Annotated in this window: 42 protein-coding genes (2 of these 42 running past the window's edge); 7 read left to right on the forward strand and 35 right to left on the reverse strand. The window is 42.5% G+C overall.

Annotated features, from left to right (window positions below; all coding sequences use genetic code 11):
- Positions 1-196, reverse strand: partial view of a carbohydrate ABC transporter substrate-binding protein gene (locus RBB56_RS07285; RefSeq protein ID WP_306721717.1) — the beginning only. The gene continues 1,223 nt to the left of window position 1, outside the view; 196 of the gene's 1,419 nt are visible here — the first part of the coding sequence; the start codon lies at positions 194-196; its stop codon lies beyond the left edge, outside the window.
- Positions 197-494: 298 nt separating this feature from the next.
- On the opposite strand from RBB56_RS07285, the gene RBB56_RS07290 reads away from it, so the two are divergent.
- A complete protein-coding gene (locus tag RBB56_RS07290; RefSeq protein ID WP_306721718.1) occupies positions 495-1,349 on the forward strand; it encodes a helix-turn-helix transcriptional regulator in 855 nt (284 codons plus the stop codon).
- 21 nt (positions 1,350-1,370) lie between these two features.
- Here RBB56_RS07290 and RBB56_RS07295 read toward each other — a convergent pair whose 3' ends face one another.
- The 11 genes from RBB56_RS07295 to ileS all read right to left on the reverse strand — a co-directional run bounded on the left by RBB56_RS07295 (position 1,371) and on the right by ileS (position 20,098).
- The gene (locus tag RBB56_RS07295; protein WP_306721719.1) at positions 1,371-2,486 is read right to left on the reverse strand and encodes a phosphotransferase enzyme family protein; all 1,116 of its coding nucleotides are present in this window, start codon (positions 2,484-2,486) and stop codon (positions 1,371-1,373) included.
- A 295-nt stretch (positions 2,487-2,781) separates the two neighbouring features.
- A complete protein-coding gene (locus RBB56_RS07300) occupies positions 2,782-3,831 on the reverse strand; it encodes a galactose ABC transporter substrate-binding protein (RefSeq protein WP_306721720.1) in 1,050 nt (349 codons plus the stop codon).
- 47 nt (positions 3,832-3,878) lie between these two features.
- Positions 3,879-4,811: a substrate-binding domain-containing protein gene (locus RBB56_RS07305; RefSeq protein WP_306721721.1), complete on the reverse strand. Its 933-nt coding sequence runs from the start codon at positions 4,809-4,811 to the stop codon at positions 3,879-3,881.
- The gene (locus RBB56_RS07310; protein ID WP_306721722.1) at positions 4,812-6,617 is read right to left on the reverse strand and encodes a sensor histidine kinase; all 1,806 of its coding nucleotides are present in this window, start codon (positions 6,615-6,617) and stop codon (positions 4,812-4,814) included.
- Complete coding sequence (locus tag RBB56_RS07315) at positions 6,617-8,227, reverse strand: response regulator (protein WP_306721723.1); 1,611 nt, start codon at positions 8,225-8,227, stop codon at positions 6,617-6,619. Before RBB56_RS07315 ends, RBB56_RS07310 begins: the two co-directional genes overlap by 1 nt.
- Positions 8,228-8,540: 313 nt before the next feature.
- Positions 8,541-9,530, reverse strand: coding sequence for a galactose/methyl galactoside ABC transporter permease MglC (locus tag RBB56_RS07320; RefSeq protein WP_306721724.1), 990 nt, complete (start codon positions 9,528-9,530; stop codon positions 8,541-8,543).
- Positions 9,523-11,052, reverse strand: a complete 1,530-nt coding sequence (locus tag RBB56_RS07325) for a sugar ABC transporter ATP-binding protein (protein WP_306721725.1) — start codon at positions 11,050-11,052, stop codon at positions 9,523-9,525. The genes RBB56_RS07320 and RBB56_RS07325 overlap by 8 nt, the downstream gene beginning before the upstream one ends.
- A gap of 95 nt (positions 11,053-11,147) precedes the next feature.
- Positions 11,148-12,272: a substrate-binding domain-containing protein gene (locus RBB56_RS07330; protein WP_306721726.1), complete on the reverse strand. Its 1,125-nt coding sequence runs from the start codon at positions 12,270-12,272 to the stop codon at positions 11,148-11,150.
- Positions 12,273-12,470: 198 nt separating this feature from the next.
- Positions 12,471-14,189: a methyl-accepting chemotaxis protein gene (locus tag RBB56_RS07335; RefSeq protein ID WP_306721727.1), complete on the reverse strand. Its 1,719-nt coding sequence runs from the start codon at positions 14,187-14,189 to the stop codon at positions 12,471-12,473.
- A gap of 195 nt (positions 14,190-14,384) precedes the next feature.
- Complete coding sequence (locus tag RBB56_RS07340) at positions 14,385-16,871, reverse strand: glycogen/starch/alpha-glucan phosphorylase (protein WP_306721728.1); 2,487 nt, start codon at positions 16,869-16,871, stop codon at positions 14,385-14,387.
- Between the two features lie 65 nt (positions 16,872-16,936).
- Entirely contained in the window at positions 16,937-20,098 is a 3,162-nt protein-coding gene (gene ileS, locus RBB56_RS07345) for an isoleucine--tRNA ligase (protein WP_306721729.1), read from the reverse strand.
- A gap of 754 nt (positions 20,099-20,852) precedes the next feature.
- Between ileS and RBB56_RS07350 the strand changes: the two genes are divergently transcribed.
- Positions 20,853-22,307, forward strand: coding sequence for a nicotinate phosphoribosyltransferase (locus RBB56_RS07350; RefSeq protein ID WP_306721730.1), 1,455 nt, complete (start codon positions 20,853-20,855; stop codon positions 22,305-22,307).
- A 23-nt stretch (positions 22,308-22,330) separates the two neighbouring features.
- Positions 22,331-23,212: a DegV family protein gene (locus RBB56_RS07355; RefSeq protein WP_306721731.1), complete on the forward strand. Its 882-nt coding sequence runs from the start codon at positions 22,331-22,333 to the stop codon at positions 23,210-23,212.
- Positions 23,213-23,356: 144 nt separating this feature from the next.
- On the opposite strand, the gene spoVT is transcribed toward RBB56_RS07355, so the two are convergent.
- From spoVT to RBB56_RS07430, 15 genes are all read right to left on the reverse strand, one after another.
- Entirely contained in the window at positions 23,357-23,902 is a 546-nt protein-coding gene (spoVT, locus tag RBB56_RS07360) for a stage V sporulation protein T (protein WP_306721732.1), read from the reverse strand.
- 147 nt (positions 23,903-24,049) lie between these two features.
- Positions 24,050-24,607, reverse strand: a complete 558-nt coding sequence (locus RBB56_RS07365) for a GtrA family protein (protein WP_306721733.1) — start codon at positions 24,605-24,607, stop codon at positions 24,050-24,052.
- Positions 24,608-24,620: 13 nt separating this feature from the next.
- Positions 24,621-27,068 (reverse strand): glycoside hydrolase family 3 C-terminal domain-containing protein, encoded by a 2,448-nt coding sequence (locus RBB56_RS07370; RefSeq protein WP_306721734.1) that lies wholly within the window; start codon positions 27,066-27,068, stop codon positions 24,621-24,623.
- 81 nt (positions 27,069-27,149) lie between these two features.
- Positions 27,150-30,143, reverse strand: a complete 2,994-nt coding sequence (locus RBB56_RS07375) for a glycoside hydrolase family 3 protein (RefSeq protein ID WP_306721735.1) — start codon at positions 30,141-30,143, stop codon at positions 27,150-27,152.
- 165 nt (positions 30,144-30,308) lie between these two features.
- On the reverse strand, positions 30,309-30,953 hold the full coding sequence (locus tag RBB56_RS07380; RefSeq protein WP_306721736.1) for a hypothetical protein: 645 nt from the start codon (positions 30,951-30,953) through the stop codon (positions 30,309-30,311).
- A 100-nt stretch (positions 30,954-31,053) separates the two neighbouring features.
- The gene (locus RBB56_RS07385) at positions 31,054-34,233 is read right to left on the reverse strand and encodes a glycoside hydrolase family 3 C-terminal domain-containing protein (RefSeq protein WP_306721737.1); all 3,180 of its coding nucleotides are present in this window, start codon (positions 34,231-34,233) and stop codon (positions 31,054-31,056) included.
- 168 nt (positions 34,234-34,401) lie between these two features.
- Entirely contained in the window at positions 34,402-35,721 is a 1,320-nt protein-coding gene (locus tag RBB56_RS07390; RefSeq protein ID WP_306721738.1) for a GHKL domain-containing protein, read from the reverse strand.
- A gap of 2 nt (positions 35,722-35,723) precedes the next feature.
- Entirely contained in the window at positions 35,724-36,449 is a 726-nt protein-coding gene (locus RBB56_RS07395) for a LytR/AlgR family response regulator transcription factor (RefSeq protein ID WP_306721739.1), read from the reverse strand.
- 227 nt (positions 36,450-36,676) lie between these two features.
- Entirely contained in the window at positions 36,677-37,693 is a 1,017-nt protein-coding gene (locus RBB56_RS07400) for a LacI family DNA-binding transcriptional regulator (RefSeq protein WP_306721740.1), read from the reverse strand.
- A 12-nt stretch (positions 37,694-37,705) separates the two neighbouring features.
- Positions 37,706-39,448, reverse strand: coding sequence for a glycoside hydrolase family 13 protein (locus RBB56_RS07405; protein ID WP_306721741.1), 1,743 nt, complete (start codon positions 39,446-39,448; stop codon positions 37,706-37,708).
- Between the two features lie 36 nt (positions 39,449-39,484).
- The gene (locus RBB56_RS07410; RefSeq protein WP_306721742.1) at positions 39,485-40,327 is read right to left on the reverse strand and encodes a sugar ABC transporter permease; all 843 of its coding nucleotides are present in this window, start codon (positions 40,325-40,327) and stop codon (positions 39,485-39,487) included.
- A complete protein-coding gene (locus tag RBB56_RS07415; protein WP_306721743.1) occupies positions 40,328-41,248 on the reverse strand; it encodes a carbohydrate ABC transporter permease in 921 nt (306 codons plus the stop codon).
- A 12-nt stretch (positions 41,249-41,260) separates the two neighbouring features.
- Positions 41,261-42,478 (reverse strand): extracellular solute-binding protein, encoded by a 1,218-nt coding sequence (locus RBB56_RS07420; protein ID WP_306721744.1) that lies wholly within the window; start codon positions 42,476-42,478, stop codon positions 41,261-41,263.
- A gap of 62 nt (positions 42,479-42,540) precedes the next feature.
- Positions 42,541-43,740, reverse strand: coding sequence for a starch-binding protein (locus tag RBB56_RS07425; protein WP_306721745.1), 1,200 nt, complete (start codon positions 43,738-43,740; stop codon positions 42,541-42,543).
- Between the two features lie 342 nt (positions 43,741-44,082).
- The gene (locus tag RBB56_RS07430) at positions 44,083-44,439 is read right to left on the reverse strand and encodes an arsenate reductase family protein (RefSeq protein ID WP_306721746.1); all 357 of its coding nucleotides are present in this window, start codon (positions 44,437-44,439) and stop codon (positions 44,083-44,085) included.
- A gap of 344 nt (positions 44,440-44,783) precedes the next feature.
- Here RBB56_RS07430 and RBB56_RS07435 point away from each other — a divergent pair, with 344 nt between their 5' ends.
- The 3 genes from RBB56_RS07435 to RBB56_RS07445 are packed head-to-tail and all read left to right on the forward strand — an operon-like array spanning position 44,784 to position 47,011.
- Positions 44,784-45,125: a PadR family transcriptional regulator gene (locus RBB56_RS07435; protein WP_306721747.1), complete on the forward strand. Its 342-nt coding sequence runs from the start codon at positions 44,784-44,786 to the stop codon at positions 45,123-45,125.
- Positions 45,118-45,717, forward strand: coding sequence for a DUF1700 domain-containing protein (locus RBB56_RS07440; RefSeq protein ID WP_306721748.1), 600 nt, complete (start codon positions 45,118-45,120; stop codon positions 45,715-45,717). Before RBB56_RS07435 ends, RBB56_RS07440 begins: the two co-directional genes overlap by 8 nt.
- Positions 45,701-47,011 (forward strand): DUF4097 family beta strand repeat-containing protein, encoded by a 1,311-nt coding sequence (locus tag RBB56_RS07445; protein WP_306721749.1) that lies wholly within the window; start codon positions 45,701-45,703, stop codon positions 47,009-47,011. Before RBB56_RS07440 ends, RBB56_RS07445 begins: the two co-directional genes overlap by 17 nt.
- Positions 47,012-47,098: 87 nt before the next feature.
- Here RBB56_RS07445 and RBB56_RS07450 read toward each other — a convergent pair whose 3' ends face one another.
- The 7 genes from RBB56_RS07450 to RBB56_RS07480 form a co-directional block, all read right to left on the reverse strand.
- Complete coding sequence (locus tag RBB56_RS07450; RefSeq protein WP_306721750.1) at positions 47,099-49,159, reverse strand: methyl-accepting chemotaxis protein; 2,061 nt, start codon at positions 49,157-49,159, stop codon at positions 47,099-47,101.
- Positions 49,160-49,395: 236 nt separating this feature from the next.
- Positions 49,396-50,211, reverse strand: a complete 816-nt coding sequence (locus RBB56_RS07455; RefSeq protein ID WP_306721751.1) for a peptidoglycan recognition protein family protein — start codon at positions 50,209-50,211, stop codon at positions 49,396-49,398.
- A 177-nt stretch (positions 50,212-50,388) separates the two neighbouring features.
- Positions 50,389-51,306 (reverse strand): SPL family radical SAM protein, encoded by a 918-nt coding sequence (locus tag RBB56_RS07460; RefSeq protein ID WP_306721752.1) that lies wholly within the window; start codon positions 51,304-51,306, stop codon positions 50,389-50,391.
- A 7-nt stretch (positions 51,307-51,313) separates the two neighbouring features.
- Positions 51,314-52,489, reverse strand: coding sequence for a toxic anion resistance protein (locus tag RBB56_RS07465; RefSeq protein WP_306721753.1), 1,176 nt, complete (start codon positions 52,487-52,489; stop codon positions 51,314-51,316).
- Between the two features lie 11 nt (positions 52,490-52,500).
- Positions 52,501-53,769, reverse strand: coding sequence for a 5-bromo-4-chloroindolyl phosphate hydrolysis family protein (locus RBB56_RS07470; RefSeq protein WP_306721754.1), 1,269 nt, complete (start codon positions 53,767-53,769; stop codon positions 52,501-52,503).
- A gap of 252 nt (positions 53,770-54,021) precedes the next feature.
- Entirely contained in the window at positions 54,022-54,858 is an 837-nt protein-coding gene (locus RBB56_RS07475; RefSeq protein WP_306721755.1) for a hypothetical protein, read from the reverse strand.
- On the reverse strand, positions 54,827-55,408 hold the full coding sequence (locus RBB56_RS07480; RefSeq protein ID WP_306721756.1) for an RNA polymerase sigma factor: 582 nt from the start codon (positions 55,406-55,408) through the stop codon (positions 54,827-54,829). The genes RBB56_RS07475 and RBB56_RS07480 overlap by 32 nt, the downstream gene beginning before the upstream one ends.
- 177 nt (positions 55,409-55,585) lie before the next feature.
- Between RBB56_RS07480 and RBB56_RS07485 the strand changes: the two genes are divergently transcribed.
- Entirely contained in the window at positions 55,586-56,359 is a 774-nt protein-coding gene (locus tag RBB56_RS07485; RefSeq protein WP_306721757.1) for a GNAT family N-acetyltransferase, read from the forward strand.
- Between the two features lie 19 nt (positions 56,360-56,378).
- Here the strand turns inward: RBB56_RS07485 and mfd are convergent, their stop codons facing one another.
- A protein-coding gene (gene mfd, locus RBB56_RS07490) for a transcription-repair coupling factor (RefSeq protein WP_306721758.1) crosses the window boundary here: on the reverse strand, positions 56,379-57,671 show its 3' portion. The gene runs 2,238 nt beyond the window's last position; 1,293 of the gene's 3,531 nt are visible here — the last part of the coding sequence; its start codon lies beyond the right edge, outside the window; the stop codon is at positions 56,379-56,381.

Genomic DNA, 57,671 nt, shown 5'->3' on the forward strand with positions numbered 1-57,671 from the left:
GAGTTCCTTCAAGACCTGCCTGAGCTACTTCTTCTCCTGCCTCCCCAGAAGCGGCTTCCTCAGCGGGTGCTTCTGTTTCCGCATTTTCTTCTACCGCCGGTGTTTCCTGTGTAGTCTGTGCTGTACTGCCGCATCCTGCCAATGTGCTAACGATCATTGCCGATGCCAATAATACAGATACGATTTTTTTCTTCATGTCATTCCTCCCTTTGTTTATAACAACTAACAATCAACTTGTAAATTCAGTATATCTATTTATTTTGCCCTGTTCAATTTCTTTATTGCTGTATTTTTTATATTTATTGCTTATTTGATAATAAAAAACTTTATTTATATCAAATAATATTGTATAATTACATAATATATACAAATATGGCAATTATTAATTGTATATTATTAACAATCAACTTATTACTTTATTGTTAATTTTATTTTTCTGATATAAAAAATTACAAAAATACTAAAATACCAAATTATTAGAAAGGTAGATCATTATGAGCAACGAAATTATACAATTGGAAAAAAAAGAATCATCCAAGCCCAACTTTACCCTTCGCTATATTTCCATCTCCAAATACGAAGGAGACTGGCAAAGCCTTCCTCATACACACCATTTTACCGAACTTTTCTACGTTATCAGTGGAAAAGGGGTGTTTTTAATTGAGGACGAGCCCATTCCGGTAAAACCTAATGATCTCATTATTATCAATCCTCATATCGAACATACCGAAAAGACTATGATCGGTGATCCGATGGAATATATTGTGTTCGGAGTAGATGGTCTGGCGTTTTCCTTTGAAACTGACGAAGAAATACAGAAAAATTACAGCTACTATAGCTATACTTCTTCTCAGAACCACCTTGTGAATTTCGCCGGGCTTATGCTAAAGGAATTCCGGGAAAAGAAACAGGGCTTCGATCAAGTATGCCAAAGCATCCTGCAGGTACTTCTCATCTTCATATCGAGGGAGCAGCACCTGTCTATTATTTCCGATTCCACCTTTAAAATATCCAAGGAGTGTGCTTTGGCCAAACGCTATATCGACACTAACTATGCTAAAAATATTACTTTAGATACTCTTGCAGACGTTACCCATATTAATAAATATTACCTGGCGCACTCCTTCGCGAACTGTATCGGACAATCCCCTATCAGCTATCTTACCGATAAGAGATTGAAAGCGAGTATGGAACTTCTTATTAACACTAATCATTCCATCGCACAGATTGCATCCAGCACCGGCTTCTCCTCTCAGTCTTACTTTTCACAAATCTTCAAAAAAACGATAGGGATGACACCTCAGCAATATCGCAAACTCAATACCCCCAACAGAAAAAAGGTTGAATAGTGTGAAAATTTACTTTTCACACTATTGTTCCCCGTATTTCTCTACAATACTCTCCATTTGCTTCCACTTCTTCTCCATGTCGGCTACCAGACAAAATTGTGTACGGCATCTGTCCAGGTTGTGCTCCGGTCTATGAATCTTGAAATACACGTCACCATTTAAATAATCGCCCAGGAAACGTATTCCGCACTCAAAAGTCATAAGCTTGGCCCCCATGGGAAGCAAGCGGATTTCTTCCTTCGTCAAACTTCCCTGACATCCCTCCATATATCCCTTCGTATAAATATCGAATAAACCTAAGTTAAGAGAAATCAAATCCAAATTCTTCTCATCCTCCGCTCCCGTATTGGCTCCAAAACGGATAGAATCGCCATAATCATAAAGTGCAGAACCCGGCATTACCGTATCGAGGTCGATTACACAGATTCCCTTTCCTGTCTTATTATCGATCATAATATTATTTAACTTCGTATCGTTATGCGTCACGCGAAGAGGAATTCTCTCTTCTGCGAGCGCATCGCATATAATATGCGTATCAGCTTCCCTGTTAAGAACAAAAGCGATTTCTTCCTCCACTTCCTTCGCACGTCCGCACCTGTCTTCCGCTACCGCTTTCTTAAAATCTTCGAATCGGCTCACTGTATTGTGAAAGTTCACGATCGTTTCATGTAAGGTATCTGCCGGATAATCTTCCAACAGCTTCTGAAAATTACCAAAAGATACCGCACTATTGTAAAAATCCTCCGGACGTTTCACTTGCTCTAAGCTGATCGCATCCTCAATAAAAAGATACATTCTGAAGAACTCACCCATTTCCTCCAAATAATGCTTATCTTCTTTCGTAAGGATTACGTTCAGAGTCTCTCTCTCTACATCTCCGCCTGCGGCTGAAATCTTCTTCCTTAAAAAAGAAGTTACATTTACAACATTCTCCATCAGCTCTTTTGGATTCTTGAATATACTATCATTCATCCTTTGCATAATGTAACGCTTTACTCCGCCTTCTGCCAAAGCGCAGGTTACGAGATACGTATCATTAATATGCCCATTTCCATATTCTTCAACCTCGGTCACCTCACCTTGCACTTGAAATTTCTGAGCCACACTCCATATCTTTTCCTTCAAACCTTGTTCCATAATCTCATTTCCCTCTCTCTTTATAATTAAAATTAAGCAGCCTTTACTATTATTCCCTCATATCTTTTGCACATTTCGCAATTACCTTCTATTATTTCCTACCCTATCATACTGTCCTTTTTATTTCTTTACACTATTTTCTACTTTCTTTTCACTTTCTGCATACTAATAATCCAAAAACGGCATCCGAGTGATTTTTCACTCAAACGCCGTTTTCTATTTCTTTATTCCTTCTATTAATAACTGTTTCGGGCAAACAACTCCTTCCATGTCTTGGAACGTAAAGATTATACTATTAATGAATTCTTATAAATTCTTCCACATTTTCTTTCGTTACTTTTTTATAGGAATAACGTATGTATTTTTCTTCTGTCATTACAATATCCTCCGGAAGGCTTTGACCTGTTTTCAAAGCATAAGACAGCTCCAAAAGACTCCTTCCCTGACCGATATCATCATTATATGCCGTTCCGTATAGATAGCCCTCCTTTACCGCCGTCAGACCTGTCAAAGTTCCATCAATGCCTACTATAATCGGTATGTTTTCTATCTCCTGCATGTCAATATATGCATCGATCGCCCCTAATGCCATATCATCATTATTTGAAATAATTACTTCTATCTTATCCCCAAATTCTTCAATCAGTTTATCCATCTTACTTTTACCCTGATCTCTATTCCAATTTGCCAAAGCATAATCCAGCTTTTCTACCTGTATTCCATTCTCTACAATCGTATTAACTGCATATTCCGTCCGTATAATAGCGTCCTGATGACCGGCTTCGCCTTCCAGCATAATATATTGGATTTTATTATCAGCATTTTTATCAACACTTTCCTTTTTCTTCTTTAGCAAATCAACAATCATCTCTCCCTGTATAATTCCGGGCTCTATCGTTACGGCACCGACGTAATAGGCCTTATCATATCTTTTTAAATCCTCCGGTACAAGCTCCCTGTTGAAAAATATGATAGGGATTCCTGCGCTTTCTGCTTTATCTATAATTAAGGTGGGATCTGTTCGATCCACAAGATTAACACAAATTACATCATATCCATTATTGACAAATTTCTCCACCTGGTCGTTCTGCTCTAGTTGGCTTCCGGCTGCATTCACAATATCCACAATTATTTCAATATCAGTTTCATTTTCTTTTTGTACGGCACAGCTTTTCATCTGCTCCATCAGGCTGGCAATAAAAGTATCATATTGATTATATACACTGACACCTATCTTAATCCTTTCTACTTTGTTCTTTTCTTGGGAACTTATATAAATCGAACCAATTACAATAAGTATTCCGCTTAAAAGTATCAAAAAAACAACCGCTATTATCTTTTTCATCCCTACACCCCATGTCCACCCCGGCAGACTCGAACCCAATCACTCATTTACTGCACAATAGGAAAAATAATCCTTTGATTTTCTTCCTTATGCAAGGTATCACCCGTAACCACTATATGTTCAACAATTGTCCTTTTATAGGCTGTATCTTTTTCAACTGCCTGCACTGCATTCTGTACGCTCAAGTATCCCATATTGAAATCATTAGGCACTACCAAGACCTTTATCATTCCCTTATCCATATAGTAAATGTTTGTTTCCGCATTTCCAAATCCATAAACCCTAATCTTCTCATTATGAGCTCTGCTTATTTCTATTGCACTTTGTGTTCCGACACAATCCATGCTGATTATATTGTCCACTTGCTCACTGCTTTGATAATCGGATGCCCTCCATTTTATTGTAATATTTTTCGCGGAAGCGAGCGCTTTTTCGAACCCCTCTACCCGTTCTTGTTGTGCCGCTATTTTATCATTATCTATAAGAATGGCTGCTGTTGTTTCTTCTCCTTCCTGCTGCCTGACAAATTCTTCTCCCAAATGATAGCCCATCTCATAATTATCCGGCGAAACCTGGGAATATAAATGTCCCGGCTTCAAATCTGTTTCGATTAAAATAACCGGAGTCCTGCGTTCGTTCCCCTGCAGCACTTCCTGTATTTCCCGACTGTCCACCGCACAAATAATAATAGCATCCACTTTTTTCTCTAATTCCCTGTTTATTAATTCCTTCTGCTCTTTAGCATCTCCGCCATTTGCTACAGTATAAAAGTTAATCTGTGCATTATAATCATTGCCTGCTTTTTCAACTCCTTGTTGCAGGACTATCCATCTTTCTGCATGGGATTCTCCCGCAATGACAGAAATGTTATATCGCTCATTTTGGTTGTTTCCATAGAATCTTACTATGATCAAGGTACTCACTGCTGCGATGATAAGGACAAGGATTAATATATTTCTAATCTCTTTTTTATCATTCATCTATTCATCCCCCTTATCTTCCAGATTCTCATACAAAATTTTAGGCAAACATATTCTCGCACACGTACCTTCATCCGGTTCACTTTCTATTTCCAACCCGTATTCCTCGCCAAAGCGTAACTGAATTCTTTGATGTACATTGATAATCCCAACTCCCGAACCTCTTTTCTGCACCTGATTGTTCTCTACCAATAATTGCTCCACGTTCTCCTTCGGAATACCTAGCCCGTTATCAGTTACTTCTATGTAAACTTTGTCCTCCATGTATGCACGGAGTGTAATAATACCCTCCCCATCCATAAATTCCATACCATAATAAATTGCATTTTCCAAAAGCGGCTGAATAATTAATTTTACCGTTGCATATTTGCATACCTCTTCATCGATATCATACCGCACTTCAAACTTATTCTTATACCGGATTTTCTGTATATTCATATAGTTTTGAGCATGTGATACCTCATCTTTTATAGAAATAATTGTTTTCCCCTTACTCAGACTAATGCGGAATAAACTGGCCAATTGTGTCACAATGGTAATTGCTTCTTCATACCGCTCCGTTTCGATCATCCAGACAATCGTATCCAATGTATTATATAGAAAATGGGGATTAATCTGCGACTGGAGAGCACCCAACTCCATCTTCCGCTTCTGCTCCTGTTCTTTTACAATATCGTCCATCAGTTCACGCATCTGAGAAACCATCGACTTTATTGTCCTTCCCAATTTCTGTACCTCATAGGAACCTCCCTCACTTATTTGGATATCCAAATTCCCGCTTTCAATCTCACGTACGGAATCCTCTAAATTTTTTATAGGCTTAGCAATCTGCCTGGATACAAATTGATTAATGAAAATGAGAATGCAGATAGAAAGCATAATAATAAAAAGTGCGAAGATTTGTATTCCGGAAACTGCCATTTCAAAAAATGTATTTGGAATCACACTGACTATTTTCCAGCCTGTATAACCAATTGTTTTCACAATGACAACTCTTTTTTCTTTTTGAAATGTCTCCTGATAACTTCCATCGCTATAATTCATCGCTTCCAGATTATTCTCCTGCAGCAGGCCGGAATAAATCAGTTCCTGCTTGGGATGATAAATGATTTCCCCATTTTTCCCGAGAAGATAGGTATAGCCCAGAGATGTATTGGAATTGACTTTCTTAAACTGCTGCTCAATTGTGCTGTAATTCATATCGACGAGCAAGACTCCTCTTTGATTATTTCCCTTGGAGGTCAATTCCACAATCCGGCTTAAGGATATCACCCAATAGTATCTATGACTGGAATCATCAAATAGATTCTGTACATGAGGTAACGAGAAATGAAAGTTCTCCAACTCCTCATTCGCCGTAACGAACCAATTCTGATAGGCTATATTTGCATTTCGTTTTACTGCATCAATCGGCGTTGCTCCTAAAAGATTTCCTTCGATATCAAAGCAAGCAACAGAAACAAGGTTATCTTTATTTGCCTCATACAGCAGATTCATTTCTGCCTGCAGAGAATCTGTAGAGATATCCTTGCTCTTAATCGTTGTATAATACATGGCATCCGATATCCGCATCATACTTCGCAGATAATTTTCCAGATTCAGACGCACCTGATCGATTACTTGCTCCGTGGATTTTATTTTCGTTTCCCGCATTTCTATTTCAAATTTCTTCTGCAACGTTACGGCAATTAAGGTCATGCAAATAATTGCCACTATTGTAAAAGAAAGTTCCAACGTGAACTGAATGCTTTTCCTGCCTATATACCTTTTTGCTCTGTCATAAAACACTTTTCCCTTTTCGGTCATTATCCCACTCCATTCATGCGATAAAGAGAAGGTGAAACCTTAAATTTTTTCTTAAATACATAACTGAAATAGTTCGGTTCCGCATAGCCCACTTTTTCTGCGATTACATAGGTTTTATCTTTCGTATTCTTTAGTAATTCCTTAGCTTTTTCCATCCTTATGTCAGTCACATAATTAATTAATGTAACCCCTACCTCTCTTTTAAATAAGGTGGAAAAATAGCAGGAACTTATATTCAAATGACTGCACACCGACTCCACCGTACATCTTGAATCGGAATAATTATTTTGTATGTAATCCTTTGCTTTTTCAATCAAAAGCTTTGTACTATCCTTTCTCTCCTTACGAATCAAATTGCGCACCGTAAAGCAGACACTTCTCAGAACTCCTTCCAACCTTTCTACCGTGTTCATCTCCTCAATATCCGAAAATGTGTAGGTGCCGGTCTTTAGAATCTTATGCATGTCCAGTTGGTAACTTCCACCCAGTTTGTATAGTTCCGTCACAACCTCCATGCTCACTATTTGAAGCTGTTGATACGTCAGTTCCATTCGCTTCAACCTTGCCATAAAATGTACAATTGCCTCTTCCAATTCTTTTTCTTTTCCAAATTTTATCTGCTGTACAATACCCTGTACACCCTCCATATCTATAATCGGAGTGCTGGTTAAACTCGGATCTGCCTCACCGATATAAATGGCACAATTCCCCTTATTCAATCCCCTATACGATATAGCCTCATTGGCACTCTCGTATGAATGGGGCAGTAAAGACAGCTTATTGTGCATCTGACCAATACCCGCCGACAAAGATACACTAATCGCCCTTTCCGTCATTTTGCATATGCGATCCGCAAAATTGATAAAAGCACTTAATTCTTCACTTTGCTCCAACATAACAATGTATACGATTTTTCCCAGGTATATAAGGCTTTCGAATCGATATTTTCCTTTCAACTTTTCATCCACATACTTTTTTGCAGAGACGAGAAGCAGTTGCTTTTCAAGCGGCTCTTTTCCTTCTTCCGGCAGTTCAGGATTATTTGCATGAACTACCGCTACCGTATAGAACGGCGAACCGAGATTCAACTGATACATATCCAAATAAGCTTGAATCTGGTCGTCAGACAGATTGCCCTCTATTAAGCTAATCATATATTGCTTCTGCATAACAGGGAGACTCTCCATATAATATTCCTTGAGCTTTTGTATATCTGTACTTTCCCTGCGCTCTTTATCGATGGAATTCTTAAGCCTTAAAAATACTTCCGACAGCTCCTTTGCGTTCGTAGGTTTTAAAATATACTCCTCCACTTCCGCTTTAATTGCTTCCCTGGCATATTCAAATTCATCAAATCCCGAAAAAATAAGGATATGAATATTTCCATACTGCTCTTTTACCTTTTTACATAAGGTAATCCCATCCATAAACGGCATCTTTATATCCGTCATAATGACATCTGTCTCAAGGGTTTCTAACATTTCCAGAGCATCCTGTCCATTTTTGGCATATCCTACCACCTGAAAACCCAATGTCTCCCAATCAATTTTCTGAAGAATCGCCTGTATTACTTCTTCTTCATCATCCACTAACATAACACGATATAGCATCTGTTTTCTCCTTTAAGAACGTTACTGTTCACAGCTTCGCTGTGCCCAGCAACAGAATGCACACAAAATGCAGTTTAACTGCATTTTTGCGCCTGAAGCACTCGTAAAATCACATAAAAATGCCAAGATAAAGCATTTGGCATCGCGATTTTAACTTCGCGGAATAACGGCTGTGAATAGTAACTTAAGAACACCTATCGCACGGCGCTGTGAACAGTAACAATAAATCTGCTAAATCCTCAACGCAAATAACGCTGAGGATTTACAATTCTACTATTCTCGTACCGTAGTTATATATAACGTATAACGTATTTTATTTTTTCGCAAGATATTTTCTCAGGTCCAATGCTACCGCAATTACAATCACAAGTCCCTGTACTACATATTGCCACGATGTATCGATTCTCAAGAACTGCATGGAAGACTTTAATAACTCGAATACTAATACACCGATTAAAATACCGGATACTTTGCCAACACCGCCGTTTGTAGAAACACCTCCGATGGTACATGCCGCAATTGCCTCCAATTCGTATCCCAACCCCGTATTTACAGAGGCGCCTCCCGCCTTGGCTCCTAACAGGAAACCGGCCGTCGCATAGAGTCCTGCTGCCAATGCGTAAATAAGGATTATCGTTTTACTTACATTGACACCGGAAACTTCTGCCGCCGCTTCATTGCCGCCGATAGCATACATATATTTTCCATGTCTTGTCTTATTATATAAAAACCACATGAATAAACCAATGAAAAAAGCAATGATAAAAAAATAGGGAATGCCCAAAAACCTACCCGTTGCAATATTCGTATACGCTTCCCTGTAGCCGCCCAGCGGAACTGCTTTTGTGTAGACGAGGCAAAGACCATATACGATAATCTGCATACCCAAAGTTGCAATGAATGGAGGTACTTTCCAAAAAGCTACAACGCATCCATTGGCCACACCAAACACTGCACAGACCATGATTACAATTAGTAATACTGCAACAATCGGAATATCCCCCAAGCCTTTGAAAAACTTATCGCTGTAGTCTGCTTTCTGCAAAAGTGTACCTGCGATACAAGCGCCGAGTCCAACCATGCGCCCTGCCGAAAGATCAGTACCTTTTGTAATCAGGCAGCCGCTGACTCCCAAAGCAATAATGAAACGTACTGCAGTATTTACCGAAATATTAGCAAAGTTACTGCCTGATAAGAAATTCGGTTTCGCAATACTGACTCCCACTACAAGCAAAAATAAAATAACAATTAACATATGATCGAAAATACTATTTTTAAAACGAGAAGCCTTCACTTTATTCATGTCCATTTCCTCCTTGATCAAAGTGTGTTGCAAGTTGCATAATTCGCTCCTGGGTAGCTTCTTCTCGTGTCAGTTCTCCAGTTACACGGCCATTACACATAACTGCAATTCTATCCGATACACCGATAAGCTCTGCCATTTCTGATGAAATCATAACAATTGCCTTTCCTTGCTTTGCCAGATTGATTATAATTTGGTAGATTTCATACTTGGCACCGACATCAATGCCTCGTGTAGGCTCATCCATAATTAATACTTCCGGATCATTGGCCAGCCACCTCGATATAATAACTTTCTGTTGATTACCGCCGGATAAGGATTTAATCTGTGTTCTACTGTTTGGTGTTTTAATACTTAATTTTGCCACATTTTCCTGTACCAGCTTTTCAACCTTTTTGTCATTGACCATAATGCCAGCTTCTAAATACTTATCGATAGAAGCAATAGATACGTTATCTGCAATGCTCAGTACGCCGAAAATACCGGTGCCTCTTCGATCCTCTGTAATTAATCCGATTCCATTTTGGATCGCATCGTGAGGACGTTTGATATGTATCTTCTTCCCTTTATAAATAATATCGCCTGATTGGATATGGCGTACCCCGAATACCGCTTCCATAAGTTCTGTTCTCTGTGCGCCGACCAAACCTCCGATTCCGAGTATTTCACCTTTTCGTATGGTCAGATTAACATCCTTAAAGGAACCGGGCAAAATACTTGTCAATTCTTTCAACTCCAGAATAACCTCTCCCGGAACATTATCCTTCGGAGGATATACATTAGTCAGTTCACGCCCTACCATCCTTGCAATAATCATATCCATTGTTAAATCTTTCGCTTCCCAGGTTCCCACATATTGTCCGTCACGCATAATAGATACATCATCGGAAATCCTTAGAATTTCATCCATTTTATGTGAAATATAAATAATAGAAACGCCCTTTTTCTTTAAATCCTCGATAATGGCAAATAAGGCTTCTACCTCATTATCCGTCAAAGACGAGGTAGGCTCATCCAGAATAACTACCTTTGCTTCCATAGAAACCGCTTTGGCAATTTCTACTGACTGCATCTGGGAAATCGACAGTGTTCCCATCTTCTTTTTGGGATTATACGGCATCCTCACTTCTTCCAATAAGCGCTCTGCCTCCGTATACATTTTTTTATGATCCACTACCTTAATCGGCCCAAACTTTTTCAACGGATATCTGCCGCAGAAAATATTTTCTCCGATGCTTCTTTCCGGAATCGGCTGCAGTTCCTGATGCACCATCGCAATGCCTTTTTCCAATGCATCCTCCGCATTTGCAATTTTTACCGGTTTACCCTGGAAAATAATTTCTCCGGCATCCATTTTATATATACCGAACAAGCACTTCATTAAAGTAGATTTACCTGCACCGTTTTCTCCCATCAGCGCATGTACAGTTCCGGGTCTCACTTTAATCGTTACATTATCCAGCGCCTGAACTCCGGGAAAGCTTTTATATATTTCATTCATTTCTAACATGTATTGACTCATATCAGCATAACCTTCCTCTCATGATACTGAATCATTGCATAGATTCCGGGTGTGCCGCCTGACACACCCAGAAAAATTAATACATCCCCTTTTATCTACTGAATAATATCCAGAATTTCCTGTGCGTTATCCTTTGTAACCTTGATATAATCTACACCGATCAATGTATCGAGTGTTTCACCTGCTGCAAATGCCGCCGCCGCTTCCGCCGCCGCATGAGACTGGCCGATATGGTCATTGAATACCGTACCTGTAATTGTTCCGGAAATAACATTCTCAAGAGCTTCTGTCAAGGCATCAACACCCAACAAATAAATATCCGTACCTACCGTTCTGCCGGCTGCTTCAATCGCCTGCTTTGCGCCGAGCGCCATTGCGTCGTTGTTACAAAATACAACTTCTATTTCATCGCCATATGCAGTCAAAGCATTCGCAACAATCTCTTGTCCTTTTGCCTGATCCCAGTCACCGCGCTGCTCATCCAGTTTTTTCACTGTCATCCCGGAAGCTTCTACCGCTTTTACAGAGAATTCTGTTCTGTACTGCGCATCCACGTTCTCAGGATCGCCCACTACCATTACATATGCTACAGTTCCGTCACCATTAATATCTCCTTTATCCGGTAATGCATTAACGATTTCACCCTGATATGTACCGGACTGTCTGGCATCCGCACCGACGTAGGTTGCCATAATTCCTTCAGACGCCCATCTGTCTTTTTCTTCATCCGCAGGCTCACGGTTAATGAATACAACCGGAATCTCTGCCTTCGCACACTGATCGGTAATCTGCTGAGCTGCCGAGGACTGCACCAAGTTTACAATTAATATGTCAACTCCCTCTGTAATGAAGTTCTGAATCTGGTTCGTCTGCTCTGCCTGATCGTTTTTACCATCCATTACCGTAACGGTAGCTCCGCCTGCTTCCAAGTAAGATTTTAACTCTTCCCTGTATAAGGTCATGAAGTTATCATCGAATTTGTAAATACAGATACCGATATTAAGACCATCAACACCTTCACATCCTGCTGCTTCTGCCACTTCCTCTGCTACTTCTTCAGCCGCTTCTTCAACCGGTGCTGCTTCTTCCGCCGCCGGTGCCGCTTCCTCTGTTTTCGGTGCTGCCGCTTCTTCTGTTGTCGCTGTGCTGCTGCCACAGCCAACCAGCATGGTAGCAAGCATTGTTGTTGCCAGGATTACACTTAAAATTTTTCTCTTCATTTGGTTTCCTCCCTAAATGATATGTTTTTTACTTACAGCCATATTTTAGCAACTAAGAAGAATATAAAATATACAATAATTTTCTTTCCACCCTCAATATTTTTCTTTTTTCATCGTCATATTGCTTATTTTATATATTTATTCATTATTTTTTTATACAATTTGCCCCGCAACATTTAATTCACTTTACTTAATTTTTTAAATTTTCTCAAAACACTCCGTTTTACCTTGCAGTTCCTCCAATACTATATTTATTTCTGTTAAGGTACTGGTAATCTGCCCCATTCCTTTCGTTAGCTCGCATGTATTGCCCGATACATGCGCTATTCCTACCTGACTTTCTTCTATTGTCAGCTCCATTATCTGATTCGCATCTACAATTTCACCCGACATCATTGCCAGACTATTCATAGCATCATAAAACTCTTTCATTATGTTATCAATGACCACTGAGGATCTATAGTATTCCACTCCGGTATTTTCCAGTACGTCATAATCAGGAAGGACCTTTTCATTTACAAATGTCAAAAGCAACATTGCATTATCCGCCAACGATTGTACCGTGACAAATACCTCATGACTGATATTCTGAATATTATTAGCTATCTTCTTAGAATCATCTGCCAGCTTTCTGATTTCTTCTGCTACAACAGCAAAGCCTTTTCCTAATTCCCCTGCCCTTGCAGCTTCTATAGAAGCATTTAATGCCAATAAATTAGTCTGATCTGCAATACCTAAAATATCCCTCGAAAGGTTTACTACTTCTTCTATCCGCTTACTATCCGTCACGGATTTTCTGGCAGATCCGTCAATTTTAATAATTATCTCACTCGCTTCATTTTTACTTGTAATCGCCTGCTTCTGGAGAATATTCGCATTTTCTTTTACTCCTACTATATATTGAGAGCCTTCCAGTGCTTTCTCCATCATACCCTGAACCTTTGCATTAACATCCTCATTATTGCGGGCAACCGTCAAGATAGCACCTCGCACATTATCCATTCCAGCCACTATTTCTTCTACGACTGCAGCCGTATCATTTGCCCCTTGCTGTGCATTATTTGCACTTTGGTATACAAGTTCCTGCAGTGCTGTAAGACGGCTGCACGTATGAATCACCCCGCTTATTGCACCCTGCAGAATATCGAGTATCAGATTCATTCCTTTTAACAAGCTGCCAATTTCATCGTTGGTTTTCGCTTGCAGGCGATGATTCAAGTCACCCTCCTGTCTTTCTATCTCAGCGATCATCTTTCCAAGTTGCTTCGTGGAGAGCACCACGGGATGTATAATCATGCGGTTTATGGCAATTGCCGTAACGGTAGCTGCTATAACAAGAAGTAATATAGAGCCCGCTAAAACATTGGGAATTTGCTCCGTGTATCTTATCAACTCCAGTTTACCCTCTACCACCGAAGCATTCGCACTATCTTTTAATTGCTGCAACTTTTCTTCTGCGCTGCTCACCACATCAGGAAGGTTGGTCGTGACCAAAAGCTCTGCATCCGATTTCTTAATACCGCTGCTATACTTTAAAATATCATTGACCAATTCCTTATAAGTTTTTAAATCTTCCTGCAATCCTGCAAAAATCGGCCGGCACTCTTCATTCATCCTGCTCTCGTAAGAATCCGCCATTAAATCTATTTCTCCAAAAGCTACTTGTATTTCCTTTTCAATTGCTTCAATTCGAATTCCCCTTCCTAAAATTACGTGATTTAAAGTTAGACTTTGTATGCTTTTAAACTGCTCCATCAACCCGGAGATATCATTCAAATCTTGCATTTGCCTGCTTAAAAGCGTTTCACTCACTTTTTTTGTATCGTTCATATTTCTGGCCAGAATAAGCATTCCAAATATTGACACCAAAAGCCAGATGCAGATCATAAACAACATTTTTATTTTTATCGATTTCATATCCCTTCCTCCCTATACGGTTAATCCTTCTCAATTTTACTTTATCAACATTTTTTTGTTAATAATATACAATTTTCTTCTCTTTTCAATCGATTTTTTTCTATATATTACATTTTTCAATTAATTCAAACAAAAAAAGTCTCCTTTTGTCAGACTTTTTCCCATCTAACAAAAGGAGAGCTTCCTTTTATATTGTTATTTCTTTATCTCACTTTTAGGAGGTAACACTACCTTCTCCAAATGCCAAATATCTTTCACATACTCTTCAATCGTACGATCGGAAGAGAACTTACCGGAGCATGCCACATTTATAATCGCGCTCTTTGCCCAGCCCTTTTCATTTCTATAAGCTCTCTCCACCTTCTTCTGCGCCTGTGCATAAGAATCGAAGTCTTTCAGAATAAAGTAAGTATCAGCCTTTGCCGTATTCTGTGTATTTAAAAGAGAGTTATAAAGCGGTCGGAATAAATCCGGATCATTTTTAGAGTAAGTGCCGTTGATCAACTGCATCAACACTTTCCTCACATTCGCATTGTTATTGAAAATCTCCATAGGATCATAGCCGCCAAAGTTCTCATAACGAATGACCTCATCCGAGCTAAGGCCGAAGATAAAAGCATTGTCGCTGCCTGCTTCTTCTACAATTTCCACATTTGCGCCATCCATCGTACCTAAAGTCAGCGCACCGTTTAACATGAACTTCATGTTACCCGTTCCCGACGCTTCCTTGCTCGCTGTGGATATCTGCTCCGAAACATCTGCCGCTGCAAAAATCATCTCCGCATTGGATACTTTATAATCTTCGATGAAAACTACCTTAATCTTGTCATGGATTGCAGGATCGTTGTTCACCACTTCGCCTACCGCATTGATTAATTTAATGGTCAACTTCGCATTCACATATCCGGCTGCCGCCTTTGCCCCGAAGATAAACGTTCTCGGATAGAAATCCATCTCCGGATGTTCTTTTAGCTGATTATATAGATGCATCACATGAAGAATATTCAAAAGCTGTCTCTTATATTCATGCAGGCGTTTTACCTGTACATCGAAAATAGAACGCGGATTCACTTCAATTCCGTTGTGTTCCAGAATATATTCCGCCAGGCGGACCTTATTCTTATATTTGATGTTCATGAATTCCTGCTGTGCCTTTTCATCCTCCGCATAGACCTTCAGCTTGCTAATACGAGGCAAATCAGTAATCCAATCAGCGCCCACATGGGAAGTCACCCACTCTGCCAAGAGAGGATTGCCGTGAAGCAAGAAACGCCTCTGTGTAATGCCGTTAGTCTTGTTGTTGAACTTCTCCGGCATCATTTCATAGAAGTCTTTAAGCTCCTGTTGCTTTAAGATTTCCGTATGAAGTCTTGCTACACCATTGACAGAATATCCTGCCGCAATCGCCAAATGGGCCATCTTCACCTGACCGTCATAGATAATTGCCATCTTGCGGACCTTATCCTGGTTACCCGGATATGCCCGCTCTATCTGAATAATGAAACGACGGTTAATTTCTTCTACAATCTGATATACCCTGGGGAGAAGTCTGGAAAATAGCTCGATGGGCCATTTCTCAAGGGCTTCCGACATAATGGTATGATTGGTATACGCACATGTCTTTGTTGTAACTTCCCATGCCTCTTCCCATGAGAGATAGTGCTCATCCATCAGAATACGCATTAGTTCTGCAATCGCTACGGTCGGGTGCGTATCATTTAACTGGAAAGCTACCTTTTCATGAAATTTGCGAACGTCATCATGCGTACGCATATATTTTGCCACTGCTTCCTGTACCGATGCCGAGATAAAGAAGTATTGCTGCTTCAAACGAAGTTCCTTACCCGCGTAATGATTATCATTGGGATAAAGTACCTCGACGATATTTCTCGCAAGGTTCTCTTGCTCCACTGCTTTTTGATAATCCCCCTTGTCGAAGGAATCCAATTTAAAACATTCTACCGGCTGAGCATCCCATATACGCAGCGTATTCACAATGCCATTTCCATAGCCTACGATCGGCAGATCATAAGGAATCGCATGGACCGACTGATAGCCTTCCTGCCTAAAATTATTCCTGCCGTTCTCATCTACATAGACATTAACATAGCCGCCGAACTTAACTTCTTTGGCATATTCCGGCCTTCTTAATTCAAAAGGATTCCCGTTCTCCAACCAATTATCGGGGATCTCAATCTGATAACCATCCCTGATCTGCTGTTTGAACATACCATAGCGATAACGGATACCACAGCCATAAGCCGGATATCCAAGCGTTGCCAAGGAATCGAGGAAACAAGCCGCTAACCTTCCTAGCCCACCGTTACCGAGAGCCGCATCCGGTTCCTGGTCTTCAATAGCATTTAGGTCCATACCTAATTCATCCAACGCCTCTTTTACCGCTTTAAAGCCCTGCAAATTAAGAATATTATTCCCCAATGCTCTCCCCATCAGGAATTCCATGGACAAATAATAGACCATTTTGGAATCTTGTTTCTCATAGGCTTCCTGCGTCGCCATCCAATGATCTACAATAGCATCCTTAATAGCATAAGAAACTGCCTGGAACACCTGCTGGGGAGTTGCTTCCTTCATGTTTTTTCTATACAACGTCTTTACATTATAAACTACACTTCTTTTAAATAAATCCTTGTCAAAGGACAAGGCCGGTTTCTTAGCCATACATGACCTCCACTCGATTTCTTCCTATCACGATAATACAATATCCGCCTAAAAAGCAACCGCTTCTATCTTTTGCCAATGCCGATTACAACATTTTCACCATTTACGTTCCATTCCTTAGAAATAGCGAGTGTTTCTTCCGTTACCATTTCATCAGCCAATACCTTTGCTGATATCATACCCTCATTTTTCTTTATAATACCCGCAATCTTATCGTTGCCGCTGACAGATACCTTAATATGATCCATTACTTCGAAATCCGCCTCTTTACGCATTGTCTGTATCTTACTGATAATTTCATATACGAAACCTTCCTCCACAAGTTCCTCGGATAATTGAGTATTAAGAACGACTGTTACCGTATTATCGGCTTCGGATACATAGCCTTCCTTCTGGCTCATCTCTATTAACAGATCTTCCTTCGTAAGTTCCACAGAAACTCCATTGATTTCAAAGGTGAGCATACCCTCGGCATTCAGTTTATCCATGGCCTCATTGCCATCGAGGGCTGCCAGTTCTTTTTGAATACCGCCAAGCTGTTTGCCGTATTTCGGCCCTACCGTACGAAGCTGAGGCTTAAAGCTATAGCTTGTGAATTCCCTTACATCCTCAGCAAATTCCACTTCCTTCACATTCAGCTCTTCTTTTATTATATCCTGGTAGAAGCTTCCCAGTGCATGGGGAGCCTTTATAAGCATCTGGCCGATTGGCTGACGATTCTTAATATTAGCTGCATTTCTGCAGGCGCGTCCCATTACAACTACTTTCAACACCTCATCCATATCTTCTTCCAGCTTCTTATCGATAAAGGATTCATCCGCTGTCGGGAAGTCACATAGGTGTACGCTTTCCGGCGCACTCTTATCGATATTGCAAACGAGGTTGCGGTAGATATCCTCCGTCATAAAAGGAATCATCGGAGCCGCACATTTGCTTACTGTTACAAGAGCTGTATAAAGGGTCATATAAGCATTGATCTTATCCTGCTCCATTCCCTTAGCCCAGAAGCGTTCGCGGCTTCTTCTTACATACCAATTGCTCATATCATCTACGAAATCATCGAGCGCTCTTGCCGTCTCAGGAATCTTATAATTATCCATAAAGGAATTCACATCCTTTACGAGGGTATTTAATTTGGAGAGCAGCCATTTATCCATGACCGGAAGCTTATCGTATTCCAATCGATACTTCGTAGCATCGAATCCATCGATATTCGCGTACAGTACAAAGAATGCATAGGTATTCCAAAGTGTACCCATGAACTTACGCTGTCCCTCCTGCACCACTTTTCCATGAAAACGATTCGGAAGCCATGGGGCGGAATTGATGTAGAAATACCAGCGGATCGCATCTGCACCATAGGTAGCCAGCGCCTCGAAGGGGTCCACGGCATTTCCCTTGGACTTACTCATCTTCTGTCCATTCTCATCCTGCACATGTCCGAGTACAATTACATTTTCATAAGGTGCTTTATTGAATAAAAGAGTAGACTCAGCGAGCAAAGAGTAGAACCATCCTCTTGTCTGGTCCACAGCCTCAGAGATAAACTGTGCAGGGAACTGCTTTTCAAATAGTTCTTTATTCTCAAAAGGATAGTGATGCTGCGCAAATGGCATAGCGCCCGAGTCGAACCAGCAGTCAATAACTTCCGGCACACGCTTCATCGTACCGCCGCATTTGGAACATCCTACCGTAATTTCATCGATATATGGTCTATGAAGTTCCACAGTTCTCGCTGCTTCATTTCCGCTTAGCGCCTCCAGCTCTTCACGGCTTCCAATGCATGCCATTTCGCCGCAATCCCGGCACTCCCATACATTTAGAGGCGTTCCCCAATAACGGTTTCTCGAGATACCCCAATCCTGAATATTTTCCAGCCAATCACCGAAGCGGCCCTTACCGATGGATTCAGGAATCCAGTTAATCGTATTATTATTACGGATCAGATCCTCTTTTACCGCCGTCATTTTAATGAACCATGACTCGCGCGCATAGTAAATGAGCGGAGTATCACAGCGCCAGCAATGCGGATAGCTGTGTTCGAAGTTGGGCGCATTGAATAGCAATCCCTTTTTCTCAAGATCCTTCAGGATCATAGGATCCGCTTTTTTACAAAATATGCCTTCATAATCCGTCTCTGCTGTCATCTCGCCCTTGGAATCCACGAGTTGTACAAAAGGCAGATCATAAATACGGCCTACACTGGCATCGTCCTCACCGAAGGCAGGGGCGATATGAACTACACCGGTACCGTCAGTCAGAGTAACATAGTTATCACATGTCACATAATGTGCTTTCTTATGCTGCTTTTCACAGATTTCCAAAGCATAATCAAAAAGCGGCTCGTATTCTTTATATTCAAGATCCTTGCCTGTATAAGTTTCCAACACTTCATAAGCAGGAATACCCTTTTCTTCATCTCCCAAGCTGCCAAGCACCTTATCCAACAACGCTTCTGCCATATAATAGGTATAGCCGTCTGCTGCTTTCACCTTCACATAAATCTCCGAAGGATTCACGCAAAGAGCCACGTTAGACGGAAGCGTCCACGGGGTTGTTGTCCATGCAAGAATATAGGCATCTTCATTTCTCACCTTAAAACGTGCCACTGCAGAACGTTCTTTCACATCTTTATATCCCTGTGCCACTTCATGAGATGAAAGAGGAGTCCCGCAACGAGGGCAATAAGGAACAATCTTAAATCCTTTATATAGAAGGTTCTTATCCCAAATCTGCTTCAATGCCCACCATTCCGATTCGATGAAATTATCGTCGTAAGTCACATAAGGGTCATCCATATCCGCCCAAAAACCGACGGTTCCGGAAAAGTCTTCCCACATGCCCTTATATTTCCATACACTCTCCTTACATTTCACAATAAAAGGATCGAGTCCGTACGCTTCGATCTGTTCTTTTCCATCCAGTCCAAGCTCTTTTTCCACTTCCAGCTCAACCGGAAGTCCATGGGTATCCCAGCCTGCCTTTCTCGGCACCATATACCCCTTCATCGTACGATATCTGGGAATCATATCTTTGATTACACGAGTTAATACATGCCCGATATGCGGCTTGCCGTTTGCGGTCGGAGGCCCGTCATAAAAGGTATAGGTAGGACTATCTTTTCGATTTTCCATACTTTTCTCAAATATGTTCTCATCCTTCCAGAATTGCTCGGTCTGTTTTTCACGCTCTACAAAATTTAAATTGGCAGATACTTTCTGATACATTGATTTCATCCTTTCTTAACTATAACTAAAAAACCCCCATCCTGTAAAAGGATGAGGTTAAATTTCCCGCATTACCACCTGTTACAACATACGCCCGATTATCCTTCACCCACTGCAAAGCAGCTTTGCGAATTCATCTACGGGATATATGGCTTCCTTTAACGGAGGAATACCGGCAATACTTACTTTATCCGGGATCGGAAACCATTCTCGCTCTTCCCAGGTTATTTTAGAATTGCAGCTCGAAAGTGATATTCAGTATCATCCTACTCATGCCGGTCTTCCACCAATCACCGGCTCGCTGTGTCTTTCACAAGATACTTACTGTCTTCGTCATCGCTATTGTTATACTATTATTCCTTATAATTTTACTAATTATAATGCATAATACAGTTTATTGATAAATGTGATTATAAGGCGTAAAATGGGCGTTTGTCAAGCAATAACGAAAAAAGGAAGATGAAAAGGTGAATTAACAATCACTACTCAGACCGTACCGTGCACCTCGCTGCACGGCATCGGAGCCATTCAAGTAGTGGCTTTCAGGCATCCGCCCCTTGCCGAAGGCAATTTTAATGGGTTGGATGCTGTTACAGTTCGCTGCCTGACAGGATTATGAACTGTAACAATTACCACTGTCATGACAGTGAGCAAAATTCTATAGCATATCCGGGAGAAGTGTGCTAAAATACTAAATGATTTAAAAAGTTAATGCGTGAAAGGCCACAATGACCACGACGCGATGGGAGGAAAAATGGACCGACAAAATCTGACCTTGCTCACAGATCTGTACGAGCTAACTATGATGCAGGGCTATTTCAAAAACAAAAGTCAGAATGAAACTGTAATTTTTGATGTTTTTTACCGCACCAATCCAAGTGACGGCGGATATGCAATTTCTGCCGGACTAGAGCAGGTCATCCAGTACATTAAGGAGCTGCGCTTTTCTGAGGAGGATATCGCTTATCTTGCCAGCCTTAGTATTTTTGCACCGGATTTCCTTAATTATTTAAGGGATTTTCGCTTTACAGGAGATATATATGCGATTCCCGAAGGCACTGTTATCTTTCCCCGCGAACCAATAGTAAAAGTTATTGCGCCGGTGATGCAAGCCCAGCTTGTAGAAACTGCCATTTTAAATATTATTAACCACCAAAGTCTCATTGCGACCAAAGCTTCCCGCGTATGCTATGCTGCCAGAGGAGACGGAATTATGGAATTCGGCCTTCGTCGCGCACAAGGACCGGATGCAGGAGTCTACGGTGCAAGAGCCGCTATGATCGGTGGTTGTGTCGGCACCTCTAATGTTCTCTGCGGACAGCTCTTCAATGTTCCGGTGAAAGGTACCCATGCCCATAGCTGGATCATGAGTTTTCCCGATGAATACACCGCCTTTAAAACTTATGCTGAAATGTATCCCTCAGCCTGCATCTTGCTTGTAGATACCTACGACACATTGAAATCAGGTGTGCCTAACGCTATTCGCGTCTTCAAAGAGATGAGAAAAGCAGGGATTCCCCTTTCTTTCTACGGCATTCGTCTGGACAGCGGAGATTTGGCATACCTTTCCAAAAGAGCTCGGAAAATGCTGGACAATGCAGGTTTCCCTGATGCGGTCATCTCCGCCTCTAACGATTTGGACGAGTTTCTTATCGATAGCCTTAAGGTACAAGGCGCAGCCATTACTTCCTGGGGCGTGGGGACAAGTCTTATTACATCCAAAGACTGTCCGGCATTCGGCGGTGTCTATAAGTTGGCAGCAATTAAAGATAAGGATGGTTCCTTCATCCCTAAGATTAAATTATCTGAGAATACAGAAAAGGTTACAAATCCCGGAAATAAGAAGATTTATCGCATTTACGAAAAGGCCTCCGGTAAAATAAAAGCTGATTTAATCTGCTTGGTGGAAGAAGAGTTCAATGAAAATGAATCCCTTCTCTTATTCGATCCTTTAGAACCATGGAAAAAGACGAAACTTCCGGGAGGCAGCTACACTTTGCGCGAAATTATGGTTCCTATTTTCATCAATGGAGAATGCTGCTATGAATCGCCGAAAGTTATGGATATCCGGGCTTATTGCCAGAAAGAGCTGGATACTTTATGGGATGAAACAAGACGTCTGATTAACCCTCATAAGGTATATGTGGATCTATCCAAGAAGTTATACGACATTAAGATTGAGTTATTGGACCGCATGAGCCAATCCTAGAGATAACCCAGAGAGGTATTTATATGCTTAAAATCATTACGGATTCTGCTTCCGATTTACCGGGGCAATATATTCAAGAGCATCAATTGCATGTTATCCCTACTCCAGTCGTTATCGATGAGATTGATTATCTGGACGGACAGACGATTCAAACTTCTGAATTCTATGGGATTCTGGACGATACGAAAAGAGATGTGAAGACCTATCATATCAATCCTGCTATGTTCGAAGAAGCATTCCTCCCCTATGCGAAAAAGGGCGATATTATTATTTATCTTTGCTTCTCCACCGGTATTGCAGGTACCTTCAATGCTGCAAATATTGCCAAGGCTAACGTCATAGAGCAGTATCCCAACTTCGATCTTACTATTATCGATTCCAAATGTGCTTCCATAGGCTTTGGGCTGCTCGTATCCAAGCTGGTCACGATGTTGGAAAACGGTGCTTCTAAGGAAATACTTCTGGAAGCTGCCGATTATTATATTTCTCATGTACATCATGTGTTTACCGTTCAAACCTTAGCTTACCTTATTAAAGGCGGCCGGCTTTCCAAATTCAAAGGAGTCATTGCAGAAACCTTGGATATAAAACCTGTTCTTATCGTGGATAAGACCGGAAGCCTTCAAGTAATAAAGACCGTGCGCGGACGCAAAAAGTCTCTGAGAACACTGGTGGATTATGTAAAAGAAAACACACAAGGGCTTTCTTCGCAGACAATCGCTTTCTGCCATGGCGAAGACAGAGAAGCACTTTCCTTTGTTCTCGGCCTATCCGATGAATTATTGACGTCAAAAGATAGGTTAATATCTACCGTTGGCTGCGCGATAGGGGCACATACAGGTCGAGGTGTGATTGGTATCTGCTTCTTCGATGCTCCCGACGGCAAATATGCCCAATACTTATAACCATCGTTTACCCGAAAGGCTTTTATGTACACAGATTGAATATTTTTATATTTCAATGTAATAAGGCCTTTCCTATAAAATAACAATGCTGTCTGCGATTTAAGCAATGAACTTAAATCACAAACAGCATTTATTTTTTTACTTTTATTGTTCCATTTGTCTTCCAAGAAATCCTGCCGCCGATAAAATGAGCTTTTGTTCCACTTCTCCCATTTTTCCTTTTTCTTCATTTTCGACAAGTATTACCGCTCCGATAACATCCCCTTCACAAATAATAGGATTGATTGCTTCATGAAAAAATTCCTCTCCGCTATCGGTAGAAATAGGGATAAAGTTGCGGTCACCCTTTGCTGCGATGATAGTTTCCCTGTTATTAATCTTTTCCTCTAATTCTCTGCTAAGAGATTTCCCTAGTAAACTTTTATATCCGCCTGATACAGCGATAAATTGATCCCTATCGGTAATCAAAGCGGTATGTCCGGAGACTTGAGCGAGACTTTCTGCATACTGTTTTGCGAAGGTTGTCATCTCTCCAATGGGGGAATATTTTTTCAAGATAATCTCTCCCTCTCTATCGGTAAATATCTCCAGCGGATCCGATTCTCTGATGCGAAGGGTTCTCCTAATTTCTTTAGGTATAACAATACGGCCAAGGTCGTCTATTCTTCTTACAATGCCTGTTGCTTTCATGCTGCTTCCTCCATAAAGTTCATCATATATTTTCAGTAAACTTATTGTTTGTTAAATTTATGAAAATATACCAATTCTTTTATGAATGTTTTAAATTGTATGTTTATCTTATTCTCTATCACCAGTTGTAATGCGCTTAAATCAATTTCATATTTTTTTCTTTCCGAAGCTCTCTGCAAAAATAATTTTGTTGATGACAAAAAATACAACCATTGCTACTCCTCCGGTCAAGATAGTTGTTCCAATATTATAAACTGCTGCCGGAAGCAGGACCTTTGCCGCACCAACCCAGATACTGTTGATGGCATTTACTACTAAAAAGATTACGACCCATCCAAGAAAATAAAGAGGTATCTGCAGCTTAAGGGGGCCTTTACTGCGGAATGTAATATTTCTCTGCAGCGGGAAATTGATGCATTCCCCCAAAAAACTGGAAATAAGATTTGCAAACATGTATGCCATACCTCCGTCTGCAACGGTATATCCAATGATATTAAAAGTAAAACTCGCTCCAAATAAGCTTCCTTCAATTGCCGGCCATCCCCAGCCATTATTTTTATAGGACGCAAACAACGCCGGCAAAAACAGTAACATCAGATATTTCAAAAACGTGATTACATAACTAAAAATGATAAATAGTCCGCCTTCTCTAATCCACCTGGCAGCCTTTGGATTTTTTTCCCAAAAACTTTCAAAAAACTTCATACGCACTTTTCTCCTACTTCATTCTATCCGCCTTTTTCACAACTTTTCTTTGTTTGAAAAATCCGGAGATCACCTGTCTAAGTCCTCCAAAAAAGTGCCCGTTGATAATCCTCATGATTCCGTCTACCATATAACTGCTGACCATTCCGCCTGTCATTTTTCCGATTCCCCTAAAGGTCATATTGTAAATAAACAGGATGTTCAAATCCGGTTTTCCTTTTTTCAAGCTCTTATCCAGCATCCTTGTCAATATCTTATAGACCAGCCTTGCCGGTGCACTTTTCGCATAGTATAACTGACAGATTGCGTCATTTGCTTCCAGTGTCCCACTCCAACTTCCGTCCGGAATTTCATGCCCCAGCAGTTCTTCCCACTCCTTGTCCGTTATCGATAAAATATCCCCATTCGCATAACTGGGCAGGTTTGCCATATCGTACGGAGAGGTTGCATTTGTACCTTCCATAACTACACTTCCCGCTAAACGAATATCCGCTACAGAGGCGCCTACCATAATCTTATACTCGCCGCCTTCAACCTCAAAACGGTTTGTTTTTACATTAAAATATCGGAATGCCTTATCATCCAAGGGAATCGTGACCTTTTTGCTCTCGCCGGCCTTCAGAAATATTTTTTTAAAACCCTTTAGCTCTTTTGCCGGGCGGTACACAGCAGGCGCCTTGGCATTTACATATATTTGTGCTACCTCTGCACCATCCATTTTTCCTGTATTAGTGATTGTGAATGTCACCGTCGCCGGATTTTCCATATTTTTTTTATGTTTTTCAATTTGAAGATCGGAATAGGTAAAGGTGGTATAACTCATTCCGTATCCGAACGGGAATAACACCTCCTTACCCACCGTTTCAAAATACCGATAACCCACAAATAAGCCTTCTCTGTATTCCGCATTCCTCTGCCTTGATGGGAAATAGGGAGCAGACGGCGTATCCTCATACGTAAGCGGATAAGTCTCTGAAAGCTTCCCTGACGGATTCACTTCCCCCATAATCACTTTCAGCATAGCTGACGCTCCCGCCTGGCCGCACAGATATCCATGGATTAACGCCTTGCACTTTGAAAGCCAGGGCATCTCCACTGAAGAACCTGCCGACATAACCACCACAATATTTTTGTTTACTTTTTCAATTGCATCTAACAGAGAAATCTGGTTCTCCGGCATCTTCATATGAGGGCGTTCAAGCCCCTCTGCTTCTGAAACCTCATTCAGCCCCAGATACAAAAGCACAACGTCCGCCTTCTTTGCAAGCTCCACTGCCTTGTTTTGCAGCGCGGCATTTTTCGGCCCGATCCTGGTGTATCCCTCCTCAAACCCAGCTACATTTAACTCGAAGCGCTCAATCATTTCCTTTGCGGAATCCAACTTTGTGGGATTCACTACAGATGAACCTGCTCCCTGATACCGTGGTGTCTTTGCAAAATCCCCGATAAGGGCCACGGCAGTCCCCTTCTTAAGCGGAAGAATAGCATCTTCATTTTTCAACAGAACAATGCTCTCTTCACTGGCTTTTTCCGCCATCTGATGATGCGCTTCCACATCAAAGGCTTTTCCTGAAGCCTTCTCTACCGCCGCTCCTGCGGAAAAAATAACATCCAAAAGCTCATCTAATCGCTTATCAATCAGCCTCTCATCGATTTTTCCATCCTTTACCGCCTGAATCAGCTCTTCATCGCTGTCACCGCCTGTGGTAGGCATCTCCAGATGGGCACCCGCCCTTACTCCTTCCACATGGTCGTTGCTTCCCCCCCAGTCCGAAACCACAAATCCGTCAAATCCCCATTCATCCCGAAGAATGTCCTGCAGCAGATGCTTATTCTCATTGGCATAGACCCCGTTTATACGGTTGTATGACGACATGATACTCTTTGCCTTCGATTCCTTGACCGCGATTTCAAAAGCGGTCAAATAAATCTCCCGTAAAGTTCTCTCGTCCATGACTGAATCACTCGCCATGCGCCTTATCTCTTGAGAATTTGCCGCAAAGTGCTTCGGACAGGCAGACACACCGTTTTCCTGAATTCCCCTGATATAACCGGCCGCCATCTTTCCCGCAAGATACGGGTCCTCAGAAAAATACTCAAAATTACGGCCGCACAGCGGGTTTCTTTTAATATTCAGGCCCGGTCCCAAAATAACGCCTACACCCTGGCTGGCCGCTTCCTCGCCCAGGCAGCGCCCGATTTCTTCACCAAGAGACGGATCCCAGCTATTTGCAGTCGCTGCTGCCGTCGGAAAACAGGTAGCGGGAACAGAACCATGTATACCCAATTGATCCCCCCTGCCTTCTTGTTTTCTAACCCCATGCGGGCCGTCCGCCAACATGATGCTCTTTATTCCAACACGCTCTACGCTTCTGGTCAGCCAAAAATCCTTGCCGGAGAACATATAGCATTTTTCTTCCAGAGACATCTGTGAAATAATCTCATTATATTTCAATTCCATTGTTTTTTCCCTTCTACAGTGAAAAAGCCGCCGCCCTTTGGCGGCAGCTCTTTCACTTTTTATAACACTTTATTTATAGCATTACGCTTTTTTCATGCTTTTCCCACTTTTTACGGAACGGATTGCAAACACGCCCCAAAGGATCAAAGCCGCAATAATGGTAATATCCACAAATATCATCACCAGCATCCATATCGGCAGCAGATAGCCATCTGCTTGGATACTCATGGCATTGCTGTTGACAACCGAATACAAAATATTCTTTGTCGCCTGACGAAGAAGCTTAATCTGCGTTGCATCATCAGCCATGGCAAATGTCTTGGCATCCTGCGTTAAGAACAGGTCGCCGCCGGCACGAATCATCTCGTCCACGTGTGTATAGGTATTTAAGCTATAGTCCGTAATGACCGAACCATGGAAGCCCCATTCATCACGAAGCACCTGTGTAAGCAGTGCATAGCTGCCTCCTGCCCATTTCATACCTAAACGGTTGAAGGAAGACATCATGCCTGTTGCCCCGCCTTCTTTCACTGTAATCTCAAAAGGCAACAGATAAATCTCCCGCATTGCCTGTTCATTCGCCCATACGAGAATACCGTTATATTCACGATCCGTCTCCTGATCGTTGATTGCAAAATGCTTCACGTAACAGTAGACGCCCTTTTTCTCTGCTCCCCGAATCACACCCGCGGCGAATTTGCCGGACAGCAGGCCGTCCTCGCTGTAGTATTCCCAGTTTCTTCCTGCAAAAGGAGAACGGTGGATATTCACGGCCGGTGCATACCAACCGGAATAAGGCAATCCGTCACCTTTTTCATTGCCTGCAAGACCTTCTTCACCTACCAGCTCGCCCATTCTCTCTGCCAGAGCAACATTCCAGGTGGAGCCCATTACACATTCTGCCTGATAAGCACAAGTCCCGTATACGACTGATTCCGATAAAAAGCTCGTAAACCCGCTAGGACCATCTGCATCTATCGTGAGCGGTTTGCCGACTACCCCGTCAATGCCCTTTACTTCATTGGTGCGGAAAGCGCCGAAACCGACCAGATTCTTCATCTCCTCAAGGGATATTTCATCCAGCAGCGTTTCCCAGCGCGGGTCATCGAAGGACACCTCTCCTACGTAACTTCCGTCCTCGGCATAAAGCATATCCCTCAGAGACAGCCCGTTATTTACCGGTGTGGCAGAGGGCGCATCTCCCGTTACTTCCCATGGCTTCCCTTCATCAGGCTCTGTGTATTTACGCTTGATCGATTCATCTAGCGCTTCCTTTAATTCATCTGTCAGGGTTCTTTCACTGTCGTCCAAATAGGCTGTGGGAACCGTACCGGCAAAATCTTTACGGGATACATAGGATGCATAGGTGTCCGTCCCGAAAATACCGGCACTCACATCATCAAATGCATTTACAACTTCTGCTTCTTCGCCGTCTGCATTCATATCAGTGGGCATCTGCACACTGTCATTCAAGGTATATACTGCACTCGCCTTCGCCGTATGTGAATCGCTTCCTACGATGATATTGTAATCCCCTGCTTCCAGCTCGTAGCCGCTGAAACCATTCTCATTGGCGTCCGCATAGTCATAAGACTTCATATTCTTCACATCCAGAGTAAGCGTAATCGTCTCTTCTTCTCCCGGAGCCAGAAGTCCTGTTTTGGCAAAATCACCTAAAACAACATGTGCCTTTTCAATTGCAGGCCCTTCATAATCATAAGGTGCGCTGTAATACAACTCTACAACATCTTTTCCTGCATAATCTCCGGTATTTTTAACCGTCACGGATACCTCTAGCGTATCATCTGCCGTAATAGTGCTTCCATCAGCTTCCGCAAAGGAAACATTCCAGTCAAACGTAGTATAGGAAAGACCATACCCGAAGGGATAGACTACGCTGTCTTCATACCATGTGGACTGCGGGTTCTTTGCCGTCTCCTCATGTCCGCGGGTCTCATAATAACGATATCCTACATAAATACCTTCTTCATAGTTTACAAAAGCATAATCCGTTTTGTCACCGCCATAGAGATAACGGTTGCCGAATTCACTTCCATAAATGCCGCTATTGTACCAGGTCGGATCCATCGTAAAATCTGCAACCCAGGTATCTACCGTATGACCGGAGGGGCTAATCTGGTTCCCTTCCGTATCTATTCCTGTCAAAATCTGTCCCAAAGCCATAACACCCGTTGCCCCCGGAAATCCCATCCAGAGAATGGAATCGATTCCTTCATCTGCCTTTAATTCCGGTATTTCCATGGTGGTACCCACATTCAGAACAACAATAACATTGGAAAAATTATCTTTTACATGCTCCAAAAGCGCTTTTTCATTTGCGTCCAATTTCAGATAATGGCTATCCGCAGAGGAAGCCCCCGAAACGGCGCCGCCGCCAAAACTGTCTGCCATTGTCCTGGGAAGGTCAAAGCCTTCTCCGCCGATTCTGGAGAAAACAACGATTGCCGCATCCTGATAATCTGCATAACTGCCCGTCACATCAGATGTATAAGAATCCATCTGCGTTTCCCCTGTTTCGAAACCGGGCAGCCTCTGTCCTGATGTCATGGCAGGATTTGCCGGTCTTCCGCTGCCGGATTTGCCGGAATTTTCATAAAAACCCTTAAGTGTTTCATTATAGGAGATTCCCGCTGCATCCAGACTCTCATATAACGTCTTATGCGTTGCTGAATTACTACTGCTGCCGGAACCGGAACCGGAATAAACAATATTCACCGAGTTCTTGCCGAACACACTGACACGTACGCCATCTGCAGACAGGGGAAGTACGTCATTTTCATTTTTGAGAAGTACGATTCCTTCCTTTTCCACCTCGACCACAAAATCATTTGCTGCGTTTAATACTTCTTCCTTACTGGAATACTGTCTGTCATACCATTCAACTCTGTTATCTTCTACCACATTGGCGCGTTCTCCGCCAAAAACAAGGCTTAATGAATTTGTAACAATGGGCACGCTCAATAGAACAGCCGTTACCGTAATTTCCAGAACAAGTACGATAGCTGTCACAATAAACCAGATTTTTGTTTTTTTATGAGCCCAAATAAAACCCATAATTATCTCCTTTTCTACCGCGGCTTCTTATTTCCGGTCCGCGGGAATAATTTTTAACGATGTGATGTTGATACCTACGGATTGTTACGCACTTTGTGCTCTCACAATCCCAACCCTAACTTAAGTTAGGGTACAACATTCGGAATCCGCCCTGGTATCATCATATTATTCAATGTTTTCTACAACTTCTTCCATGGAAAGCGCTGCGCCTGCCGTAATCTTCAGACAGTCAATAGAAGGTGCACTTGGCATATTGCCGCGGTAGGTATTATCACCGGCAACAAAAACAATTACATTCTCACCTACTTTCAACTGGATTTCGCCAAGGTTCTTTGTTTTGAAATTCTCCTGATTGCTCGCATCCGTACCGTTATCTGTCGTAAACTCCTCATACTGAACGGCTTCACCATTTACAGTAACTACGAAGCTTGTAGGATTCCATGTACAGTTTCCTAATGTATTAGAGCCAAGTACTGCTTTCAGCGTAGCTGTCGTATCCGCATCCGATGTGATCACAAAGGTAATCGGACTTCCCACGCCAAGCTCTCCTACATAAAAACCATTGCTCGCATTGGCATTTTCTTTTGCAAGACCGATGCCTGTCGGGGAACCGGATACTCCAAGCCCCTCCAATCCTTCCAGTACAGTGTATTCTGCTTCAAAGATAAATTCTGTTCCGTCCGCTTCTACCACCTCATTATTCGCTTCTTCCGTAGGTTGGCTTCCGGCTTCTGTACCGCCGCCTCCGCAGGCAGTCATCAACACCATTGCTGCCGTCATAAGCAAAGCTGTTATTACTCTCTTTTTCATTACATCACTCCTCCTGATTTAGTGAAACAGATGCACTTGCCTACCGCGCTGCAACTGCATCTGTTCCGATTTATTTTTTCTTATTATTTATTCCCTATGATTAGTTAGCAACTATAAGCGGAAGCTCAATAGAAGCCGGTTCATAACCCGTTGCTTCTGCTGTAATCTTAATCGTGTAGTCGCCTGCTGCAGACGGCGTTCCGCCGATAATACCGGTTGCCGCATCAAAAGTCATGCCCTCCGGCAATCCTTCTACCGCATAAGCAATATCAGAATATGCATAGTAGGTATTTAAAACAGCAGTATTCAACGCTTCTGAAGTATATGCTTCACCAACCTTGCCATCTGCCAGTGTGATAGCAACATCTTCACCATCAACTTCAATGGTATCTGTATAAATTATCTTCGTACCCTTGGGAAGCTGCATCGCATTACTGTTTGCGACCATGTACAAGATCTGCTTGGCAGCATCCTGCATACAGTGAATTGTAATATTCTGTGCATCTTGATCCATAGCAAGTATCTCTTCTACATCCAGATATACGCCGCCTTCAATACCATAAACCTTGGCATCTAACATCATATTAGCGCCTGCCTTGATCAACTGATATGCATTACAGGAATTGTATATTACGATATCCGTCACAACAGCACCATCGAATCCCCACTCGTCACGGGTAATCTGGTTCATAACACCATAGCTTCCAGAACACCACGTCTTGCCGATTCTGGTAAAGGATCCCATTGCGAAAGTAGCTTCGCCTTCTTCTACTGCTTGCTGATACCCTTTCAGGTAAACTTCTCTGGCTGTCTGCTCTGTCATCCATGCGGACAGACCATCCATTCCCGTACCGGTCGATATAGGTCCAAAACGATATGTCATAGCACCGCCGCCGTCATTATGGAATGCAAAATGCTTCAGCGTAATATAGCATCCCTTTGATTTTGCACCCTGAGATACGTTAGCAGCCAGACTTCCTGTCAGGAAAGGATCTTCAGAATAATACTCTGATACTCGGCTATCAAAAGGGGAACGATGAATGTTCATACCCGGTGCATACCACCCGGTATAGCTGTATACGATTCCGCCCGATACCGTGCTGTTGCCCCACAAGCCCTGCTCACCGATTATTTCTCCCATCTGATAAAGAAGGTCTTTATTAAAGGTAGCTGCAATCATAGGCTCTGATCCAAAGTAGTTGAACCTGTCATTTGTATCGGTGTAGTTACCTGTCCATCCCTTAGGGCCATCGGTATCACGTGAATATGGTTTGCCGATATACGGTACGCCGACGGAATTGAATCCGCCTATATTGACTAATTCTGCTAATTCCTCTAACGTCAGTTGTTCCACCAATTCCTGATATCTTTCATCGTCTGCGTCCGCGCCGATCAAATCGGACAAAACTATGGAATATTTATCTGCTGTACGATTTGCAGCATCTGTCTCATAAACAGGTGTGCCGATCGCCGCCGCATCATAATAAGCGTTGTATGCCGCATCGTCATAGTCCCATGTAGCATATTCCTCTTCAGAGATTTCTTTTACAGCCTCAAATCCATCCGGCATTGTTCCTTTAAAATCACTGCGGGATAAAGCTGTATATCCTTCGCTTGCAAAACCTTCTGTTACATCGTCCAGAGCATTGGTAATCTCCGCACCTGTAACCGCTTCATTGCACAATTCCTTCTGCGCAACAGTGTAATTAAAGCTGGCGTCATTGGAGCTCATACCATAGTGAGCATTTCCTGCAATCTTAACATTATAAGTACCTGCATCCAAAACATATGTCTTATCTGTCACATCATCGTAGGAAGCCATATCGGAAACATCGATGGAAACCTGTACGACCTCGCTTGCGCCCGGTTCAAGCATACCTGTCTTTGCATAATCTCCGAGAACAACATATGATTTTTCAATCACCGTATCATTGCCTGTTTCCTCTGTGCCGTAAGGAGCCGTATAATATAACTGGACAACTTCCTTACCTGCGACATCTCCGGTATTGGTTACTTTGACGTCAAATGTCAGAGTATCCGCTTTGGTCACCGTAGAATCTGCTGCTGCAGAAGGAGTAACTTCCCATGTAAAGTCAGTATAGGAAAGACCATAACCGAAGGGATAGTTTACATTCGTATTCCACCATGCATCCTCCGTGCCTGATTTGTTTTCTTCATAGCTTCTGGTTTCATAATATCTGTAACCTACATAAATGCCTTCTTCATAACCTACGGACCATGTATTTACCGGTTCGCCGTTTACACTGTACTGGGTATAACCGGTCATTGTGCCGTTGCCGTCTTCCCCCTGTGCAGTTTCACTGGTTCTGGTGTTGAAAATCTCGTAAGACGGGTTCTGTGTAAAATCTACCGCCCAAGTATCGACCGTTCTGCCGGAAGGATTTACTTCACCGGCAATAACTCTCCCCAGCACCTCAAATCCGTTGTCGCCGGGCTCGCCGATATTCAGAATCGCATCCACTGCATCATTTTTTTGAATTTGTGCAATTTCAATCGGAGTACAGCTATTTATCAGTACAATAACTTTATCAAAATTTGCATCTGCATAATCAATCAGATCATACTGCTCATCATCAAGTTGCAGGGAATGAATTCTACCGTCCTTTGCAATCTCACCGGTACCGCGGGAGATGACAACCATAGCCGCATCGCCGTACTCTCCCAGGGATGCTTTCCATTCATCAGTCCCGGAAGCTTTTGCAAAATCATCTGCAACCAGAATATCGGAAGTCTTCTTGGGAACATTCCCTTGCTCATCTGCCTCCGCTCCTTCTACATCCTCTGATGCCCACTGGGTGTAGAGGTCAAGGACTGTTTTGTTCAGAGCAAACCCTGCATCTTCCATGCCGGAGATCACGGTAGCCTGTGCAATAGCTGCTCCACCGGAAGCATCAACGACGTTATGGCTGGCACCTGCATTCGGATCGATTGCAGCGTAACCAAGCAGCGTGACTTTTGCGCCGCTTGCAAGCGGAAGCGCAGCACCTTCATTCTTGAAAAGGATCATACCCTCCTCAGAAATCTTCACATTTAAATCAAGTCCCGCCTGTAATGCTTCTGCCTTACTTGCATATGCAGACTCATACAGAACGGGGGTTTCCGATAACTCTGTCTGTGTTTCTTCTGAATTCACAGATGTTTTCGGTGTTTCGGTTGTACTTTCAGTCTGTCCCGCATTGTTTCCGCAGGCTGTAAGACCAAGTACAAGAGCTCCGGATAAGATCAGAGCCATTAATCTTTTAAACTTTTTCTCGATCATTTTTTCCCTCCCTTTTTCTCGCCTATTTTTAAAGAACTTAGGCAATTAAAATATATCATAGTTTTTCCTCTTTTGACTTGGTTTACACAAACTGTCCTTTTTTTTCGTAAACTGTTTTAAATATGTCTATATTAAACAAATTTGAACATGCATCTTTGTATAGATTGCTCAATCATATTTTTCTTTCTGTTGAAAAGGTATCAATATTGTTAATTTAAACCATTTATCCTCTACATTGATACGTACCGCACCGCCATATTTCTTCACTGTATGCATAATACTCTTTATGCCATAACCGTGAAATTCACTTTTGTGAGTTTTCGTTGTCTTAATTTCCCCCTCTGAACTTTTCAATTTTCCTTCAAAATAATTCTCAAACCGCATAATCAGAAAGTCCTTTTGGGAGAAAACAGCCAGATGAATCAGCCTTTTTTCCTTATCGGGAACCTCTTTTTCACACTCGATGGCATTGTCCAAAGCATTTCCAAAAATTGTACAGATATCCATGATATCCATAAAATCCAAAAGCTTACCATCCACCACACAGTTAAGGGATATCCCAAAATTCTCACATATTACGCTTTTACCGGTCAGCATTGAATCCAGCACCTTATTTCCGGTCTTGTTCTGCACCTCGTAGTAATGGATTTCCTCCTCCATCCTATCCAAGAAAGTCATTCGTTTTTCAGGATTCTCCTCTGCACGCAGCAATGCTATCTGATGCTTTAAGTCATGATATTTATAATTGATAAAATCAATGCTTTCCTTTGACATCTGATATTGAAGATAATGATTTTGAATCACATTCTGCATGACAGCCAGCTCCTGTTTCATGCGAAACTGGTAACGCTGTAAATAGTACGCATACATAATCGCTGTTCCGCCCATATCCACCAGAGTCCGAACGACGGCAATCGCTCCCTGATAGGAAGTGCTGAAAGGCGTTTCCATCGATATAAAACTTAAATTGCTGACAGTAAAAGCAGACACCGCAATCAGTAATGCCGCGCCAAGCTCCCCAAACGTCACATCCAGCGTTCCTTCCACCAGCTTCTGGTGCCGAAACAGCCAGCCATAGAAGCCATAAAGCACCCCGTAAATGAGGAGCATAATACCCAAACTGACCATCTGAGATTTTCCTTTGTAAAAAAAAGAATGTAAAAGCCACTCAAAAGATGCAGCAAATTCCGCAAAAACAAAAGCTTGAACCCCTATATAAACCGCATCCTTCCATTTTCCCTCAGAACCGAAATAAATAAAAATAATCATCAAAGCCGCGGCTATCATCATACAGGGAATCCAAAAAATAATATTCACATCGGCTGTCACTGTAAGAAAAAATATCTGAAAAATAAGCCCGCCCAATGCATAAACACAAAAACTCTTCCCTTTGAACCTTTTCTGCATATTCAAGAGATATACCATGCAAGCCGCCCATTCCGCAATTGCGGTATAAAGCCTCGGAATATCCAACAAGTTATTATCCATCCCTATTTCACCTCTCCCCAGTAGCTTGTCAGCGCTTCCATAAAGCCATTTCGTCTGGGGCGGCTTAAAAGCAGTTTTTCTCCCCTGACAACGGCGCAACCATCCTGCACACTATCCACATAGGCCAAATTAATTAAATATCCCTTATTTCCCCTGTAAAAATCAAATTCAGAGAGCATATCCTCCGCATTCTTCATCGCCCCCGGGGACTCTATATTTTTCCCGACGGTATGGTAAATCAGAGTATGGTTCTGACTTTCCACATAATAAATATCCGCCACATCAATACGGGCAATCCCCCCCCGAAGTTTTATTACAATGGTGTGCTGCGTTCTTTTTTTCAACCGCTTGATAGCCCGGTTCAGCCGTTCGGAAAAAGCAAAATAGGATATGGGTTTCACTACATAATCCAGCGCATCTACCTCGTAGCCACGGATAGCATACTGACGCAGATTCGTGATGAAAATAATGATTACCTCCGTATCCACCTCGCGGATAGCCTCCGCCGTAGTCATTCCGTCCATAAACCGCATCTGAATATCCAGGAGGATAATGTCAAACTGTGCTTTATAATTCTCTACAATTTCATCCCCGTCCGTAAACAGATGAATATCAAAAGTTTCCTGCCTCTCTTCCTCATACCGATGCAAAAAGCCTTCCAACTGTTTCGCATACATCACTTCATCTTCCACAATTGCAATGCGCATCATAAAATTTAATCCTCCCATTATCAGCTTCTTATATATTTAAACTATCATTTCTTGCTGTATCCATAATTACACATTTCCTTTCAAACGTTACGTTTGCTCACGTTTATTATACATTAAATCCGATAAAAATAATAATGCATTTATTTTCCTGTATTTGTCATATTCTATGACCTTCTTTTTTATTTACTCTGTGGACGTTAAAAGGACACTAGCTCTCGCTAATGTCCTTTTTATAAACTTCTTTTCTAAGTTGACTCCCTTACAATTACCGAAGGAAAGGTAATATATGACTGTGCATAAAGATTGGGTTTCTTTATTTTTTGCAGAATATATTTTCCTGCCTGCATACCCATATCAAAGACATCGATATTAACTACCGTAAGCATCGGTTTCAATATTTGGGAAAACGGGTAATCATCGAATGTGACAATTCCCATATCCTCTGGTATGGAAATATTTTTATCGTGCAATGCATTCACACAGCCATACGCAATATAGTTATTGGCACATATGATTGCATCAGGTCTTTCCTTACTATCCAATATCTGCTCCGTCATACGGTAACCGCTGTCGCAGACAGATTCTCCCTGTTGCACATGTCCTCTGGGAACAATTACATCATGCTTATTCAGGATAGAAAGCACTCCGTTCAAACGGTGCATTGAGATTTTGTCCGTTTCTTCACCGCCGATAAAAGCCAGAGACTGGTAGCCCTCCTCCAGCAAATGCTTTGCCGCTATCTCTCCCGCCAGACGATTATCAATGTCTATCCAGCAGAAATGGCTTTTAAAATTAGGGGTTCCTATGACCAGATGGGGAATGGCCTTTTCCTGAACAAGCTCGTCCAGCTCACAAGATATGGCGGAGGCATGAATTACAAATCCGTCCGCCAGCTTTGTATCCGACGCTTTTCTTATATATTGACAGGTTTCCTCCGCCGTAATGCTTTTTACGATGAGTGAATACCCTTTTTCCGATAAGGCTCGCTCCAGTCCGCACATGATTTCGAACATATGGGGATTGGAAAACCCCACATTTTTTCCTAACAGTGTCACAAAGATAACAGTCTTTGTCGACTGCTTCGCAAAATTCCGTGCGCGCAGATTCGGATGATAATTCAATTCTTCCATCGCCTGGTTTACCCGATCTGCCGTGGCCTGTGAAATGGAATATGATCCATTCATGACCTTCGACACAGTGGTCGCCGATGTTCCTGCCCTTTTAGCCACATCCCTGATCGTTACCGCCATATTGATAACCATACCTTTCTCATATCAACCTATTTCTTCCGTCTTCAGAACTGCATATCCCTTTGCATACAGCATATTTTCATGCAGGCCTTCACTTAACAGTATTTTCCCTTTTACGGCTCTTTTCAGTATATCCTCCGGTAAATCCAACGTTCTGTCTTCCATATTGACAGCCACAGTAATTCTTTCCTTTTCATTATATCTTTCATAAATATAAAGTCTGCTCGCCTTCTCAGCCAAAAGCGTACGGAATCCGCCGCTCCTTAAGGCGCATTCCTGAGTTCTGAGCTTTATTGCTCTTTGAAAAAAATCGAACGACTCATCTCTCTCCCCCCAGGGCATGGGCTGACGGTATTCTTCTTCCAAAACTCCTGTAATTCCCGCTTCATCTCCGTAAAAAACAGAAGGCATACCCGGGAACGTCATCTGAAACAGAACCGCAAGCCGGTATCTCCTCTTATCATTCCCGCATAAGGATAAAAATCTGCTGGCATCGTGGCTGTCCAGCACATTCAACTGTGCATAAACGGTCTGGCTCCTGTATCGCATCCTCATATCGGTCACTCTGCTGTCAAACTCTCCGGCATCTATCGACTGTTCTCCGAAGAAACGTTTACAGTGCTTGCGGAAATCATAGTTCATTGCGGAATCAAAAATCGTGCCATCCAGCCAATGATTAGCACTTTCCCACACTTCTCCGATTAAAACCGCTTCCGGATTCACACTTTTAATCTCCCGGTAAAACCTTCTCCAAAAGGCATCGTTTACTTCACTGGCCACATCCAGTCTCCAACCGTCAATATGGAATTCCTCCATCCAATAACATCCCACTCGGCAGAAATATTCCTCCACTTCCGGATTTGCCGTATTCAGCTTCGGCATCAGCCGTTCATAGCCGAAACATTCATAATTGGGATAGTCCTCCGGGTCATCCGGCCTGACTACAGGGAACTGCAATCCATAAAACCAATCTTTATACTCGGAATCTTCCCCCTTCTGCACCACATCCTCAAAGGCAAAGAACTTCCAGCCGCAATGATTGAATACTCCATCGATAATTACGCGGATTCCGTTATCGTGGAACCTCTCCACAAGCAGACGGAAGTCATCGTTACTCCCAAAGCACGGGTCTACATGAAAGTAATCAATCAAATCATACTTATGATATTCTCCCGCAGCAAAGATCGGATTGATATAGATGGCATTCACTCCCAGTTCCTTTAAATATTTCACATTCTCTGTGATGCCCCGAATAGTTCCTCCCAGTTTTCCTCTCGTGGTCAGTCCCAGGAACGGCTTCTCGGTCTCCTCTCCGCTTATATAAGCTTTTCCCGTTGCGAAGCTGTCCGGAAAAATATTATAAATAACTGCATCCTTCACCCATGACGGCGGGCGAACGATGTCCGCCCTATGATTAAAGGGCAACTGAAAGTATTCCGACCGGTCATCCACCGTACACTCGCTGAACTGATCTCCATAATAATATATCCGCTCCGTCCCGTCATCCAGTTCGAAGTAATAACATAAGCGTTTATACGGCTCTTCCAGATCGACCTGATAATAATCATGAAGCTCGGACTGCGCTTCCAAATGCATTTCCTTTTGATTGAAGATTACCGGCGTCAGCCTGCATGCCCTGTCTCCGTAAAACAAGGTACACTTTTTAATATCATCTCTTCCGGTCCGTATTCTGATCGTTACATGGGTTTCGTCAGTCCCGTAAGCATACTGGGACATGGGGATATGTAATACCGCACTCCTGTTCATGATTCATCCTCACTTATATTTCGTATTTAAAAGTACTCAACCCTTTACTCCTCCCGAAGTAAGGCCGGCAGCCATATTTTTTTGTAATAGAAAAAATATGATTAAGATGGGGACGGATACTGTGATGGATGCCGCCGCGAATACCGGCCAGCTTCCGCTCATCTCCGTCGCTTGCAGGGAATAAAGCCCTGCCGCTAATGTATAGGTATCGGAACCAAGCATAAAATTAATGGCAAAAATATATTCATTCCATACGTAAATCAGTACCATCATAACCGTAACCGCAATTGTAGGTTTTGCCAGCGGTAATACGATTTTTCTTACGAGCTGCAAGGGTGTTGCCCCGTCAATTCTTGCTGCCTCCTCGATCTCCACCGGAATCGTATCGAAATAACCTTTCATGTTCCACAGCGCGAACACTGCCATAGTTCCCGTATACACAATGATAAGGCCCGTTCGCGTATTGATCAGTTCCAGGGGTACGAGAAGCTTATAAAGCGCAGTCATGGACAGCAAAGACGGAAAGGCATAGAGCAGAATCAGCATTTTCAGAACAGCCTTTCTTCCCGGGAACCTCTTCCTGGAAAAGACGTAGGCTGCAGGTATCCCTGTTCCAAGCGATATTACAAGGGTCGCTCCTGCCAGTATCAGACTATTCTTAAGCCATAGCAGAATCGGCTTTTCCACAAACACTGCCCTGTAATTTTGCAAAGTCAAACGTTTCGGCAAAAAGGAGAAATCCGAGCTGAGCAGGCTGTTATCCGCATTCAAAGAAACCGAAAGCGCATAGAGCACAGGAACAAGAATAAAGAAGCACAGGATAATAAAAAAGAGATTAACTGCGGTCAGTATCATTCCTTCTCTTATTTTTTTCTTCATTTAACCCGCCTCCTTTTCTTTCGGTCTTATATTCGTACCGAGCGAGACTAAAATCAGTATTGCAAAAATAATCATGGAAACTGCGGAGCTATAACCATAGTTATTGGTGATAAACGCTTTTTCATAGGCATAAGTAAGTATGGTATGTATGTCCGCTCCCGTCTTAGAGCCCACCTGCTGCGTCAAAAGATAGATGATATCAAATTGCTTAAAGGTGGTAAAGGTCGTAATAACTACCGAGGGCGCAATAATAGGCTTTATCATAGGCAACGTTATATACCGGGTGCGCGCAAGCCAGCTTGCTCCGTCCAATACCGCACTTTCATAATAGCTTTTTTCGATGCTCTGCAGTGCTCCGTCAATGATTGTGATCATAAACGGCAGCGCCAGCCAGAGATTCACTACCGTACAGCAGATAAATGCCATCCCGTCGCTGTTTAGCCAGCGTATCGGTCTAAGCCCGAAGTCATCCAGCCATTGATTCAAAAGGCCGAACTGAGAGTTGAACATTCCCGTTTTCCAGAGCAAAATGGATACATAGCCCGGCATCGCCCACGGAAAGATTAAAAGTGTTTTATAGACATTCCTGAGCCTTAACTTCTTTATATTCAAAAGGCTTGCCAGAATAAATGCGGCAAAAAGCTGTACTGCCATATTTACCACTGTCCACAGCACCGTGAAAACAAAGGCTCCCACAAACCCGTTGTCCAGTACGAGCAGCGCATCTTTATAATTTTCAAGACCGATGATTTCAAAGTCATTCCAATGATAGACGTTCATATTGGTCAAAGAAATATATCCGGTGTACAATATCGGAAAAATTACAATCAGAAGGATCAGCAGCAGCGACGGAGCCGACCATAAGTATGAAAATACTGCATTCTTTCTTTTCTTTTTTACAGATAACAATTGTGCGTTCATCCTTTCGTCTCTTTACCGCATGCTTTCAATCAGCCGCTCAGCTTCCTTCTGTGCCTTTGCCGCGCTTTCCGTCACATCTTTACCGCTCATATTGATGTCGGTCAGCAGATTCCCCGCCACGGTCCACATCACGTCCATTTCCGGGAGGTTAGGCATAGGTACCGCATGTTCCGCCGTCTCCTTCATTGCCATGACCACTTCGTCCGATGTAACCGCTTCCATATCATAGCAAGCTTTATTCGCCGGCGCACAACCGCTGGCACCGGCAAGCTCTGCTCCCAGCTCGGCATCCATAACCTGCCGTAATACCTTTTCAACCGCCTCTTTCTTGTTTTGTGCGGCATGCTTCAATACCTGTATTCCCTGAACACCCATATACGGAGAGATCGGTCTGCCCGTCTCTTCGATGACCGGCATTGCCGCTACTCCTGCATCCATTCCTCTTTCCCGCACGGTCGGTATCATCCAGGGACCCGCAATCGTGGCATGAGCCATTCCTTCGGCAAGAAGCGTATTGACCGTGGCATATTCTGTCTCGCCAGGCATCAGCTCCACAAATTTCTTATGATATTCCAACGCGGCTATTGTCTCCGGCGAATCGAGTCCCGGCATTCCCGTCTCACTTAATATGCTGCCGCCGAAGCCATTGATCCATCCGGAAACATAATATGGCGTGCTGTGCTGCTCAACAAATCCATAATGACCGCCTCTTGTCGTCTCCTGCATATAGGAGTAAAGTTCCTCTGTGGTCTTCGGCACTTCTTCATCGCTCATATACAGTCTGTTATATATAAACAGCAGAGTTTCGTAATAAATCGGGAGCTGATAAACTGTTTTCTTATAGGAGGCTGCTTCCAATGTATTTTCCATATATGTGTCCGCAAGTTCCTGCTCCGGTACTATATCCGTTATCGGGGCGAGTATATCCATTTCCGCATACACACCGATCTTATCGTGTGCAAAAAAATACATATCCGGAGCTGCCTTGGGATTGTTTCCGACCATTTTCAATGCTTCCGTCAAATCACTTTTCTTTTCCAGCACCACATGTATCTGAGGTTCCAGTATCTCCAGCTTTTTTTGCAGCACTTCTGTTACGGCATCTTCTTTATCGTGCCAGATTGTAATCGTCGAGATACCGTTATCCGCATCTGTATCCTGTTTTCCACAACCGCTGAATAACAAGACCGCCATAGCTGCTGTTAAAATCATCGATAATGCTCTTTTCATCCCTGCTCCTCCTTCATCCTCAGGACCGCCAAGGCATAGTCCTGAGGAAACCAAATCATAAATTACTTTTTATTCTCCGCTTTCTTTTTCATAACGACAACAACAACGACTGCCACTGCCGCCGCAAGAACGATAACGATTACCGGAAGAATATTACCGCTTTTCGCTGCCGGGTGCACCACAGCATCTGTTGCATCCCCCGTATCTGTCGAGTCTGCCGTATCCACCTCCTGTACCGGACTTGTCGAAGCCGCATCCTTCGGTTCCTCATAAAATACTTCGTAATCCTCCGCACCATTTACAATAATCCATACATCCTTGCCTGTTTCTACGGAAATATCCGTTGTCTGTACGCCACCTTCATTGCCGTTGACAATAATAGAATTCACCCATCCCGGAATCGTCTTTTTTATCCATCCGTTCTCCCCTTCTTCCAAGGTCTCTCCCGGCCATGTAGTGAAGACATTCGTTCCATCCGGGGCCGACCATGCCCACAGGCAAGGTGCCGTCCAATCCGACGGAGCCATTACATGAACCGTAATATCGGGTATTTGAGCTTTGTCGGGGTCCATATAGCTGAAATCATAACCTCCTTCGGCATCTATGGTCACCCATACCTCTGCCGGGTCTATGGAAATATCTTCGGTCTGCATAGTTCCCTCATTTCCATTAATAATGATGGAATTCACCCAAACGGGAACCGTTGCCGTATACCAGCCATTTTCATTTTCTTTCATTTCACTTCCCGGCCAGGCCGCGAATGCATTTGTTCCGTCAGGAGCCGACCATGCCCACAGATTGGGACCGCCCCAACTATCATCCACCTTTGCATGAATCGTAAATTTATTCACATATTCCGGTGTCTCTCCCACAGTCTGTCTTTCATAAGAAATATCCACGGAGTCCGCCGCATTTACCGTAATCCATGCATCCTTTCTATCCAATATCTGTTCCTCGGTCTGGACATTTCCATCATTGGCATTGATAATCACATGATTCGCCCAACCGGGTAGCCAGATATAATACCAGTCTTCATTTGCCGGATCGGCATCCATCCCGCCGCCCGGCCATGCATCGAATGCACCTTTTCCGTCATCATCCCACGCCCATACACAAGGATTCTCCCAATCCTCCGGCACCTGAACATAAACTGCCGTAAGTGTCTCTTCCTTTTCCTCCGCAAATGCCAAAGCCGGCATCATTGCTGTTGCAATAACCAACATCAGCAAAAAAGCCGATATCCGTTTCATCACTTTACTCATATATTTTCCTCCTGAATTATATCGATTCCGGATACGTTCATACGTTCCCGTAAAACAATGAAAAGTGCACTTTTTCCATTTGATAAGCTGATTATATTTCACCCTCCTTGGTTGGTCAATTCATATTTGAGTAACCGTTTTCCCTATTTTTTTAGCACTTTATTATGATTTTCCACCCGTTTTTTGTAATGTTTTACTAATGGTTTGACGATTATAAGCAATCTTCAGAAATCTTTGTGAATAACTTACGAAACTGTTTCCCTATCGTTGGTTATTATTAAAAGGGCAGGTCTAAAATAATTTAGCCCCGCCCTAATCTATAATATTAACTTCAAAATAGCATTATTGTAGCTTTTCCGTCCATTCCTCTTCCTTGAATCCGACTAAAACAAAGTCCTTCCCCACCACTATCGGTCTTTTAACGAGCATTCCGTCAGAAGCCAGCAAATCATACTTTTCCTCCTGGGTCATCCCGGGCAGCTTATCCTTTAGCTGCATTTCCTTATATAAGATTCCGCTCGTATTAAAGAAACGTTTCAAATCAAGTCCGCTCTTCTCATGCCACTCTTTTAACTCCGCCGCCTTAGGCCTGTCCTCTTTAATATGCCTGTCTTCATAGTCTACCTCATGATCCCTCAGCCATTTACCTGCGTTCTTACAAGTGCTGCACTTTGGATATTCCACAAATAGAACCTTCATAACATCCCTCTTTTCTGTAATTTATTTTCCTATTTATCACATTGTAGCATGGCTCCCCTATTTCTTCCATCCGGACTTTTGGGCTGTCTGATTTTTATTTAATTTTATGACATTATTTTTTTCGATATATATATTGACATTATATATTATACTTCATATAATATACTTATAAAATATATATATAAACTTTATATATGATGCCGCAACTGCAAAATTAATCAGCCCCATAATTTCACTCACGGGGAATTTGTACCATCCCAATATTATGTACCTGTCAACACTGCCATAAGTATTAGCAAAGCCTATTATTTTATGGAGAATTTCAATACGTAAAAGGAGATTTTATGATATATCCCATCAGTGCCCCTCTTCTGGATTTCCTCATACTTTCCATTGTCAGGGATAGAGACAGCTACGGCTACCAAATCGGCCAGCAGCTAAAGAGCGTATCCTCCATGAAGGATTCCACCCTTTACCCAATACTCAGGCGCCTGTCAGAGAATGGTTTTGTCGTTACCTATGATCAGCCATTCCAGGGGCGCAACCGTAAGTATTACCGGATAACCGAGACCGGAAGAAAACAGTGGCAGTTTCAATACGAAGAATGGCAGTCCCATATCGCCGCTATTGAAGAAATTATAAATAAAGAAAACACTTTCCAAGAGGGAGGAAATGACAATGAATAAAGCGGATTACATGCAGTCCTTGAAAAAGCAATTACGCCGCCTTCCAAGAGAGGACTTTGAGAAGGCTATCGAATATTTCGAGGAATATTTTTCCGATGCCGGAATTGAGAACGAAGCTCAGGTGATTGAAGATCTTGGCACTCCCGAATTTGCCGCCGAACAAATTATCACCAATATTGCGCTTAAGAATACGAATGCCCCCGTAAAGGATGTTAAAAAAGGACTGAATGCCGTATGGGTGGGGGTTCTCGCAGTCTGCGCCGCACCTATCGCACTTCCTTTCGCTTTGGCTTTGGTCATAGTAATCGTTACCTTTGTATTCTGTATACTGATGGTAATCGCATGTTTTATCTTTTCAGGAATTGTTTTTACCCTTATGGGCCCCATCTGCATCGCCGCAGGGTTTACGGCCATTACCACGAATATTCCCGTATTTATCAGTTGTATAGGTACCGGCTTTGTTCTTATGGGAATCGGCATGCTGTTGACCTTCAGCATGGTACGTCTCTGCCAGCGGTTCCTTACCGCAATAGTGCGTTTCTTCGGTCGTCTCATCAGAAAAGGAGAGAGAAAAAATGAGCAAAACAAGTAAACTTCTTATTACATGCACCTTTCTAATCGGTATCGGTATTACCTTGTGCATTGTCGGTTTCCTTCTGGGAGGAAGGGTGTCCGGCATCGGTATAGGGCAAAACGGCATCCAAATATATACCTGGGGGAACTCCGGGCGGGAAGAATCGGCTCCTTCCTATGAAGAAGCCGAAGTCAAATTAGATTCTTATCAAAATATACGTATGAATGTCGCGTATGCCAATGTGGAGATCAAAGAATCCGATCACTACGGCATCGCTTATAAAATAGCAAAAAGAACTCCCATATCCTATGAAATAAAGGACGGCGTACTGAATATCGATCAAGGAAATAAGAAAAACGGTGTTTCTTCTAATTTTATGTTTTTTGGTTTCTCGGGGGTGCGTAACGAATATATATATGACACAGAATTTATTACTGTTTATATACCAAAAAGTGCGGTGTTGGGTGAAATTTCAATCAAGAACGACTGCGGGGATATCAATTTATCCAACCTAGAGGCTTCCTCCCTCGCCCTATATAATGACTATGGAAATATCGGGTTGACCTCCATAAATACCCCCGTCATTTCTCTTCAGATAAATTCCGGCAATTTAACCGCGAACAATATTAAGGCGGATAATTTTACAATAGTCAATGATTACGGCAATGTGGAATTGGATAGGGTAGATGCAGAAACCCTCTCTTTGGAGATAAGTACAGGAAGCTTAGATATGGAAAACATCTCCGCGCAAACGGTCACAGTAACAGACGATTATGGAGATGTGACATTGGACACGGTGAATGCAGGCTCTCTTTCCCTGAAGCTAAACACAAGTGATCTGACCTTGAACAATATCACGGCAAAATCTCTTATCTCAGACATCGATTACGGCAGCTTCGCTATGGACCAGGTCGCTATTGACGGAGACACAGACATTACAATAAACAGCGGCTCCTTGAAAATGAAAGAAGTATCTACCCATACTCTATCTGTTATCAATCAATACGGATCTGTCATCGGCAGCACTTTATCCGCCGGGGATGTGAACTTCACCTTGGAGAGCGGTAATTGTGAAATCAAGGATTTTACATTTAATAATTGTGAAGCTTCTTCCGATTACGGAGATGTTACTCTTCATCTGACTGTTCCTGCTGCCGATTACTCTTACGATTTATATACGGACTATGGTACTATAAAAATTGATAATCAGGATATGGGGGGGAAATATAGACCTATTTCCTCTTCCGATACGGAAAAACAAATTAAAATCGGCTGTGAGTCCGGCAATATCAAAATAAACAGCCCGCTGTAAAAGGTTTGCCTATGTAACCTATAGGATAAAATTAAGCTGCAGTCTTTGCTCCCGGCAAAACTGCAGCTTAACTTTATTCTTATTCCCTTAGATTCTAAAGCGCGCTATCTCTTCCATCAGCCTATCCGCGCCCTCTTTCGTCTGCATTACCTGATCCTTTACATCGGAAGCTCTTTCATTAATATCCTGAGCCCGCCCTGCAATATCGCTCGTTCCGCTGGCGCCTTCTCCTGCTGCCGTAGCTACATCGTCGATAGATGCAAGAATCTGTTCAATAGCATATAACAACTGCTCGGAAATCGAACCGAATTCTGTTACCAGATTATTTACATAATCTGCATCCTCGCTATATTGATCCGCCACTTCCAATAATACTTCGTAGTCGCTGGCTACATCCTCGGAAACGTACTGAAGCAGTTCATTCGAACTCTTTGTCAAATAGCCTACAGAACCTGTTACTTTCTCCGTCATATCCTGAATCCGGAGTGTGGCTTGTTTGGACTGCTCTGCCAGATGTCTGATTTCCTCAGCCACTACCGCAAAGCCTCTTCCTGCCTCACCTGCTCTCGCTGCCTCAATAGCGGCATTCAGGGAAAGAAGGTTCGTCTGCTCCGTAATCTGCATAATATACTGTGTCAAGGTAGTGATTTCGTCTACCACCTTGGAATCCTCAATCGCCTTAGTCAAATTCTGTTTCGTGTTAGAGAACATCTCATTTGCTTTCTGTTGTGCCTCATTCACATCCTTCTTCGTCTTCTCCGCACGTCCGAAGATCTCTCCCGCTGTAGCTGCGCCATCTTTCGATTTCTCTGCGATCCGGTTCGCAGCATCTTCAATTCTCTTGGAAGCATTCGCGATTTCCTGGGAAGAAGCCGCTGTCTCCTCCATACTTGCCGCCAGTTCCTGGGTCGTAGCAGAAATATCTTCAATACTGCCGCTTAGTTCTCTCACATCATCCACCGTATTCGTTACTTTCTCATCAATACTCCGTGATTCTTCCCTTACCTTATTAACAAGCTGCCTCAAGGATTCTTTCATATCGTTGATGGCATTGGCAATAGAACCAATTTCATCCCTTCTTTGCAAAAGTTTCGCATTCACCTCTATCGTAAAATCGCCCTGAGCGATTGTCTCCACATATTCGGAAGACTTAGTAATCGGAATGACAATACGTTTGGTCACTATTAAGATAACGATTATCGTTAACACTAAAATAAAGGTAGAAATGATTGCTACAAGGACAGAAAGGCTTACCGCACCCGCCCTAATTTCCTGTAAAGACATAAACGAAGCAAGAATCCATTCTGTTCCCGCCACACGATGAGGGTTCACCATGTACTGCATACCATCGATAGTAACTTCGAATCTTCCCTGATTATCACTTAACAATCTTTCCAATCCTGTAATTGCTACTTCATCTACCATTTTAAAGTTATTTTCCGGATTACTGCCATCTGCCAAAATGGTTCCGGTGCTATGTACTATTATGGAAAACCCCGTTTCACCATTCTTCATCTGGCTTAACATATCACTGATTACCGACTGTTCCACATCGATTCCAAGTACTCCCAGGACTTTTCCATTTCCATCGGTAAAAGTTCTTACATTGCTCGTAATCATCGTTTTAGTAAAAGTATCTATATAAGGGTCTGTTCTGACAATCTCCCCATTGCCTGAAATACCCGTTTTATACCAACTCTTTTCTGCCGTATTATATGCTTCAGCAAGTCCCGACTCCGGCCACTGGAGATAACCGCCCTGTTCCGTACCCATATAAACATACATCGTTCCCGGATGACTCAGCGCATATTGTTCGAAGACTTCGTAAATCTTCTGCTCTATCCCTCCATTTTTCGAGGGAGTCATTTTATCTACAGCCGCGGGATACGAAGTAATATTCCCGTTGGCTTCCATCACGGTGGGGTTCGTAGCCACCATATTGATGTTCTGATCCAACTGTTTATAGAAACTAGTGATCGCCTCCTCTACAATTTTCATCTGTTCCGTGGAATTGCTATAATAATCCTGCATGGCACGATTGGTCACCTGATAACTGATGACACCGACAATTGCCGTTAATGAAGTGACGAGTGCAATAATAAATACTGCCAAAATCTGTGTTTGAATACTCTTAAATCCCTTCCTCATACATATTCCTCTTTTCTTTTGTCTTTTGTCTTTGCCTTTCCAACCTTACTTTCTGAACCAGAATACATAACAATACGTTTTTTCATACATTTGTTCCATCATTATATCATAACGATGTGTTAGTTTCTATCATTATTAATGCACCACTTTTCATATATTTATCTACTCTTATTTGTATCTTATTAACAGAACAAAAATGTTAATCCTATAGAATAAAGTAAGGGCAGGCAATCCCTTTACGTATCGCCTGCCCGTTTCATATATTCACTTAAATCTGCAAGAAGCTGTTCCCATTCTTCCTCGTGTTCCACATAATATTTCGGACAATGTTTCCCGCCTTCATCATAGTGGCGGAGTACATCCTCCGGCTCCAGTTGGTATTTATGTAAGAGCCATGCTGTCATCTCAATCAAAGACCGGTAAGTCGCTTCGGTAAACTTCCCATCCTCTCTTTCATAACAGCATTCGATAGAAATGGAATCGTAATTACGCTTCATCACTGCATAAGCAATCTCCTGTGTAGGAATACATTGCACTATCTCACCGTCGGCATCTATAATAAAATGGGCGCTGGCAGAACGTTCCTGAGTCTCACCGAGTGACTCGAAATAGCTGCGATTCTGCATAGCCGTCGTTCCTGCATTCGCTGTATAATGAATAAAGATATTCTTCACCTCCGGCAACGGGATGCCCGGCCGGGAAAACTCATTAATCGTAAGTAAGGATACATTCAATTGAGGGTGCTCCAAATCTGTGGCGTAGAAATCCTGCCACTTCCCCTTCCTTTGTCCGAAGATTGACTCCCGCTCAAGAGTCTGCACCATCTGAGCCGTCTCCATACCCACTGTGTTGCGATAGGCAAAGCTGAATAAAAAGATAATTCCTATCATTATTCCACAAAACAACATAGCCGCCATCCCCAACGCTGCTGCCCGAATCATCTTCCGTTTCCTTCTCCGCCTTCTTCTGAGCTCACGCTCTTTCGGCGTTAACCTTCTCCGTCTCTCCCTAGCTCCCGGCATATCTTCTGCCATTATCCCCTGTATATCCATACCTCATTCCCTTCCGTAAAAGTTATAACTCTCGCACGGAAAATAAAAGTCTGAATATATAGAAAATATCTCTATAACTTCTATAAAAATGCGTGCGCATCTCCTATTATACACAACACGCTTTCTCAAATCCAAAGCTATCCACATCTTTAAGAATAAATTAAGATTCCTTTATCCCTATATCATATCGAAGAGATTCATCTGCCCTTCCCCATAGCCTTTCTTATAAGCGTGGATAATATCTTTCATCTTATATAAAATACCGTATTTTTCACATTCATGCACAAATACTGCATATAATTGCTTTGCTCTGGGAGATCTGCATTCATACGTCTCTCCATACCGCTTGCGATATTGCCCGATTAAGTTATCCCCCGGGAACAATTCATTTAGTTTGCCATAATAATAGTCTCTCTGATTCTGCCTGAGCGTTACACCAAAGGCAGGATAAATGAAATTCACAGAACACTGAGCGGCCTGGCGAACAATGTTTAAAATATTCTCCTCATTATCCTCTAAAAAAGGTAAAACCGGCATAAGTAATATGCCGGCAAATATCCCACTTTTCCGTAAATCTACAAGTGCTTCCAAACGCTTTGAAGAAACAGCCACACCCGGTTCCAGTTTCGCTGCCATCTCATCATCAGCTGTCGTAATGGTCATCTTACATAACACAGGAGAATGCTCCTTAATTTCGGATAAAATATCAATATCCCGCGTAATCAGAGGACTCTTCGTCGCAATAGCTGCTCCGAATTCAAAGGCAGAAATAAGTTCAAGAGCATGCCTGGTGAGACATAGTTTCCCTTCAAAAGGATTATACGGATCGCTCATAGCTCCTGTCCCTATCACTCCCTTTTTCACCTTGCGGCGCAAATCATCGCGAATAATGGAAAGAGCATTTTCTTTGGCACGTACCCTGTCGAAATCTTCAATACGATAACATTCTGACCGACTGTCACAATAAATACATCCGTGACAGCAGCCCTTGTATATATTCATATTATAATCTGTACCGAACCATTCACTGCTCTTCGTCTTAGTTACGATTGTTTTTGCAGGAATATATTCTATTGCATCCCATGTCTTATCCATACCTTCTTTAGCCCTTCATCTGTAAAAGGCGATTCTTCAATTCTCCTTCAATGCGAGACAATTCTACCTCCGCCTCTCTTCTCTTCTGGCGGCCCTCCTCCTGAATTCTCACAACCTCATCTAAGGTAGAAATGAGAGATTCATTCGTCTGCCTTAGCGTCTCAATATCCACAATGCTTCTTTCCGCTTCTTTTGCAGTCTCTACCGTGGCCACTTTAAGTACCGCCGCATTCTTACGAAGCAATTCGTTGGTCATATCCGTCACTTCACGCTGCGCCTGCGCCGCCTGTGTGGAATGGGTGATTCCCAGCGCTAATACCATCTGACTCTTCCAGAGAGGAATGGTGTTCACAAGCGTAGACTGGATCTTCTCCGACATAATAGTATCATTGCTTTGTACAAGTCTGATCTGGGGAGCCATCTGGATGGATACCATCCTTGTCAACTCCAGATCATGGACCTTCTTCTCGAATCGGTCGCACTGTGCTACAAAATCGTTCACCATCTGTGCATCCTCAGGCAGATTGCTGGCCTGAGCCTTCTCCATAAGAACAGGAAGCTCCTCCTGCCTTACCTTGTTCAATTTCTTCTTGCCTGCAAGAATATACATGGAAAGTTCTTTAAAGTAATTCTTATTCAGGTCATACATCTTATCGAGCATAGCGGTATCCTTCATAAGCTGGATCTGATGCTCCTCCAAAACACCGCTGATTTTATTAATATTCACTTCTGCCTTGTCATATTTACTCTTCATAGCCGCAATTTTATTGCTGCCCTTCTTGAACATTCCAAGGAAGCCCTTTTCCTCTTCTTCATCGAACCGTTTCAACTCATAGACTACGCTGGATAACAATTCACCGATTTCCCCAAGATCCTTACTTCTGACATTAGAAAGAGCAGTCTCCGAGAAATCTGCAATTTTCTTCTGTGCACCGGCTCCGTACTGCAAAATAATAGTGGAATTCTTCAAATCTATCTTCGATGCGAAATCATCCACCATCCTTCGCTCTTCCACGGATAATGTGCTTTCATCCAAAGCCATCGCTTCCGCTTGTTTCTTCGCTGCCTGCTCTGTCAGGCCATCTTGTACTACTACTGCCGGTGCCTCGGGCGCCTTTGCTATTTCCTCAAAAGGGTCAAGTGTCAAAACCGGCATTTCATTTCTGCTTTCTTCCATCGTCATTATCCGCTCCTTTATTCCGCTTTATTTTTTATTGTAAACTCATCCTTTAACAAGCCTTCCTGTGCAAGCATTGCGGACAACACAGAAATATCAGTAGAAATATCCATGGCATCATCCTCAAATAGCTTGTCGAACATCTTTTCAAAAGCAATATTGATATCATCCAACATCTTCTCGATTTCATTCTTGGCAACGGTAATATTTTCTCCCTGTACCGGTTGCTCGCTGAATTCCTGATATGTTTCCACCAGCTTCAAGGTCGTCGGCATATAATAGCTCATAAACCTTCTAATATCCGGCAGCTTCTCAGGGTTTTCCTCAATATGTTCAAAAATACGCACACAGACCTGCTCCAAACGGTCCAGTTTACTGGAAATCGCTTCCTCAGGCAGTTTATCGTTCGCCTTTTTAATACGGCGAATATATTCTTTTCCTTCTTCTATCGTTATCTTAAGTTGTTTTTTAACCGGGTCCTGCTCCAGTAACTCTTTCTCCATCTCCAGGCGTTTAGCTTCCTCTTGCCGTAATTCCAGCTCCTTTTGCGCCTCCTTGTACATATGATAGGAGTCCTCCGTCAACATAAAGCAAGTTCCTTGTTCATCCAAATGTCCTTCATAGAACCATTTGCGCCTTATCATTTTTTTTAGATCTTTGAGGACAAATTTCTCTTTCTTCTGTACAATCTCCGAAAGGCTTTTAATGGAGTGAAAATCCTTCTCCCCCATCGCCTTCACATATTTTCGAAACCTCTTCACTCTGCTGCGTAAGAATCCTCCGACACCGGCCGCCGCTGTACAAACACAGGCAATTGCAAGGGGAACCTCCACGGGAAGGAGCATTGTACCGAGCACCTGCGCCGCAAAAAAAGACAGACTATAGGCTACCAGAGAATAAGCGAAGAATATAATAGCTCCCATCGTCCCAAATACACCGAGAAGAATGCCGGATACGCTGCCTTCCGGACTTTTTTTCACCGGAAGTTGTCTCTTTTTCTCATACTTTTTGACAGGCGGCTTAGTTTTTGCCTGTTTCTCATAACGGTAAGGTTCCTGCCCCACTGTCTTGGACGTTCCATTCGAAGAAGAAGCCTTACGATTCGCCTCCATGCTCTTATTCACGTTATCAGCAGCTTCTTTTACAGAGCGGCTGACACCTTGCATCGTACTTTCAACAGTCATCCTTATATTTTCCTGTAATTCCCTTACTTCTTTGGAATTAGCGAATTTTTCTATTTTCTCTCCTATTTCCCGACCCAAATCAGAAAAATCCTTCTCATTCATTTCTCCGCTCTCCACTGCTTTATTATGTTAACATTTAATATAGTTGCTTAATTCTATCAATAGAAATACACTTTAGTAGTATATCATATTGATGACGTAAAGTACAAGAAGCGAGTAGTTATTTTCACAGTAAATACAAGGTTATTGTTCATGACGAAACTGTGAACAGCAACAATACAGGAGAGGCAATTCTCGCCTCTCCTGTTGTTACACCGACATCTATCGATCTTTTCTTTATTTTATCTGTTCTATTTAGTCTATGCTGCTTTCAATAATATCCTTCGCCATATCGAACATATCTCCGTCAGTGAGAGTAAGGTCCGATCCAAACAGATTATATGAAATTCCATCCTTTATCCACATAACAAAACTATAATCTACAACCTCCACTTCAGGAACACCATAGGAAATCTCTAAATCTCCCTGCTCCATCGCTCTCTCATCCTCCGGAGTCAACTCATAATCTTCCGGAACGAATTTATATGTGCTTTTTCTTAATACAAGAGTAATATTACGATGCTGCTGCACCTTATCATCCGGTGAAATTTGAAGTAAGGATTCTTCATCCTCACTGGCAAATAACTTTCGAACAGAAAGTTCCATATTCCTGCTTCCCGGCTTCTTATACATAATATCAATTTCTTTTTGTTCCTCTTCCTTCTGTCCCGCTTCATTTTGTATTGCAACTTTAGCAATCGTAATACCGCTTAGTTCATAGCCATTGCTAAAAGTCTCCACTGCATCGATCCTATAGCCAACCTCCTCCTGAGCCTTGTGCAAATCTTCAAAACTCGTATAGTTAGGATAGGCTGGACTACTTCCTACATAGCTCTTTAACCCGCTTCCTGCCATTCCTGCCATACCGAGCACAAGACATGCTGCCGCTACTCCAATCATTACCTTCTTTATTCCAAACTTTTTCATAGAACGCTCCCTTCCTTTCTCTGCTTCCAGAAGACTGCTGTCAATCCGCCGCTTCAAACTCTCGGAGGCACTGACCTGCCGGCTCATTCCATAAAGTGTTTCCTTTACTGCTTCGTCTTTCTCATCCCAATCTTCATGAATAATGCAATCCTTTTTGTTTTCCATACGTCCTGCCTCCTTCCTCTTCTACTTCCAACAATCCTTTTAATTTCTTTCTCCCGTTGTGAAGCCTGGATTTTACAGTTCCCTGACTGCATCCCAGTACCTTGGCAATTTCTTTTGCGGACAGCTCGTTGTAATAGTACATGACTATTACCGCCCGATGCTTCATATCTAATTGCCGCACCGCATCGATGATTATTTTTTCCGTTTCACTCTTTACAATTTGATCCAGAGAGGTGACTTCGTCCGTGGCCATCGCTTGCATATCGATATCTTCACCGGGAATTTCCCTGCCGCGTTTCTTAACGTGTCTATATGCCGTACGATATAATATTTGAAAAAGCCAGGGCCTGAACCCTTCCTCTTTTTTCAATTCCCCGATATGCAAATAACATTTCACAAATGTTTCCTGCACAATATCTTCGGCATCTTCCCTGTTACCGCTCACCAGATATGCCATGCGCAGCAGAATATCTTTATAAGTTTCATACAACGCGTCAAAGGCATTCTTATCTCTGCACTTTAGCTGTTGTACCAATTTTATTTCTTCCACGGTTCCAAACTCCTTTCCCTTCCTTCCGATACGTATCTGACTATAAGAGCATCAATCTGTGCGAAAGGTTCACTTTTTCCTTTTACTTGTATTAAATTTCTCTCTTTGTTATACTTTTTATAAAAACACTTAGCAATAAGGTGACAGATGACCACATAATAAAAAGGGGGATCATACATGTTAGAAGTACCGTCTAAGGATATATCTAAGATAGCACCGCTGTTCCAAAATACTACCCATACCATTATTCTATCCTGTTTGCAAGGGTATATGGGAAGAGCATGGGCCAATAACTTAGATAACCCTGTTTCTGCACAGATTATCGTCGGAGACTTTTGCTTTTTTGCAGGCATCCCTGACCGTGAGCTGATACAAAATATCCATGTAGGTTCTCCCTCCGGCATTTTACTTCTTATTCCGGAAAGTCCCGGCTGGAATTCCCTTATCGAAGAAGCTTATCCCGGGAAGTTTGAGCGCTTTATGCGCTATTCCACCAAAAAGGAGCCGGAAGCATTCCACAAAGAAACACTTTCCGGCAACATTGAAAACCTTCCAAACGAATATTCACTCCATAAGATAGATAAGACAATCTATCAGCGTATTTTACAAATGGAACAGCTTCGCGACCTCTGTTCCGTATTCGATAATTATGAATCTTATGACAGAAGCGGGTTGGGTTTTGTCATTATGCATGGAGATTCCATTGTCTCAGGAGCTTCCTCTTATACCGTTTATCATAACGGAATAGAAATCGAAGTGGATACCCTTCCCGAATACCGCAGAAAAGGGCTCGCGCTGATTTCTTCCTCCCGTCTCATTTTAGAATGCCTGGAACATGGTATATATCCCAGTTGGGATGCTATGAATGAGGAATCCATTATGCTGGCCGGGAAGCTTGGCTATCACTTCAATGAAGCTTACGTTACTTATCTTGTTATCGATAAGTCCTGAATAGTTACGCTATCCCTTTCTACTCTTCTTCGAGTAAGATTTCCTTCATGTTCAGAAGCAACTCTTCGGTAAAGGTAAGCAGGTTTTCCGCATCCCTCTCTACCATGCCGCATTTCGGATAACGGAAACAGAACGAAGCTGCTTTCGCATTGAAGGTGAGCTTCGGATATTTTTTAAGAAGTACCGGAATATTCTCCACTTTAATTTTAGCATCCGTGTTCAAGCTAAAACGGATCTCTCCGTTTTGCCCTTTCACTTCCGGCATATATAACTTATGAGCATTTACACGTACCAGGGCAATTCGAAGAAGGTTATCCACCGACTTCGGAATCTCACCGAAGCGGTCTAACAATTCTTCCTTCATATCATCGCTTTCGCTCTTTGTATCGATGCCGGCAATTCTCTTATAAATATCGAGCTTCTGGAATTCATTGACAATATAAGAGGGCGGTATAAATGCATCCACATCCAAATCCACTGTAGTATTAAAGTCTTCCTCTGTTTTCATTCCTTTCAGACTCTTTACCGCCTCGTTTAACATCTTGCAATACATATCATATCCCACCGCCTGCATATGACCATGCTGCTTCGCTCCGAGCAGATTACCCGCACCGCGAATCTCCAAGTCCCGCATAGCAATTTTAAAACCGCTGCCCAGCTCTGTGAATTCCTTAATAGCAGTCAAACGCTTCTCCGCAACTTCCTTCAACATCTTATCCCTCTTATACATGAGAAAAGCATATGCGGTACGATTCGATCGGCCTACACGTCCTCTTAGCTGATAGAGCTGGGAGAGCCCCAGATTATCGGAGTCATGAATAATCATTGTATTTACATTAGAAATATCGAGGCCTGTTTCTATAATTGTGGTGGATACCAACACATCGATATCTCCACCGATAAATCCATACATAATCTTTTCCAGTTCATGTTCCTTCATCTGTCCGTGCGCGAATGCTACGTTCGCCTCCGGCACAAGCTGTGCGATTCTGGACGCCACATCCGCAATCTGGTTCACTCTATTATAGACATAGTAAACCTGGCCATCTCGGGAAAGCTCCCGCACAATAGCCTCGCGCACCATTTCTTCATTGTATTCCAGAACATAAGTCTGAATGGGAAGACGCTCTTCCGGAGCTTCTTCGAGTACACTCATATCCCGGATACCGATCAAACTCATATGAAGGGTTCGGGGAATAGGTGTCGCCGTCAGCGTAAGCACATCCACATTATCCTTCATCTTCTTTATCTTCTCTTTATGCGCTACGCCGAATCTCTGCTCTTCATCCACAACCAAAAGACCCAAGTCCTT

It is taken from the genome of Kineothrix sp. MB12-C1 (genome assembly GCF_030863805.1).
GTDB lineage: Bacteria > Bacillota > Clostridia > Lachnospirales > Lachnospiraceae > Kineothrix.

Coding starts and splice junctions, on each gene's coding strand:
- RBB56_RS07460 (WP_306721752.1), bottom strand. CDS start 51,306: ATGGATAAGACATGGGATGCAATAGAATATATTCCTGCAAAAACAATC.
- ileS (WP_306721729.1), bottom strand. CDS start 20,098: ATGTATCAGAAAGTATCTGCCAATTTAAATTTTGTAGAGCGTGAAAAA.
- RBB56_RS07325 (WP_306721725.1), bottom strand. CDS start 11,052: ATGAGTCAATACATGTTAGAAATGAATGAAATATATAAAAGCTTTCCC.
- spoVT (WP_306721732.1), bottom strand. CDS start 23,902: ATGAAAGCAACAGGCATTGTAAGAAGAATAGACGACCTTGGCCGTATT.
- RBB56_RS07290 (WP_306721718.1), top strand. CDS start 495: ATGAGCAACGAAATTATACAATTGGAAAAAAAAGAATCATCCAAGCCC.
- RBB56_RS07465 (WP_306721753.1), bottom strand. CDS start 52,489: ATGACGATGGAAGAAAGCAGAAATGAAATGCCGGTTTTGACACTTGAC.
- RBB56_RS07370 (WP_306721734.1), bottom strand. CDS start 27,068: ATGGAATTGAAATATAATGAGATTATTTCACAGATGTCTCTGGAAGAA.
- RBB56_RS07300 (WP_306721720.1), bottom strand. CDS start 3,831: ATGAAAAAGATAATAGCGGTTGTTTTTTTGATACTTTTAAGCGGAATA.
- RBB56_RS07390 (WP_306721738.1), bottom strand. CDS start 35,721: ATGGATAATAACTTGTTGGATATTCCGAGGCTTTATACCGCAATTGCG.
- RBB56_RS07420 (WP_306721744.1), bottom strand. CDS start 42,478: ATGAAAAGAGCATTATCGATGATTTTAACAGCAGCTATGGCGGTCTTG.
- RBB56_RS07445 (WP_306721749.1), top strand. CDS start 45,701: ATGAGCAAAACAAGTAAACTTCTTATTACATGCACCTTTCTAATCGGT.
- RBB56_RS07310 (WP_306721722.1), bottom strand. CDS start 6,617: ATGACCGAAAAGGGAAAAGTGTTTTATGACAGAGCAAAAAGGTATATA.
- RBB56_RS07400 (WP_306721740.1), bottom strand. CDS start 37,693: ATGGTTATCAATATGGCGGTAACGATCAGGGATGTGGCTAAAAGGGCA.
- RBB56_RS07475 (WP_306721755.1), bottom strand. CDS start 54,858: ATGGAAAACAAAAAGGATTGCATTATTCATGAAGATTGGGATGAGAAA.
- RBB56_RS07365 (WP_306721733.1), bottom strand. CDS start 24,607: ATGAAGTTTTTTGAAAGTTTTTGGGAAAAAAATCCAAAGGCTGCCAGG.
- RBB56_RS07425 (WP_306721745.1), bottom strand. CDS start 43,740: ATGAGTAAAGTGATGAAACGGATATCGGCTTTTTTGCTGATGTTGGTT.
- RBB56_RS07375 (WP_306721735.1), bottom strand. CDS start 30,143: ATGGGTTTTATTTGGGCTCATAAAAAAACAAAAATCTGGTTTATTGTG.
- RBB56_RS07320 (WP_306721724.1), bottom strand. CDS start 9,530: ATGAATAAAGTGAAGGCTTCTCGTTTTAAAAATAGTATTTTCGATCAT.
- RBB56_RS07335 (WP_306721727.1), bottom strand. CDS start 14,189: ATGAAATCGATAAAAATAAAAATGTTGTTTATGATCTGCATCTGGCTT.
- RBB56_RS07340 (WP_306721728.1), bottom strand. CDS start 16,871: ATGGCTAAGAAACCGGCCTTGTCCTTTGACAAGGATTTATTTAAAAGA.
- RBB56_RS07395 (WP_306721739.1), bottom strand. CDS start 36,449: ATGGGAGGATTAAATTTTATGATGCGCATTGCAATTGTGGAAGATGAA.
- RBB56_RS07470 (WP_306721754.1), bottom strand. CDS start 53,769: ATGAATGAGAAGGATTTTTCTGATTTGGGTCGGGAAATAGGAGAGAAA.
- RBB56_RS07430 (WP_306721746.1), bottom strand. CDS start 44,439: ATGAAGGTTCTATTTGTGGAATATCCAAAGTGCAGCACTTGTAAGAAC.
- RBB56_RS07415 (WP_306721743.1), bottom strand. CDS start 41,248: ATGAACGCACAATTGTTATCTGTAAAAAAGAAAAGAAAGAATGCAGTA.
- RBB56_RS07355 (WP_306721731.1), top strand. CDS start 22,331: ATGCTTAAAATCATTACGGATTCTGCTTCCGATTTACCGGGGCAATAT.
- RBB56_RS07410 (WP_306721742.1), bottom strand. CDS start 40,327: ATGAAGAAAAAAATAAGAGAAGGAATGATACTGACCGCAGTTAATCTC.
- RBB56_RS07330 (WP_306721726.1), bottom strand. CDS start 12,272: ATGAAGAGAAAAATTTTAAGTGTAATCCTGGCAACAACAATGCTTGCT.
- RBB56_RS07380 (WP_306721736.1), bottom strand. CDS start 30,953: ATGAAAAAGAGAGTAATAACAGCTTTGCTTATGACGGCAGCAATGGTG.
- RBB56_RS07295 (WP_306721719.1), bottom strand. CDS start 2,486: ATGGAACAAGGTTTGAAGGAAAAGATATGGAGTGTGGCTCAGAAATTT.
- RBB56_RS07305 (WP_306721721.1), bottom strand. CDS start 4,811: ATGAATGATAAAAAAGAGATTAGAAATATATTAATCCTTGTCCTTATC.
- RBB56_RS07350 (WP_306721730.1), top strand. CDS start 20,853: ATGGACCGACAAAATCTGACCTTGCTCACAGATCTGTACGAGCTAACT.
- RBB56_RS07435 (WP_306721747.1), top strand. CDS start 44,784: ATGATATATCCCATCAGTGCCCCTCTTCTGGATTTCCTCATACTTTCC.
- RBB56_RS07440 (WP_306721748.1), top strand. CDS start 45,118: ATGAATAAAGCGGATTACATGCAGTCCTTGAAAAAGCAATTACGCCGC.
- RBB56_RS07405 (WP_306721741.1), bottom strand. CDS start 39,448: ATGAACAGGAGTGCGGTATTACATATCCCCATGTCCCAGTATGCTTAC.
- RBB56_RS07485 (WP_306721757.1), top strand. CDS start 55,586: ATGTTAGAAGTACCGTCTAAGGATATATCTAAGATAGCACCGCTGTTC.
- RBB56_RS07385 (WP_306721737.1), bottom strand. CDS start 34,233: ATGATCGAGAAAAAGTTTAAAAGATTAATGGCTCTGATCTTATCCGGA.
- RBB56_RS07455 (WP_306721751.1), bottom strand. CDS start 50,211: ATGGATATACAGGGGATAATGGCAGAAGATATGCCGGGAGCTAGGGAG.
- RBB56_RS07450 (WP_306721750.1), bottom strand. CDS start 49,159: ATGAGGAAGGGATTTAAGAGTATTCAAACACAGATTTTGGCAGTATTT.
- RBB56_RS07315 (WP_306721723.1), bottom strand. CDS start 8,227: ATGCTATATCGTGTTATGTTAGTGGATGATGAAGAAGAAGTAATACAG.